General features: G+C 59.5%; 43 protein-coding genes and 4 pseudogenes (1 of these 47 running past the window's edge). 25 read left to right on the top strand and 22 right to left on the bottom strand.

Features of this window, described 5'->3' with window-relative positions; genetic code table 11:
- A protein-coding gene (locus ACSSNI_RS19720) for a Tn3-like element TnAs3 family transposase (RefSeq protein ID WP_001138064.1) crosses the window boundary here: on the top strand, window positions 1–1,230 show its 3' end. It extends 1,737 nt beyond the left edge of the window; 1,230 of the gene's 2,967 nt are visible here — the last part of the coding sequence; its start codon lies off the left edge, out of view; its stop codon occupies window positions 1,228–1,230.
- A gap of 84 nt (window positions 1,231–1,314) precedes the next feature.
- Complete coding sequence (locus ACSSNI_RS19715) at window positions 1,315–2,151, top strand: c-type cytochrome (RefSeq protein WP_127839259.1); 837 nt, start codon at window positions 1,315–1,317, stop codon at window positions 2,149–2,151.
- Here ACSSNI_RS19715 and dnaE2 read toward each other — a convergent pair.
- Window positions 2,078–2,431 (bottom strand): annotated as a pseudogene (gene dnaE2 / locus ACSSNI_RS19710) (error-prone DNA polymerase); the annotation flags it as partial. The gene ACSSNI_RS19715 and the pseudogene dnaE2 overlap by 74 nt on opposite strands.
- Before the next feature lie 404 nt (window positions 2,432–2,835).
- Between dnaE2 and ACSSNI_RS19705 the strand changes: the two are divergent.
- Window positions 2,836–5,139 carry a TonB-dependent receptor gene (locus tag ACSSNI_RS19705; RefSeq protein WP_127839260.1) on the top strand — a complete coding sequence of 768 codons (2,304 nt, stop codon included), beginning with the start codon at window positions 2,836–2,838 and terminating at the stop codon, window positions 5,137–5,139.
- A gap of 227 nt (window positions 5,140–5,366) precedes the next feature.
- Here ACSSNI_RS19705 and ACSSNI_RS19700 read toward each other — a convergent pair whose 3' ends face one another.
- The 3 genes and pseudogenes from ACSSNI_RS19700 to exaA all read right to left on the bottom strand — a co-directional run.
- Window positions 5,367–5,966 (bottom strand): 3'-5' exonuclease, encoded by a 600-nt coding sequence (locus tag ACSSNI_RS19700; protein ID WP_178114095.1) that lies wholly within the window; start codon window positions 5,964–5,966, stop codon window positions 5,367–5,369.
- A gap of 118 nt (window positions 5,967–6,084) precedes the next feature.
- A complete protein-coding gene (locus ACSSNI_RS19695; protein WP_127839262.1) occupies window positions 6,085–6,732 on the bottom strand; it encodes a pentapeptide repeat-containing protein in 648 nt (215 codons plus the stop codon).
- Window positions 6,733–6,886: 154 nt separating this feature from the next.
- A pseudogene (gene exaA / locus ACSSNI_RS19690) lies at window positions 6,887–8,350 on the bottom strand (quinoprotein ethanol dehydrogenase); the annotation flags it as partial.
- Between exaA and pqqD the strand changes: the two are divergent.
- The 5 genes and pseudogenes from pqqD to ACSSNI_RS19665 all read left to right on the top strand — a co-directional run.
- Window positions 8,347–8,547, top strand: a pseudogene (gene pqqD / locus ACSSNI_RS19685) (pyrroloquinoline quinone biosynthesis peptide chaperone PqqD); the annotation flags it as partial. The pseudogenes exaA and pqqD overlap by 4 nt on opposite strands.
- Entirely contained in the window at window positions 8,519–9,673 is a 1,155-nt protein-coding gene (pqqE, locus tag ACSSNI_RS19680; RefSeq protein WP_148924243.1) for a pyrroloquinoline quinone biosynthesis protein PqqE, read from the top strand. The pseudogene pqqD and the gene pqqE, both read left to right, overlap by 29 nt.
- A 38-nt stretch (window positions 9,674–9,711) precedes the next feature.
- Window positions 9,712–11,598 (top strand): alpha/beta hydrolase family protein, encoded by a 1,887-nt coding sequence (locus ACSSNI_RS19675; RefSeq protein ID WP_127839264.1) that lies wholly within the window; start codon window positions 9,712–9,714, stop codon window positions 11,596–11,598.
- Between the two features lie 102 nt (window positions 11,599–11,700).
- Window positions 11,701–12,864, top strand: a complete 1,164-nt coding sequence (gene ercA / locus ACSSNI_RS19670; RefSeq protein WP_127839265.1) for an alcohol dehydrogenase-like regulatory protein ErcA — start codon at window positions 11,701–11,703, stop codon at window positions 12,862–12,864.
- Complete coding sequence (locus ACSSNI_RS19665; RefSeq protein ID WP_148924244.1) at window positions 12,848–14,401, top strand: PAS domain-containing hybrid sensor histidine kinase/response regulator; 1,554 nt, start codon at window positions 12,848–12,850, stop codon at window positions 14,399–14,401. The genes ercA and ACSSNI_RS19665 overlap by 17 nt, the downstream gene beginning before the upstream one ends.
- Before the next feature lie 773 nt (window positions 14,402–15,174).
- On the opposite strand, the pseudogene ACSSNI_RS19660 reads toward ACSSNI_RS19665, so the two are convergent.
- The 8 genes and pseudogenes from ACSSNI_RS19660 to ACSSNI_RS19625 all read right to left on the bottom strand — a co-directional run bounded on the left by ACSSNI_RS19660 (window position 15,175) and on the right by ACSSNI_RS19625 (window position 22,043).
- Window positions 15,175–16,703: pseudogene (locus tag ACSSNI_RS19660) on the bottom strand (IS66-like element ISSal1 family transposase).
- A gap of 61 nt (window positions 16,704–16,764) precedes the next feature.
- Entirely contained in the window at window positions 16,765–17,100 is a 336-nt protein-coding gene (tnpB, locus tag ACSSNI_RS19655; RefSeq protein WP_003156940.1) for an IS66 family insertion sequence element accessory protein TnpB, read from the bottom strand.
- Entirely contained in the window at window positions 17,097–17,432 is a 336-nt protein-coding gene (tnpA, locus tag ACSSNI_RS19650) for an IS66-like element accessory protein TnpA (RefSeq protein ID WP_023911066.1), read from the bottom strand. Before tnpA ends, tnpB begins: the two co-directional genes overlap by 4 nt.
- Window positions 17,433–17,603: 171 nt before the next feature.
- Window positions 17,604–17,672, bottom strand: a complete 69-nt coding sequence (locus tag ACSSNI_RS19645; protein WP_232015698.1) for an SDR family oxidoreductase — start codon at window positions 17,670–17,672, stop codon at window positions 17,604–17,606.
- A 266-nt stretch (window positions 17,673–17,938) separates the two neighbouring features.
- Entirely contained in the window at window positions 17,939–19,231 is a 1,293-nt protein-coding gene (locus ACSSNI_RS19640) for a tyrosine-type recombinase/integrase (protein ID WP_187433494.1), read from the bottom strand.
- A gap of 988 nt (window positions 19,232–20,219) precedes the next feature.
- Window positions 20,220–21,266, bottom strand: coding sequence for a threonine aldolase family protein (locus ACSSNI_RS19635; protein ID WP_148924245.1), 1,047 nt, complete (start codon window positions 21,264–21,266; stop codon window positions 20,220–20,222).
- A 23-nt stretch (window positions 21,267–21,289) separates the two neighbouring features.
- Window positions 21,290–21,664, bottom strand: coding sequence for a DUF202 domain-containing protein (locus ACSSNI_RS19630; protein WP_102835241.1), 375 nt, complete (start codon window positions 21,662–21,664; stop codon window positions 21,290–21,292).
- 10 nt (window positions 21,665–21,674) lie between these two features.
- A complete protein-coding gene (locus ACSSNI_RS19625; RefSeq protein ID WP_102835240.1) occupies window positions 21,675–22,043 on the bottom strand; it encodes a YidH family protein in 369 nt (122 codons plus the stop codon).
- A gap of 202 nt (window positions 22,044–22,245) precedes the next feature.
- On the opposite strand from ACSSNI_RS19625, the gene ACSSNI_RS19620 reads away from it, so the two are divergent.
- Complete coding sequence (locus ACSSNI_RS19620; RefSeq protein ID WP_200637180.1) at window positions 22,246–22,740, top strand: copper chaperone PCu(A)C; 495 nt, start codon at window positions 22,246–22,248, stop codon at window positions 22,738–22,740.
- A 137-nt stretch (window positions 22,741–22,877) separates the two neighbouring features.
- Here the strand turns inward: ACSSNI_RS19620 and gorA are convergent, their stop codons facing one another.
- The gene (gene gorA / locus ACSSNI_RS19615; RefSeq protein WP_200637181.1) at window positions 22,878–24,236 is read right to left on the bottom strand and encodes a glutathione-disulfide reductase; all 1,359 of its coding nucleotides are present in this window, start codon (window positions 24,234–24,236) and stop codon (window positions 22,878–22,880) included.
- A gap of 72 nt (window positions 24,237–24,308) precedes the next feature.
- On the opposite strand from gorA, the gene ACSSNI_RS19610 reads away from it, so the two are divergent.
- Complete coding sequence (locus ACSSNI_RS19610) at window positions 24,309–24,731, top strand: VOC family protein (protein WP_159967717.1); 423 nt, start codon at window positions 24,309–24,311, stop codon at window positions 24,729–24,731.
- 46 nt (window positions 24,732–24,777) lie between these two features.
- Here ACSSNI_RS19610 and galU read toward each other — a convergent pair whose 3' ends face one another.
- Complete coding sequence (gene galU / locus ACSSNI_RS19605; RefSeq protein WP_102835236.1) at window positions 24,778–25,617, bottom strand: UTP--glucose-1-phosphate uridylyltransferase GalU; 840 nt, start codon at window positions 25,615–25,617, stop codon at window positions 24,778–24,780.
- Between the two features lie 640 nt (window positions 25,618–26,257).
- On the opposite strand from galU, the gene ACSSNI_RS19600 reads away from it, so the two are divergent.
- The 6 genes from ACSSNI_RS19600 (at window position 26,258) to ACSSNI_RS19575 (ending at window position 36,807) form a co-directional block, all read left to right on the top strand.
- On the top strand, window positions 26,258–27,880 hold the full coding sequence (locus ACSSNI_RS19600; RefSeq protein ID WP_200637182.1) for a methyl-accepting chemotaxis protein: 1,623 nt from the start codon (window positions 26,258–26,260) through the stop codon (window positions 27,878–27,880).
- 213 nt (window positions 27,881–28,093) lie between these two features.
- A complete protein-coding gene (gene hemN, locus ACSSNI_RS19595; RefSeq protein WP_200637183.1) occupies window positions 28,094–29,482 on the top strand; it encodes an oxygen-independent coproporphyrinogen III oxidase in 1,389 nt (462 codons plus the stop codon).
- Window positions 29,483–29,676: 194 nt separating this feature from the next.
- Window positions 29,677–31,320 carry a VRR-NUC domain-containing protein gene (locus ACSSNI_RS19590; protein ID WP_200637306.1) on the top strand — a complete coding sequence of 548 codons (1,644 nt, stop codon included), beginning with the start codon at window positions 29,677–29,679 and terminating at the stop codon, window positions 31,318–31,320.
- Window positions 31,317–33,566: an ATP-dependent DNA helicase gene (locus ACSSNI_RS19585; RefSeq protein WP_200637184.1), complete on the top strand. Its 2,250-nt coding sequence runs from the start codon at window positions 31,317–31,319 to the stop codon at window positions 33,564–33,566. Before ACSSNI_RS19590 ends, ACSSNI_RS19585 begins: the two co-directional genes overlap by 4 nt.
- A 301-nt stretch (window positions 33,567–33,867) precedes the next feature.
- Window positions 33,868–35,121 (top strand): OprD family porin, encoded by a 1,254-nt coding sequence (locus tag ACSSNI_RS19580; RefSeq protein ID WP_200637185.1) that lies wholly within the window; start codon window positions 33,868–33,870, stop codon window positions 35,119–35,121.
- Window positions 35,122–35,313: 192 nt separating this feature from the next.
- Entirely contained in the window at window positions 35,314–36,807 is a 1,494-nt protein-coding gene (locus ACSSNI_RS19575) for an FAD-binding oxidoreductase (RefSeq protein ID WP_448260000.1), read from the top strand.
- Window positions 36,808–36,888: 81 nt separating this feature from the next.
- Here the strand turns inward: ACSSNI_RS19575 and ACSSNI_RS19570 are convergent, their stop codons facing one another.
- The 7 genes from ACSSNI_RS19570 to kdgD form a co-directional block, all read right to left on the bottom strand.
- Window positions 36,889–37,803: an aldose 1-epimerase gene (locus ACSSNI_RS19570; RefSeq protein WP_200637187.1), complete on the bottom strand. Its 915-nt coding sequence runs from the start codon at window positions 37,801–37,803 to the stop codon at window positions 36,889–36,891.
- Between the two features lie 190 nt (window positions 37,804–37,993).
- Window positions 37,994–38,923 (bottom strand): 2-hydroxyacid dehydrogenase, encoded by a 930-nt coding sequence (locus tag ACSSNI_RS19565; protein ID WP_200637189.1) that lies wholly within the window; start codon window positions 38,921–38,923, stop codon window positions 37,994–37,996.
- A gap of 42 nt (window positions 38,924–38,965) precedes the next feature.
- Window positions 38,966–40,384 (bottom strand): FAD-binding oxidoreductase, encoded by a 1,419-nt coding sequence (locus ACSSNI_RS19560; RefSeq protein ID WP_200637191.1) that lies wholly within the window; start codon window positions 40,382–40,384, stop codon window positions 38,966–38,968.
- Between the two features lie 62 nt (window positions 40,385–40,446).
- Complete coding sequence (garD, locus tag ACSSNI_RS19555; RefSeq protein WP_200637307.1) at window positions 40,447–42,000, bottom strand: galactarate dehydratase; 1,554 nt, start codon at window positions 41,998–42,000, stop codon at window positions 40,447–40,449.
- Between the two features lie 195 nt (window positions 42,001–42,195).
- The gene (gene gudD / locus ACSSNI_RS19550) at window positions 42,196–43,539 is read right to left on the bottom strand and encodes a glucarate dehydratase (protein WP_200637193.1); all 1,344 of its coding nucleotides are present in this window, start codon (window positions 43,537–43,539) and stop codon (window positions 42,196–42,198) included.
- 120 nt (window positions 43,540–43,659) lie between these two features.
- Window positions 43,660–45,102, bottom strand: a complete 1,443-nt coding sequence (locus ACSSNI_RS19545; protein WP_159967727.1) for an aldehyde dehydrogenase family protein — start codon at window positions 45,100–45,102, stop codon at window positions 43,660–43,662.
- Window positions 45,103–45,191: 89 nt separating this feature from the next.
- Complete coding sequence (kdgD, locus tag ACSSNI_RS19540; protein ID WP_148924256.1) at window positions 45,192–46,103, bottom strand: 5-dehydro-4-deoxyglucarate dehydratase; 912 nt, start codon at window positions 46,101–46,103, stop codon at window positions 45,192–45,194.
- Between the two features lie 629 nt (window positions 46,104–46,732).
- Between kdgD and ACSSNI_RS19535 the strand changes: the two genes are divergently transcribed.
- From ACSSNI_RS19535 to ACSSNI_RS19520, 4 genes are all read left to right on the top strand, one after another.
- Complete coding sequence (locus ACSSNI_RS19535) at window positions 46,733–48,127, top strand: enolase C-terminal domain-like protein (protein WP_200637195.1); 1,395 nt, start codon at window positions 46,733–46,735, stop codon at window positions 48,125–48,127.
- A gap of 64 nt (window positions 48,128–48,191) precedes the next feature.
- Entirely contained in the window at window positions 48,192–49,160 is a 969-nt protein-coding gene (locus ACSSNI_RS19530) for a Bug family tripartite tricarboxylate transporter substrate binding protein (protein WP_148924258.1), read from the top strand.
- A 68-nt stretch (window positions 49,161–49,228) separates the two neighbouring features.
- Complete coding sequence (locus tag ACSSNI_RS19525; RefSeq protein WP_200637197.1) at window positions 49,229–49,717, top strand: tripartite tricarboxylate transporter TctB family protein; 489 nt, start codon at window positions 49,229–49,231, stop codon at window positions 49,715–49,717.
- Window positions 49,718–49,726: 9 nt separating this feature from the next.
- A complete protein-coding gene (locus tag ACSSNI_RS19520; RefSeq protein WP_148924260.1) occupies window positions 49,727–51,247 on the top strand; it encodes a tripartite tricarboxylate transporter permease in 1,521 nt (506 codons plus the stop codon).
- An 80-nt stretch (window positions 51,248–51,327) separates the two neighbouring features.
- Here ACSSNI_RS19520 and ACSSNI_RS19515 read toward each other — a convergent pair whose 3' ends face one another.
- The gene (locus ACSSNI_RS19515; RefSeq protein WP_200637199.1) at window positions 51,328–52,482 is read right to left on the bottom strand and encodes an L-talarate/galactarate dehydratase; all 1,155 of its coding nucleotides are present in this window, start codon (window positions 52,480–52,482) and stop codon (window positions 51,328–51,330) included.
- Between the two features lie 368 nt (window positions 52,483–52,850).
- Here ACSSNI_RS19515 and ACSSNI_RS19510 point away from each other — a divergent pair, with 368 nt between their 5' ends.
- The 5 genes from ACSSNI_RS19510 to ACSSNI_RS19490 all read left to right on the top strand — a co-directional run bounded on the left by ACSSNI_RS19510 (window position 52,851) and on the right by ACSSNI_RS19490 (window position 57,545).
- Window positions 52,851–53,675, top strand: coding sequence for an NAD-dependent epimerase/dehydratase family protein (locus ACSSNI_RS19510; RefSeq protein ID WP_200637201.1), 825 nt, complete (start codon window positions 52,851–52,853; stop codon window positions 53,673–53,675).
- A gap of 35 nt (window positions 53,676–53,710) precedes the next feature.
- Window positions 53,711–54,610 carry an SMP-30/gluconolactonase/LRE family protein gene (locus tag ACSSNI_RS19505; RefSeq protein ID WP_200637203.1) on the top strand — a complete coding sequence of 300 codons (900 nt, stop codon included), beginning with the start codon at window positions 53,711–53,713 and terminating at the stop codon, window positions 54,608–54,610.
- Between the two features lie 85 nt (window positions 54,611–54,695).
- The gene (locus tag ACSSNI_RS19500; protein WP_200637205.1) at window positions 54,696–55,670 is read left to right on the top strand and encodes a TRAP transporter substrate-binding protein; all 975 of its coding nucleotides are present in this window, start codon (window positions 54,696–54,698) and stop codon (window positions 55,668–55,670) included.
- Window positions 55,671–55,736: 66 nt separating this feature from the next.
- Window positions 55,737–56,264: a TRAP transporter small permease gene (locus tag ACSSNI_RS19495; RefSeq protein WP_148924266.1), complete on the top strand. Its 528-nt coding sequence runs from the start codon at window positions 55,737–55,739 to the stop codon at window positions 56,262–56,264.
- A complete protein-coding gene (locus ACSSNI_RS19490) occupies window positions 56,265–57,545 on the top strand; it encodes a TRAP transporter large permease (RefSeq protein WP_148924267.1) in 1,281 nt (426 codons plus the stop codon).
- Window positions 57,546–57,671: the final 126 nt, after the last annotated feature.

Genomic DNA, 57,671 nt, shown 5'->3' with positions numbered 1-57,671 from the left:
GAACTGCTGCTCGAAGTCGATGAGTGGACGGGCTTCACCCGGCACTTCACGCACTTGAAATCGGGCGATCTGGCCAAGGACAAGAACCTGTTGTTGACCACGATCCTGGCCGACGCGATCAACCTGGGCCTGACCAAGATGGCCGAGTCCTGCCCCGGCACGACCTACGCGAAGCTCGCTTGGCTGCAAGCCTGGCATACCCGCGACGAAACGTACTCGACAGCGTTGGCTGAACTGGTCAACGCTCAGTTTCGGCATCCCTTTGCCGGGCACTGGGGCGATGGCACCACATCATCATCGGACGGACAGAATTTCCGAACCGCTAGCAAGGCAAAGAGCACGGGGCACATCAACCCAAAATATGGCAGCAGCCCAGGACGGACTTTCTACACCCACATCTCCGACCAATACGCGCCATTCCACACCAAGGTGGTCAATGTCGGCCTGCGCGACTCAACCTACGTGCTCGACGGCCTGCTGTACCACGAATCCGACCTGCGGATCGAGGAGCACTACACCGACACGGCGGGCTTCACCGATCACGTCTTCGCCCTGATGCACCTCTTGGGCTTCCGCTTCGCGCCGCGCATCCGCGACCTGGGCGACACCAAGCTCTACATCCCGAAGGGCGATGCCGCCTATGACGCGCTCAAGCCGATGATCGGCGGCACGCTCAACATCAAGCACGTCCGCGCCCATTGGGACGAAATCCTGCGGCTGGCCACCTCGATCAAGCAGGGCACGGTGACGGCCTCGCTGATGCTCAGGAAACTCGGCAGCTACCCGCGCCAGAACGGCTTGGCCGTCGCGCTGCGCGAGTTGGGCCGCATCGAGCGCACGCTGTTCATCCTCGACTGGCTGCAAAGCGTCGAGCTACGCCGCCGCGTGCATGCCGGGCTGAACAAGGGCGAGGCGCGCAATGCGCTGGCCCGTGCCGTGTTCTTCAACCGCCTTGGTGAAATCCGTGACCGCAGTTTCGAGCAGCAGCGCTACCGGGCCAGCGGCCTCAACCTGGTGACGGCGGCCATCGTGCTGTGGAACACGGTCTACCTGGAGCGTGCGGCGCATGCGTTGCGCGGCAATGGTCATGCCGTCGATGACTCGCTATTGCAGTACCTGTCGCCACTCGGCTGGGAGCACATCAACCTGACCGGTGATTACCTATGGCGCAGCAGCGCCAAGATCGGCGCGGGGAAGTTCAGGCCGCTACGGCCTCTGCAACCGGCTTAGCGTGCTTTATTTTCCGTTTTCTGAGACGACCCCCACTTCACCAAGGTCGCCGACGAGGATGTGAGGGCACTCTATGCCTTCCTCATGACGCGTGAGCCGGTGAGCGCGCCGGCGCAGCGCAATACCCTGCCGTTCCCCTTCAACATCCGCGTCCTGCAAGCCGGCTGGAAGCTGCTGTTTATGGACCAGGGCCGCTATCGGCCGGTCGCCGGCAAGAGCAAAGCATGGAACCGCGGCGCCTATCTCGCCGAGGGCTTGAGCCATTGCGCCGCCTGCCACACGCCACGCAACGTGCTGGGCGCCGAGAAAGCCGCTGACGACAGCTACGCGGGCGCGATGATCGAAGGCTGGTTCGCGCCGGCACTGACGGCTGCCAATACCACACCGCTACCCTGGACCCAAGACGAGCTGTTCACCTACCTGCGCAGCGGAGCGACTGCCCTGCACGGCGTTGCCGCGGGCAAGATGTCGGACGTCGTGCACGACCTGGGCAGGCTTCCCGACGCCGATATCCAGGCAATAGCCGTCTATTTTGCCGACCTCAACGGCTCCTCCGCACTGAAGACAGGCAGCGATGAAGCGCTGGCCAAAGCGCTGGCGACCTCCGCTCTCGGCAGCCGCCTGGAACCCGACGCCGGAGCCGTCCTGTACTGGGCAGCCTGCGGGTCATGCCACTACAAAAGCGCAACGACGCCTCTCAGCGTGCGACCGGAGCTTGCCCTCAACAGTGCGCTCACCGCGGCCACCCCCGACACGTTCATCCATATCGTGATGGCTGGAATAGGTCTGGAAGAAGGCATCCCCAACGTGCTCATGCCGGCTTTCTCGCAGGCGCTGAACGATGGCGCTGGATTACTGTGCGATCCGCCATGGCAGCATTTTCTACCGGTACCAGTGTGGACAACGGATGCTCCGAAATAACGAACCCCCCAGGGTGCTGAGACAGATGACGAGGAAACCCAACAAGGAGGTCAGTTAGGATGAGCACCATCCGGATGGTCTGATTGTCTGGGTCAAAGCCCGCTTCTCGAAGCCTTTCCGGTGGCGGCATCTGATCGCTCCAGGCACCGCAGCATTTTGCTAACGCATCCACCTGGTCAGGCGGAAGGCCAATCGCCTTGCCGATATCTCTGATAGCGCCCGCAAAATGGTAGGTCGAGGCTACGCAGGTCAGCGCTGCACGCTCCCGTCCGTAGCGATTCCTGATAATTTTTTCTAGCGCTCGACGTCAGGCGCACGCGCCCTTTTTCGAAAATCCGCACTGCCTCAGGTCGACTAGCTGAAGCCAATAGAAAGGCCAGCCTCACCAGGGCCCCGGTATTCCAAAAAATCGTATGGACGGTCGGCGATCAGCAGGCCAGAGCCGGCATTGCATCGAGCATCTGGTTCGAAGGCCTTCGTTCCGGATTACTCCGGCGGTAGTAAGACCAATCGCCACGGGGTCGGGAAAAATTCCCGGCAGCACCGGGAATTTTTCCCTATCGGCGGTGCGCGGAAGCTCTCGATAATCAGTTCTGGCAGTTTGCCAGCCGACATCGGCCAGCATGGAGAGTCGCCCGCAAACCCGCCCCGGCACGATCCGCCAAACAAGAACAAGGAATGCCCATGCAATATCAGATCTGCCGCAGCTGGACGCCCCGTCGCACGCTGCTTTCGCTCGCCGTTGCCGGCTTGTTGCCTGGTTTCGCCCAGGCTGAGGAGCCACTCGAGCTCAAGAGTGATGAGGTTGTCGCCACGACTCCGCTGCCCGGCATCGATCTGCCGAAGGATCGGGTTCCGGCCAACATTCAAACCCTGGACGACGAGCGCCTGCGCAAGCTGGGAGGGCAGTCTCTGGCAGAAAAACTGCAGCGCGGTCTGCCGAGCGTCAACCTCAACGAGACCCAGGGCAACCCCTATCAGGCAGACCTGAATTACCGGGGCTTCACCGCTTCGCCGCTACTGGGCACGGCCCAAGGCCTATCGGTGTTTCTCGACGGCGTGCGCATCAATGAAGCGTTCGGCGACGTGGTGCACTGGGACCTTATTCCCCAGACCGCCATCGCTGGGGCGGCTCTGGTGCCTGGCTCCAACCCACTGTACGGCCTCAACACACTCGGCGGCGCCCTGGCGCTGGAAACCAAGCGGGGCGACACTCATCCTGGCGGCGCGGCGCAACTCTACGGCGGCTCCTTTGGCCGCTACGGTGGCTCAGTGGAGCATGGCGGCCAACATGAGGAGTTTTCCTGGTACTTGGCGGCCGAAGGGATGGATGAAGACGGCTGGCGCGACCATTCGCCGTCTGAGGTAGGCCAGCTGTTCGGCAAATTCGCCTGGACCACAGACAGCACGGACCTGGCCCTGACGCTGGCTCATGCTGACAACGATCTGATTGGTAACGGACTGATCCCCGAAAGCATGCATGAGCAGGACCGCGACGCGATTTTTACCTATCCCGACCAGACTGAGAACCGTAGCCACCTAATGGCGTTTTCCGGCAGTCACTGGCTGAGCGATAGCGACCGGCTGTCCGGCACCGTCTATTTGCGGCGCACCCGCACAGCGACCCTTAACGGTGACGGAAACGATGAGTACGAAGACGAATATGAAGAGTGGGAAGACGACGGCTTCCTGGCCGGCGAGGGTCCGGAAACCGGCGTGCTGAACCGCACCCGTACTAGCCAGCGCGCCTACGGCCTGGCCCTGCAGTGGTCCCGTCATGCCGGGGCCCACCAGTTCGCCTTTGGCCTGTCCCACGACAACACCCGCGCCAGCTTTCACCAGAGCGAGCAAGGCGGTGAGCTGACCGATAAGCGCGGCATTCTTGCCACCGAGGCCGAAGACCCAGCCAATAGCCTGTTGGGTCGCACCCGCACTTCCAGTCTCTACGCCACCGACACATGGTCGCTAACCGACGCGCTGCAGCTGACCGGCTCGCTACGCTACAACCGCACCCGGGTAGTCAACACCGATCGCATGGGAGATGACCTCAATGGCGATTTCACCTATCGCAAGCTGAACCCGGCGCTGGGGTTCGCCTGGCAGTTACAGCCCGCGGTGACCCTCTACGGAGGTTACTCCCAAGGCAATCGGGCGCCGACGCCGATCGAACTGGGTTGTGCCGATCCGGAAAATCCCTGCAGCCTGCCCAACGCCATGGCCGCCGATCCATTCCTGGAACAGGTCGTCACTCGCACCCTGGAATTTGGCGTGCGCGGCCAGCTGGCCAGCGGCACCGAATGGAACGTCACGGCCTTCCGCAGCCTTAACCACGATGATCTGCTGTTCGTCGGAACCGGTGGTAGCAAGGGTTACTTCACCAACTTCGGCCGCACAAGGCGCCAAGGTATCGAGCTGGGCCTGGCCGGCGAGCAAGGGCCGGTCGATTGGCGGGTGGATTACACCTACTTGCACGCCACGTTACAGTCCTCTGCATGCATCCTGGCCGAGAACAACAGCACCGAGGGCGAGGGCGGCTGCCCGGATGACGAGATTCACATCTCCCGTGGCGACTACCTGCCAGGGTTGCCGAAACACAACCTCAAGCTCGGCTTGGACTGGAATCTGAACGATCGGCTTCGTATCGGTACAACTGTGCTGGCGTATTCCGAGCAGTATGTGCGGGGCAATGAGAACAATCGTCATCAGTCCAACGACGAGGTCGAGGGCAGCGGCACACTGCCGGGTTATGCGGTGGTCAATCTGAGTGCCGATTACCGCTTCGCTCGTGACTGGACTCTGTTCGGTCGGGTCGACAACCTGTTCGACAAGCGCTATGCCACGAGCGGCGCCTTGGCCGAAAACCCTTTCGTAGGCGCTGGCAATGCCTTCGAAACCGACCCGGAGGAGTGGCGCCACGAGCAGTTCATCGCGCCCGGTGCGCCGCGTGCTGGCTGGTTGGGCGTACGTTACGTTTGGGATGCGTTGTAAGCGTAAAAAACGACGGCACAGGGAGGTGCGTGTCGACGATAAAATCATTGGCCGGACCTCTCAGCAGTCGCGGAGAGGTCAGCCAGATCTCGGTTCAAGCTGCAACACAACGTGCGAAAGGACATCCAGCGCCGGATAGACGTTGGGGCAGGGATGGCGAAAGGAACCCGGCAATCCTTCGTTGAGTATGCATTTCAGGCCGGACGGTCCGTCGTCCAGGCCGAGCCTCATATCACTCGATCCAGTAGCAACGCTCGCGACTGCGCATCCAATGCAAGAAATACCATCAGCGCGGCATAGGCATCGTTGGCGGCATAACGCTGCTGCGCTTCGGCCAGATTTTTGTTAGCCCAGTTGGAAGTCGACACGCTGCGTGACTTGCTTATACCGGCACCCAGTACCGCCGCCACCGCACCGCGAAGCCCGACCTGACCCTTCTTGCCGTGATATCTCAGCGCCGAACCAAGATCGACGCTGTGCCGCAATTCGATCCCCAACCGGGTGCGTAGACGGCTGCGATCGGACGCCAGACCGAATCCGACTTTCAATACTTGGTCCGTCTCCAGCACCCGCTTAGCGGCCTCGACGCAACCGGGTATTCCGATCTGAAAAAGATAGGCTTTTGTTGGCGTTGCGAACTGAATGAGGTGAGGCCCGCTGGACAGCTCGCCTACTGTGAAGGTGGGTTTGGATTCGGTATCGAACCCGATCTGTGCAAAGGTCAGGATGTCGTCGACGGCCTGGGCGAATTCCTCGGGCGTCGACGGCGTGACGATACGGTCGAGGGCGAGACCGTCGAAGCGGGGCAGGCGCTCGAGGTCGGTCAACTGGGGAATGCGGATATCGATAGGGCCTCCACTTCAAGCCGCTGAATCGTCGCCCCTGGGAACGGGCGCGCACCTGCCATTAAAGCGCATGGCGCGCTGGTTCGATGCACCCGTCGTATTACTTCTCCCAGTCCACTGGGCAATCGAAGCAACCGTCCATATTGCTGCCTTGAAAGGTTGCATAGTGTCGGCGTGCGCCAGTCAGGGTCGCGTTGCCGAGATTGGCATCGTTGAGCTTGCCTTCCTGCAAATTAGCGTCGGTCAGATTCGCATGGTCGAGGTCGGCCTTGCTTAGCCAGGTCATTTCCAGGTTGGCGGCGGTGAGGTTGGCACCATGCAACTTCGCACCGCTCAAACGAGCGAATTCGAGATTGGCCGCAGTCAGGTTGGCCCCATTGAATCGCGCGGCCTGCGCGAACAGTCCCCAACCCTGAATGGCCACCAATTGCGCATCGGTGAAGTTCGCCAGACGCAGGTTGGCTTGTTGAAGACTGGCGCGGGTGAGGGTGGCGCCGGTCAAGTTGGCCTTCTCCAGATTGGCCAGGTCGAGATTGGCATGCCTCAGGTTGGCCCCGGTGAGATCGGCGCCGGTCAGATCCATCTTGCGCATGTCCTGGTTGCTCAGGTCGGCGCCGCGAAGATCGGCGTTGGCACATTTGCTTTCTGGCTGGATGACACAGCCATTGATGGTGGGCGGCTGGTCGTCAGCGTGCAGCGGCGCGCTGAGGATCACTGCGATGGGCAGCAGATAGCGGGATATGTTCATGGCGGTTCCCATGTTCGATAGGTGAAGAAAGAGCAGCCGGCTCAGGCGAGGACCGTCAGGCCAGGAGAGCGCCAACTCTGTAGGCCAATCCAGTTCATGTCCCGCCAGCTGTTCCGTGTGCGGCTGTGCTCGCTCATCGAGCACAGCCGGCGTCTTATCGTTTGGCGGTCTGGTTTTCCCAACTAGGGATTCGAAACGCCCAGAACGAGCCGCCTTGAGCAACCGGCTTGGTCAGCACAGCCATGTCGCCGCCCCACAGCGGCACAGCGCCGCCGTAGCCAACGGTCACGCCAATGAACTGCTCGCCGTCCTGTTCCCAGGTGATCGGCGGCGCGATGATTCCGCTACCGGTCTGGAATTTCCAGAGCTCCTCGCCGGTTTTCGCGTTGAAGGCCTTCAGGTAGCCATCACCTGTACCGGTGAACACTAGGTTGCCCTTGGTGGCGAGGACGCCGGCCCAGAGCGGCAGCGGTTCCTTGTGCTCCCAGGCGACCTTGCCGGTGGTGGGGTCCATGGCACGCAGAATCCCGACGTGATCGTCATACATGCGCTTGATGCGGAAGCCTTGGCCGAGGTAAGCGTTGCCTTTCTTGTAGCTGACCTCCTCGGTCCAGTAGTCCTCTTTCCAATGGTTGGCGGGAACGTAGAACAGGCCAGTATCCTGGCTGTAAGCCATGGGGTTCCAGTTCTTGCCGCCGAGGAAGGGCGGTGAGACTTCCACTGATTTGCCGTGCGCCTCGCCGGGCTCAGGCTTCGGCGGGCGCTGGCCCTCGTTCTCCACCGGCCGCCCGGTCTTCAGGTCGATGTGGCTGGCCCAGGTGATGTTGTCGACGAAGGGGAAGGCGTTCTGCAGTTTGCCGTCCTCGCGGTTGACCACATAGAAAAAGCCGTTGCGGTCGGCGTGGGCCGTGGCTTTGACGGTCTTGCCATCTTTGTTCTTGTAATCGAACAGGACCAGCTCATTGTTGCCGGAGAAGTCCCAGGCATCGTTCGGTGTGTGCTGGTAGAACCACTTCACTTCGCCAGTGGTGGCGTCGACGCCAACCTGCCCAGAGGTATAGAGGCTGTCGTAATCCTTCGGATCTCCGCCATCGGCGGTGCGTGCCCAGCCGTTCCAGGGCGCCGGATTGCCCGCGCCGACGATGATGGTATTGGTTTCGGCGTCGAAGCTCGCGCTCTGCCACGGAGCGCCGCCGCCCTGGCTCCAGGCTTCCTTCTTGCCGGTGGGTGAGTTCGGGTCATCCGGCCAGGAGGGCGCCTTGATGTCGCCGGTCGGCGTGCTCTCCTTGCCGTTCAGTCGGCCAACGTGACCTTCGACGAAGGGCCGCATCCAGACTTCTTCACCCGTGTCCGGATCGCGTGCGAACAACTTGCCGACAACGCCGAATTCATCGCCGGAGCTGCCGTGGATTAGCAAAACCTTCCCGCTCTTCTGATCCTTGATCAGGGTGGGCGCGCCGGTCATCGTGTAACCCGCGCCGTGCTCGCCGAATTTCTTCTTCCAGACGACCTTGCCGGTGTCCTTGTTCAGCGCCACCACCTGAGCGTCGAGGGTGCCGAAGTAAATCTTGTCGCCGTAGATAGCAGCGCCGCGGTTGACCACGTCGCAGCAAGGGCGTTCTGCTTTATCCCGAAGGCATGATCAAGCTCAACGAAAGTGCCGCGGCGGTACTGGCTGAAGTTGATGGGGCTCGCACCGTCGGCGCCATCGTCGCCGATCTGCAGGCGCGCTTCCCGGATGCAGAAGGGATTGAGGAAGATATCGTCGCGTTTCTGGAGGTGGCCGTTGAACGGTTCTGGATCGAGCTTCGCTAAGCCCGGCTTTGAGCCCGGTCCGCCGCTGTGGCTGCTGGCGGAGCTGACTTATCGTTGCCCGCTGCAATGCCCGTACTGCTCGAACCCGCTGGATTTCGCCCGCAGCAAGGACGAGCTGAGCACTGCCGAGTGGATCGAGGTGTTCCGACAGGCCCGCGAGATGGGCGCGGCGCAACTGGGCTTTTCCGGCGGTGAGCCGCTGGTCCGGCAAGATCTGGCCGAGCTGATCAAAGCGGCGCGAGACCTCGGCTATTACACCAATCTGATCACCTCGGGCATCGGCCTGACCGAAGAGAAGATCGCTTCGTTCGCCGACGCCGGGCTCGACCACATCCAGATCAGCTTTCAGGCCGCCGATGAGGAGGTGAACAACCTGCTCGCCGGCTCGAAGAAGGCTTTCGCGCAGAAGCTCGCCATGGCACGAGCGGTAAAAGCGCATGGCTATCCGATGGTGCTGAACTTCGTTACCCACCGGCACAACATCGACAACATCGAGCGCATCATCCAGCTGTGTCTGGAATTGGAAGCCGACTTCGTGGAGCTCGCCATCTGTCAGTTCTATGGCTGGGCCGAACTCAATCGCGCCGGGCTGCTACCAAGCAAGGATCAGTTGGTGCGTGCCGAGCGCATCACCAACCAGTGGCGCGACAAACTCGCCGCCGAAAACCATCCCTGCAAGCTGATCTTCGTCACGCCCGATTATTACGAAGAGCGTCCCAAGGGCTGCATGAACGGCTGGGGCAACCTGTTTCTCGACATCACACCGGACGGCACAGCGCTACCTTGTCACAGCGCGCGTCAACTGCCGATCAGCTTCCCTAACGTTCGCGAGCAGAGCATCGAGCAGATCTGGAAGCATTCTTTTGGCTTCAACAAGTTTCGCGGTTTCGATTGGATGCCCGAGCCTTGCCAATCCTGCGGCGAGAAGGAAAAGGACTTCGGCGGCTGCCGCTGCCAGGCTTTCATGCTCACTGGCGATGCGGCCAATGCCGATCCGGTGTGCAGCAAGTCTGCGCACCACGACAAGATTCTTGCCGCCCGCACCGAGGCCGAAGAAGCGCCACGCGGGCTTGATGAGCTGACCTTTCGTAACGAGAAGGCATCGAAGCTGATCCTCAGGGTATAAGGTCATCGATCGACGCCTAACCGACTGGAACCGTTTGGATGACCAAGACCGCAATCCCCTATGGCTTCTGGCCCAGCGACTGGACTGCCGAAGATGCCGCCTCTGCAAGTTGTGACTTTGCCGAGCTTCGCGCTGGCCATGGGGGCGTGTTCTGGGTTCAGTACGATCCGGCCGATGTGCGTTCCACGTTGTGGTATTGGCACGCTCGCGGCTTGCGTAGCCTCACGCCGCCCGGGTTCTCGCTTCGCAGCCGTGTATACGAATACGGCGGCGGTGCCTTCTGCCTGACCGACGCCGGGGTTGCGTTCGTCAACGAGCAGGATCAGCAAATCTACCTGCAGGGCCTATCTACGGACGCAGCGACGCCGCCCATCGCGCTGACCGATGACGACGCTTGCCGGTACGGTGATCTGCAGTTCGACACGCGCCAGCGGGCCATTCTCGCCGTGGAAGAAACCGCCGAAGAAGCTCGCTCAGAGCATCGTCTGGTCAGCGTTTCGCTGGTTGATGGCAGCCGAAGCGTACTTATCGAGGGGAGCGACTTTTACTCGTCACCGACCTTGGATGCGACAGGCCAACGTCTTGCCTGGATCGAGTGGCAACGCCCCGAACAACCTTGGACGTCCACCAGCCTCTGGATTGCCGAACGTACCGAAAATGATCGCTGGGGAGCGCCGCGGTGCCTGGCCGGCGCAGCGGGAAATGAGTCGCTGCAACAGCCGCGCTTCGCTCCGGATGGCGCCTTGTATTGCCTGACTGACCGCGAAGGCTGGTGGCAGCCTTGGAGAATGCAGGACGACAGCCTTGTTCCGGTAACCGGCGCGGCTGCGGCTGGGTGTGATCATGCCCCGGCGCCCTGGCAGCTGGGAACGGTGAGCTATCTACCCTCGGCGGACGGCGCTTTGCTGTTGACACGCATAATGGATGGCTACGGACTGTTGTTCGAACAAGACAGCCAAGGTAATGAACGCCAGCTGGCGATGGAATTCAGCCGTTGCCGCCAACTTGCTGCCGGCGAGCGACACTTTTACTGCATAGCAGGCTCGTCGGGCCTGACGCCTGCCGTGTTAGCAATCGACAGGGTTACCAGCTGCATCGAAATGCTCGCCGGAGGCGAACAGCCTTTGGCGGCCGATCAGTTGTCGTGCCCCCAGGCGTTCAGTTTCGCTACCGGGCAAGGCGAGGTGGCGCACGCATTTTTCTACCCGCCGAGCAATGCACAGTGCCAAGGTCCTTCACAAGAACAGCCATCGCTCGTGGTGTTCATGCATGGCGGGCCTACGTCCGCCAGCTACCCGGTCTTCGATCCGCGCATCCAATATTGGACTCAGCGCGGTTTCGCCGTGGCTGATATCAACTACCGCGGCAGCAGCGGTTTCGGGCGTGCTTATCGTCAGCAGTTGCGAGGCGAATGGGGTGTGATCGAAGTGGAAGACGCCTGCGCCGCGGTACAGGCGCTCGCCACGAACGGCCAGATCGATCCGACGCGAACGTTCATCCGGGGTTCGAGCGCGGGCGGTTACAGCGCGCTCTGCGCACTGGCTGCTAATGCTGATTTTAGCGGCGGTGCCAGCCTCTACGGCGTCAGTGATCCGTTGGCGTTGCGCCGGGTTACGCACAAGTTTGAAGCCGATTATCTGGATTGGCTGATAGGCGATCCAGAGCTCTACGCCGAGCGCTACCGGCAGCGGACGCCGTTACTCAATGCGGGGCTGATTCGGGTGCCGGTGGTCTTCTTTCAAGGCGGGCAAGACGCGGTGGTGCTACCCGAGCAGACCGAGTCCATGGTTGCCGCTCTGCGCGAACGAGGCGTGACAGTCGAATATTGTTTTTATCCAGAAGAGCGCCACGGCTTCCGGCAGGCGACCAACCTGGCCGATGCGCTGGAGCGGGAATGTCGCTTCTATCCGGAGCTTCTTCGCTGAGCCGGCTGGCATTCATGGCCGTATGCACCGTTGTGGATTGCTTTGATCGTAGAAAACAGTAGGCTTGGCGAACGTAACAAAATAATAACTATAGGCCGTTGTATGAGCCCCAATCTTAGTCTGCAGCGCAAATTCGTTTCCCCCGAGATCGTGTTTGGTGCGGGTTGTCGGCACAGTGCTGGCAACTACGCGAAGAACTTTGGCGCACGCAAGGTGCTGCTGGTTTCCGACCCAGGTGTGGTTGCCGCAGGGTGGATCGGCGACGTCCAGGCAAGCCTGACCCGCCAGGACATTGACTACCATCTGTTTACCCAGGTCTCGGCCAATCCTCGTTCCGAGGAAGTGATGCTGGGCGCTGAGGTCTATCGCAACGAAGGCTGCAACGTCATCGTCGCGGTAGGCGGTGGCAGCCCGATGGACTGCGCCAAGGGCATCGGTATTGCGGTCGCACATGGTCGCAACATCATTGAATTCGAAGGCGTCGACACGCTGCGCGTGCCGAGCCCGCCGCTGATTCTGATCCCAACCACGGCCGGCACCTCCGCAGATGTTTCGCAGTTCGTGATCATCTCCAACCAGACCGAGCGGATGAAGTTTTCCATCGTCAGCAAGGGCGCCGTACCCGATGTGTCGCTGATCGATCCGGAAACGACCCTCAGCATGGATCCGTTCCTCTCGGCCTGTACCGGCATTGATGCGCTGGTGCATGCCATCGAAGCCTTCGTCTCGACCGGCAACGGGCCGCTGACCGACCCGCACGCATTGGAAGCGATGCGCCTCATCAATGGTCATCTAGTGCAGATGATCGCCAATCCGGCAGATATCGAGCTGCGCGAGAAAATCATGCTCGGCAGCATGCAGGCCGGGCTGGCGTTTTCCAATGCGATTCTCGGTGCAGTGCATGCGATGTCCCATAGCCTTGGCGGCTATCTCGACCTCCCGCATGGCTTGTGCAACGCAGTGTTGGTCGAGCATGTAGTGGCGTTCAATTACAGCGCTGCGCCCGAGCGTTTCAAAATTGTGGCGCAAACATTCGGCATCGATACGCGCGGCATGACCCATGCGCAGATTCGCGATGGTCTGGTCGCTCATCTGGTTCAGCTCAAGCAAGCCATTGGTTTCAACGAAACGCTGGGGTTGCATGGCGTGAATCTTTCGGACATCCCTTTCCTGTCGCGGCACGCTATGCAGGACCCCTGCATCCTGACCAATCCTCGCTCGTCGACCCAGCGCGACGTCGAAGTGGTATATGCCGAAGCACTCTGAGCAGGACGACGCTCTCGCTGGCCTGCTTGGGCTTGGCACGCATTCGGCTCGTAAAAGTCACTATCCAGAACTGGTTGCGCGCCTCGAAGAGCTGGAAGCCGAGCGCAATCGCTACAAATGGCTGTTCGAACATGCAGTGCATCGCATCTTTCAAGCCAGCCTGCAGGAAGGCATCCGCGCGGCCAATCCCGCATTGGCAGGTATGCTCGGCTACGACAGCCCCTCGGACGCGCTCTGGGGGCTAACCGATCTATCGCATCATCTATTCGTCGGCGGTGAGGAAGAGCTGAACCGCATCCGCCGCATTCTTAGTGATCAACGGGGCCTGTTTGGCTATGAGACCCGCTTGCGTCGCAAGGACGGTAGCGCGATCGACGTAATAATGAACTTGCTGCTCAAACCGGATGAAGATGGTTTGGTCGAGGGTTTCGTTGCCGATATCACCGAGCGCAAATTGGCTCAGCTGCGGTTGCTGCAGCTCAACGAGCAGTTGGAACAGCGCGTCGCCGAACGAACTGTCGAACTGCGCAAGGCCCGTGATGCAGCCGAGGCGGCCAACCAAAGCAAGGACAAGTATCTAGCGGCGGCCAGCCACGATCTGTTGCAGCCGCTCAACGCGGCGCGCCTGTTGATATCGACCTTGCGCGAGCGGAGTTTGCCCGGCGCGGAACGGAATCTCGTCGAGCGAGCGCATCAGGCGCTGGAAGGTGCGGAAGATTTACTCACCGACTTGCTGGACATTTCCAAGCTCGATCAACGAGCGATCAAGCCGGACATCGAGGTGTACCGTCTGGATGAAGTGCTGCTGCCGCTGGTTTCCGAATTCCAATCGGTGGCGGAATCGGAAGGTCTTGGCTTCGACCATTACATCCCGGCGTATGCGCTGCGCACCGGCTGCGGCATCGAGGCGGATCAGATGCAGTCAATCTTTCTGGAATTCAACCAACTGGGCGTTCAGCGCGCCGCTGAACGCGCGGGGGTCGGCCTGGGACTAGCCATCGTCGACCGGATCGCCACCATGCTCGACTACCACATACATGTTCGCTCGCAGCCGGGTCGCGGCTCGGTATTCAGCATTGACGTGCCCCTGGTCGCGGTGCCGTGGGAATCAGTCAGCGAAGCGCCTTTGATGATGCCAATGATGGGCGATCCGCTGCCAGGGCGCCGATTGTTGGTACTGGATAACGATCTGAGCATTTTGCACAGCATGGCCGCGCTACTCGGGCAATGGGGTTGCGAGGTGCTAGTCGCCTCCGACGAGGCGGCTGCTCTGGCGGCTCTGAATGAGCTGCCGCCCGAGTTGATTCTTGCCGACTACCATTTGGATCAGGGTGCGACCGGCTGGAACGTGGCGCAGGCCTTGCGGGTACATTTCGGCGTCCCGATCCCGGTGGTGATGATTACCGCTGACCGCAGCGACCAGTGCCGCCGTCAACTGCAAGGCGTCGGAGTCCCGGTGCTGAACAAACCGGTCAAAGCTGGAAAGCTGCGGTCGATCCTAAGCTACCTGCTGTATCGTAATGAGCAATCACGCTAAACGGCGTAAGCCAGTTTTGAGCGCCGTTGACCTATTCAGTTGTGGTCATCGTCCTTGAAGCGGGAGATCGAATGGGTTCATGGCTGAGTAATCTACCAACCTGAGCGCCACGCGAAGGTGATCTGTGCAGTCGCTAGAAAAGATCTTAGACGTCATGACAGAACTTAGTGGCTTTATCGGCCGGCATAGCGCCAATCCGGTCATTTGTCATCCTCCCGTAGGCTGCAAACAATCCTATCGATCGAACGCAGTGGTCCAGTGCGGTATGGTGCAATCGGGCGACCGCTATCGTTTCGACCAGTTTCAGGGCTACGACCGCAACCGCACCCCGGGGCGACTATTTCGACACTCACGCCGAGCGCCTCTCCTGGTCACATCAATTACACAAGAACCTTTCCGTCTTCTTTTTTCGGTACCGCGTACCGATTCTTCGTCGCTCCCGATACTGCTCGCATAGTCATGGATGAGCCTTTAGTGAAGTGATCCTGCTCGCGCAGCTATGGTGGTGGTGCCTCGTTCGTGTATAGCAGCCCGCGATCGCGTGTGACTAATCGTTAGGCCACTTTCGGGCCAGAAGCGGACGCTCTCATGGCCTGGCTATTGCGCCTTAGGAGGGTAAGCGTCTAGCTAACTCACCTTGCGTATCTGTATCACAGGCTGCACGGGTAGCTGTATCACACGCTGAACGCTTACCGTGTATCACATCGTGAACGCCCAAAAAATCAGTGCGAGACTATTACGGGTAGGCTGTTTGGGGTGATACACCGCTGTGGTTACATGCCTGCTTCAGGCTGTATCCACTGATGCGGCAGCAGTTGACTGATTTCGCTTGCCCGCTGCGTTGGTAGCCGCATGAGCACGTCCTTCAGGTAGGCGTACGGATCGTGACCGTTGAGGCGTGCTGACTGGATCAGGCTCATGATCGCAGCCGCCCGTTTGCCGCTGCGTAGTGAACCGGCAAACAGCCAGTTCGAGCGCCCCAATGCCCAAGGCCGAATCTGGTTCTCGACCTGATTGTTGTCGATGGGCACGGCTCCATCTTCCAGATAGCGCGTCAGCGCTAGCCAGCGTTTTAGGCTGTAATCCAGGGCTTTTGCCGTGGCTGATCCATTGGGCACCCGATCACGCTGGGCCAGCATCCAGTCATGCAGCGCATCGAGGATCGGTGAAGACTTTTCCTGGCGTATTCGCCAGCGTTCTTCATCGCTCATGTGCCGTGCTTGCCGCTCGATTTCATACAGCCCGGCAATGGAGTGCAGCGCCTGTTCGGCTAACTGGCTTTTGTTCGCTGAGTGCAGATCGAAAAATTTGCGGCGGGCGTGGGCCATGCAGCCAATTTCGGTGATGCCCTGCTCGAAGCTGGCCTTGTAGCCGGCGAAGTCGTCGCAGACCAGTTTGCCATTCCACTGACCCATAAAATTGCGCGCATGCTCACCTGCACGGCTTGGGCTGAAGTCATAGACCACGGCCTTCAGGTCGGCGAAGGGTGTGGTGCAGTATGCCCAGACGTAAGCCCGGTGGGTTTTCTTCTCGCCAGGGGCCAGCATTTGCACGGGGGTTTCGTCGGCATGGATCACGCCTTGCGCCAGTACCGCCTCGCGCAGGGCATCGACCAATGGTTGGAGCTGTACGCCGGTTTGTCCGACCCACTGCGCCAATGTCGAACGCGCGATAGCCAGACCCGCACGGCCAAAGATCTTCTCTTGCCGGTACAGCGGCAGATGATCGGCGTATTTGGCCACCATGACATGAGCCAGCAAGCCGGCAGTCGGGATGCCCTTGTCGATCACCTGGGCTGGTACCGGCGCCTGATCAATGTTTCGCACTGGCGGCAGGCCCACTTGCCACGCACATGCTGTTCGACGGTGAACACGCCAGGCGTGTAATCCAGCTTTTCGCTGATGTCTTCGCCGATGCGTTGCAGCGGGCAGCCGCAGGCGCATTGAGTGTTCTGCGGCTCGTGACGGATCACAGTACGCGGAAACTGGGCTGGCAGCGGCGCGCGCTTGGGCTGTTGGCGGGGTTCAGCCGGAGGATTGAGGGTTTTCAGTTCCGCCTCGATGGCGGCGATGTCCGTGTCGAGCAAATCATCCAGCAGGCTGCCCTGTTCAGGGCTTAGTTGCTCGCTACGCTTGGCGAACTTGTGGCGCTTGAACCAGGCGATTTCGTGGGTGAGCTGCTCGATGATGGTTTGATCACGGTGGATCTTTTTGCCCATCGCATCGACCTGCGTGAGCAACTGGGCGGCCAGTGCGCGCAGTTGCTCAGGTGTTAGTTGGTCGAGATTGGGCAAGGAAGTCATGCCGCTGATTGTGCCAGAGCAGGCGATCCGCGCAGATAAAGCGATAGGCTAATGGCCGGCGCTACAGCATTGTGATCGCACCGGCTGCACCAACCCGCTGCCAGGGTAAACCGAGCACCAAAGCCTGAAGCTGCTCGGTGTCGAGTTCAACTTCCAAGCCGCGGTGGATGCCTGGCCAGTGAAACTTGCCTTGGTTCAATCGCCGCGCGGCCAGCCAGATCCCTACACCGTCATGCACCAACACTTTCATGCGGTTGGCGCGGCGGTTGGCGAACAGATAAGCACAGTGCGGCTTCGCCGCACCGAATACCGCCACTACACGGGCCAATGCGGTTTCGGTGCCGGCGCGCATGTCCATCGGCTCGGTGGCCAGCCAGATGCGATCGATGCGAATCATGCGAGCAGCCCGCGCAGCAAGCGTGTACAGCCTTCGCCGTCCTGCACCGGCCAGTGCACCGACAGACTGCCGGCGTGGTAGGGGATTTCGATTCGTATCGTCAGCTCTTCAGAGCTGGCCTGCTCTGAAGGCAGGATGCCGAGCGGCACCGGGATAAAGCGTGCAGATACGACCGGTAGCGGCTCGCGCTGCTTACGAATCCATTTATGCACCAGGTTGGCATTGAGCCCGTGGCTGAGCGCCACGCCGGCGACGGAAGCACCGGACTGGGCGCACTCTTCGATGACCTGGGCCTTGAAAGCCTTGGGGAATGTACGGCGCTGTCGAGACACGAAACCCTCCAGAAAGTGGCTTGAAATGGTGTCCACCAAAAATAGGTGCACACCATGCCGCTATCTGGAAGAAGCGGGGAGATGGGTTCGGCGGACGGTTACCAAGTAATCGGGCAAGTGCGGTGCCAATGGCACCGGCTCCAATAATGCTAATGCTCATAGGCTTGCTCCTTAGGCAGTAAAGCCGCCGTCGACCATCAGTTCAGCACCGCTGACGAATGAAGCTTCGGGGCTAGCCAGATAAGCGCACTGTCAACGTTGACGATGCGCAGTGGCTACCTGACGCTCCCTATCTTTTGCTAAGGAACTGGGAACTGGCTGAAAAGTGCGCCGTGAACTTTCTCAAAGATTCACTCCATTTGCACGGAAGCGCCGCCGTCGATAAGGCGGAACAACGACAGAGATCGATTGCCGAGGAGTCACGCTATATCGCCTCGACGTTTAATTGAATTGGGGATATTGAATCCTTGTTGTCGCTCACCTGCGAGTTTGAGGCGAGAGCACTCTCAGTTTTTTATTTTGAGCCCCTTCACGGAGTGAGCTCGCTGTTCGTCAAGTGAGTTGTAGTAGGTATTCTGGGTGGTGCTGAGGCTGTTATGGCGAAGATCGGCCTGCAGATCCTTCATGTCCCGATGCGGCGCATCGAAGGTGGCCGATGTGTGTCGCAGCCAGTGCAATGACGCCGAACGCAACTGGTCGATCTCATCGTTGTTCCAACCTTCCTGGGCCATGCGCACCAGGGTACTGTCGAACACTTCTTGCAGAAGAAGCCGGATATGACGGTCGGAAAGGCCGCCTCGACCCTTAAGCGTGCTGATCAACGACGTTTTTTCGTGGGCGGAGGGGAGGGAAGAGAGCTGCAGGTGCCGACGATAACGCACTAGGTAGTTCTGGATGTAATCGTCGCGGATGCTGATCTTCGCCGCCTTGTTTCCCTTACCCACCACATGAAACCACCAGTTACCCATGCTATCGCGGCGGATATCACCCATCGTGGGCCTCCAGTTATCCCGCCCCACCAGATCGGACACCCGTAGATACATGGAAAACAGAGTGGCAACGATGAACAGAGTGCGCTCGTGCAGCGGATTAGCGACAGCCATCTGCTCGGCGGTTTCGATCACATAGCTCCACTGCAACTGAGTCAGTGAGCGAGAAGCGACATCTAGAGTGTTGCGTTGCTTATAGATGGATTTCTGCTTCACCGCCCGGAACGGGTTGACCTCGGTCAGGCCTTCATCAATGGCGTGCTGGAAGAAGCTGCCACATACCGCAAACACCTGGGCCACGGAGCCCTGGGACATGCGATAGGGACGGGAGGGAAGGGTGGCCACGGCCTCTCTGGCGATCTTGCGCTCGCGCTTCGCCACGGTGTGGCTGAAGGGCCGCCATTGCTCATTGATAATGTAGCTGTCAGTGTCGAGTTTCTTGCGGCTGCCCAAGCGCAAGAAGCGGGATTTCACCACAGGACCAATCCAGTCAGACGGTGGATTGAGGCAGAATTCCATGAAAGCTTCGGCGTCTCGTCGACGCAACTCGACGATGGGTTTACCGGCCACTAGCAGGGACCAGAGCAACAGGCGCTCAACATGGGTTCTGTAAGAGTTGTAAGTAGCTTCGTTGCCAGCGTAGGACTTCAGAAAACCCCGGACGGCGCGATACCCCTCAGCCGCCTCAAGCCCATCACCAAAACCAAGGAGGAAGTCCCGAACCACCGGAAGCTCGCCATTGAGGTGGAGGAAGTTGAGTTCGTGAAAGCGATCAAATGTCTCGAAGAACGGTTGGGGACGTTGCGACATAAAAATGGCCAGCCTGGGTAGATGCGCCTAAATAGGTACTCCCCGCCAGTATAGAGTAATATCCGGGTCTGGTGATTATCGGATATCGCGTCTGGATGATGCCATAGGCCCGTGCGAAGATTCGGTAAGCAACTCCTTGGCTGTTTCCCGCATTTGGACCTAGGCAAGGCATTCAGGCTGAACAGGTCTGTGAACGGGCGACCCTAAGTCCGTCTAGATGCAGCTACAACCCCCCGGAACGCGACGACTGGCAAAGCCCTAACCGAAGCATTGCCAAGGTAGGTGGGTGTGAGCTTATCCAGCCTATGGCAATTGGCATCGGTGTATCGCAAGAAATCCGTGGGCCAACAAAACAACTATTCGGGATGCACTGCTTGACGGCCTGAACATCAGATATCCACATCTGCCGCGCTCATACCCCCGAGCAGCGATTACCGCCACGCTAGCTAAGGTCAGCCTGACGGCTCACGTGTGCTTTCTCTCTTTTTTAGTGACTTTAATTTTAAAACTTCAACGAAATCAAAGGTGAAACGGACGCCGCTGTAATTTTCTATGACTTTTCAGATCTCAATGCGATTCTTTTTATGAGCACGTTGCCATGCAGAGCACAAATCGACGTCCCTGTTAGCCACCTTAACGTTCCAGAGATGCAAAAAATCGCTATCTCGACGTGACGCAAAGTCCGTCTTAGGCTGGGGTTCTATGCAAAAAAAGCCTTGTAACCACTGCGGTACGGCGTTCTCCGATTTATTGACTGAAATTGGCGCCAATGGTGACTGACCACAGTTTGGTTGGAGGCCTCGAGTGGTCGCTGCCCAATCATCTCATTGAGCGGCAACCTGATTCGCATAATGTATATTATGTTAAATAGCGTATTGGGTTTACGCACACGTACGTACTCACTATTGCTGAGTACGGCAAACCGACCGCATTCTCGCCGCACAAGCCTCCTGCTTTGGGATGACATGTGCGGCTCTTCTTCCATGGCTTACTGATTTTCAAGAACAACGCTGCGTATGTCGTCTGCCAGTTGGCGCACACGCTCTTCGCTGGTATCCCATGAGCACATGAAGCGTGCGCCGCCTACGCCGATGAATGTGTAGAACATCCAGCCGCGGCTCCTCAGTGCTTCGAGCGCTAATGGTGGGATGCTGACAAAGACGCCGTTGGCTTGCACTGGAAACATCAGTTCTACACCGGGAACGTCGCTGATCAGTTTGGCAAGTAACTGCGCACAGCTGTTTGCGTGTGCGGCGTATTTCATCCAGGCGCCACCCTCCAGCAGGCCTACCCATGGTGCGGATAGAAAACGCATCTTCGATGCAAGCTGGCCAGCCTGCTTGCAGCGATACTCAAAATCCTCCGCGAGATCTCGATTGAAGAACAGGATGGCCTCGCCGACCGCCATGCCGTTTTTGGTGCCGCCAAAACAGAGCACGTCTACGCCTGTTTTCCAGCTCAATTCAGCCGGTGACAGACCAAGATAAGCGCAGGCATTGGCAAAGCGTGCGCCATCCATATGCAGATGCAGCCCCAGCTCCTTGCAGGTGTCGCTAACGGCGCGGAGCTCGTCTGGCTGGTAGACAGTGCCAATTTCGGTGGCCTGGGTCAGGCTGACGACGCGCGGTTTTGGGTAGTGGATGTCCTTGCGTTTCAGCGCTATTTCGCGAATGGCCGCGGGCGTCAGCTTGCCCTGTTCGGTCCGCGCCACCAGCAGTTTGGAGCCGTTGGAGAAAAATTCCGGTGCGCCGCATTCGTCGGTTTCGATGTGCGCGATATCACCGCAGATCACACTGTGATAGCTCTGGCACAGAGATGACAATGCCAGTGAGTTGGCCGCTGTACCGTTGAAGGCGAAAAACACTTCGCAGTCGGTTTCGAACAATTGGCGGAAATGGTCGGCTGCGCGCGACGTCCATTGATCGTCACCGTAGGCGCGATCATGCCCCTGGTTGGCTCGGGCCATCGCTTCCCATGCTTCCGGGCAAATTCCGGAATAGTTGTCGCTGGCAAATTGCTGATTGGCGGTGCTCATCAAAGCCTCTCTATGAATACTGTCTAGCTGCTAATTGGCAGGAAAATGATGGTGTAAAGCCCTAGCACGCCAAGCACGAACACCGACACACCGAGCCACAGTACTGACAGCGCATCAGCTTGGATTCGCCCGCTTTTCACCCCGCTGGCGCTACGCGTGTAGCGTCGCTGCTGGGACGTCCAGATGCCCAACGCAGTGGCCAGCGATAGCGCGACCAACACTGCGACGAATGTCCCGTGGTAAGGCATCCATCGCAGAAACAGTGCGCTTACGGTGATCAACGTCAGCAGGGTCCGGCCCCAGGCCAGCGATGTGCGTTCGGGTTGCAGTCCAGGGTCTTCATGCAGTGGTAGCGGCGGCGGCTTGGGCTCCAGACGGCGGCGAAAGGAAATATGCATCGGCGTTCAGTCAGTTGCGTAACGCGACGAAAGCGATCAGGACCAGCGTCACCAGCGTGCCACCGATGGACAAGATCGGGATCAACAGCGGGAATGGTAACGGCCCCTGGTGACGCATCGCTCGCTCGATGGTCAGCCAGCGGAAGCACGCGGTCGAGCTGATGAACATCGCCAGTAGCAACAGTGAAATCGACAGAACCTTGCGTATCTCCAGCGGGAAGATTTCACTGGCGAAGGCCTCGACCGCAACGCCGCCTGCCAGCACGGCCAGCGACGTTCGTATCCAGGCAAGAAAGGTCCGTTCGTTGGCCAGGGTAAAGCGCGGATCGGGCTCCTTTCCGCCAGACAGCAACCTGTGACTCCAGCGACTGCGTTCCATTGTGCTGATGCATCTCCGATCGGAAGGTTCGTGTGTCATTCAAACAGAAACGATGCGGCGCTGCAGGTTCCGTTGATCTCACTGTGGATTGATTGAAATCGCGCAGCCGCCACACCGGCCTATGCCCGTCACGGACGCAGATCAACGTCAGCGGGACGCAGCATGCTAATGTGCTGCGCTTTCAAACACCTCGGAGATCTCCATGTTGCTTCGCCTGGTAACTTTTCTTGCGCTCGGCACGGCATGCTTGTCGGCAACGGCAGCTGATCAGAACCACGCTCACCACCAGATGATGGGTGCAACACCCGAGGCCACTCACGTGTGGTCGCGCGCCATGCCGCCCTCCGCCCCCACCGGTGCGGTCTATTTCACCTTGCAAAACCCGGGTGATGCACCGGACCGGCTGTTGGGCGTGCACACACCGCGCGCGAAAAAGGCTGAGCTGCACACCCACGTGCACGAAGGCGACATGATGCGCATGAAGCAGATCGATTCGATCGAGGTGCCTGCGGGTGGCCAGGTCGAGTTCAAGCCAGGCAGTAGCCACGTCATGCTCTTCGAACTGAGCGCCCCGCTCGCTGCGGGTGAACGTTTCCCGCTGACCCTCGAATTCGAACACGCGGGTGAGGTAACCGTCGAGGTGTCAATCCAAGACAAAGCCCCGACGCCTAGCACTCACGAACACATGCAGCACTGACAGCGGAACGACACAACATTTGGCGCAAACCAAACCAGAGGGGCCCGCGTTCTGCGGCAAAGGGCCGGCTGATGCAGCTGGCTCCCCTCCTCCTTCGCCGTATCCGCAAGCTCGCCGCAACCAGACGCAACTGTTATCTAGATTCCTGTTTGGGTGCGCATGGTGACGAACTCTTCAGCAGCGGTCGGGTGGATACCCACCGTATCGTCGAAGATTCGTTTGGTAGCGCCGGCCTTCAGCGCAACGGCCAAGCCCTGAATGATTTCTCCCGCTTCGGGGCCTGCCATGTGACAGCCCAGCACCTTGTCGGTGTCCGCGTCGACAACCAGTTTCATCAGGCTTCGCTCTAGGCTGTCGGTCATGGTCTGCTTCATCGGTCGAAAACGGCTTTCGAACAACACCACCTTGTGTCCTTTTTCGCGTGCTTGTTCTTCGGTCAATCCGACTGTCGCCATGTTTGGCAGGCTGAACACCGCTGTAGCGATATTGTGGTAGTCGACTGGCCTGTATTCGTCGGGCCTGAAGAGTTGCCGAGCCACCGCCATGCCTTCGGCGAGCGCGACGGGGGTTAGCTGGATTCGACCGATTACATCGCCGATTGCCAGGATTGACGGCGTCGTCGTGCGGAACTGGTCATCGATGGCAATGAAGCCACGTTTGTCCAGAGCCACGTCGACGTTTTCCAGCCCTAGCCCGTCGAGCATAGGCCGACGCCCGGTGGCGTAGAAAATGCAATCCGCCTCAAGGGTGCGGCCGTCTTCCAGCGTGGCAAGCAGCGTACCGTCTGCCTGTTTGTCGATGCGGGTGATGTCCGCGTTGAACTGCAGGTCGAGACCCTTTTTGATCAACTCATCCTTGAGATGATCACGCAGCGAACCATCGAAACCGCGCAGGAACAGTTCTCCGCGGTAAAGCAGCGTGGTATCCGCACCGCAGCCATGAAAGATCGAGGCAAACTCGACCGCGATATAGCCACCGCCCACCACCAGGACGCGCCGGGGCAGCTCATCAAGGTAGAAGGCTTCATTGGAGGTGATGGCATGCTCGCGTCCTGGGATATCCGGCACGAATGGCCAGCCGCCGGTTGCAATCAGAATGTGCTCGGCGCTGTAGTGCTTGCCATCGACCTCGACGGTATGCGGGTCGACCAGGCGTGCATGGGCCTGCAGCAAGGTGACGCCGCTGTCAGTCAACAGGTTCTTGTAGATGCCATTGAGACGCTGGATCTCGCGATCCTTGTTGGCTACAAGCGAAGCCCAATCGAACCTGGCGCCTTCGATGGTCCAGCCATAGCCATTGGCTTCGTGAATGTCTTCGGCATAGTGGGCGCCGTAGACCAGCAATTTCTTCGGCACACAGCCGACGTTTACACAGGTGCCGCCCAGGTAACGGCTTTCGGCTACCGCCACGCGGGCGCCATAGCCAGCTGCAAATCGGGCGGCACGGACGCCACCGGAACCGGCGCCGATGACGAATAGATCGAAGTCGTAAGCCATGAACTGTTGTCTCCCTTGTAGATCGCACAGCATAACCCAGCCCGTTGGCTGGATTCATTGGAGGAGCATCGCATGCGCCCTACCCTCACTCATCTCGCCCTGCACGTGCCCGATCTGGACGCCTGCATTGCCTTCTATGAGCGATTCTGTGGAATGCACGTGTTTCATGAGCGCGCCGGTAAAGGATCGCGCATTGTCTGGATGGCCGAGCCAGGAAAAGAGCGTGAGTTCATTTTCGTGATCATGCCTGGCGGACAGGACCGTGGACTGGCTGACAATGACTACAGCCATTTTGGCTTTGCCTTGTCCAGTCGCGCCGAGGTCGATGCAATTGCTGACAGAGCGCGGCAGGTTGGCTGCCTGATCTGGGAGCCCAGGGACGAACCCTACCCCGTTGGCTATTACTGCGGTGTTCGCGACCCGGCTGGCAACTATGTCGAGTTCAGCTACGGTCAGCCCCTTGGGCCCGGCGCTGAGGAAATGCCCGTTCCCTGAAACGCACAAAGCCACCCGTAGGTGGCTTCCTGCACAGCGCTAGTTTTTAGAACGCTTTACCGGTCAGGTAGAAGTTCTCGTAGCAGAAGTTGGTGGCCGCGATATAGCCCTCGGCACTGCCGCAGTCGAAGCGCTGCCCCTTGAACTTGTACGCCAGCACGCAACCGTCCTGAGCCTGGCGCATCAGAGCGTCGGTGATCTGGATCTCGCCGCCTTTGCCTGGCTCTGTCTGTTCAATCAGGTCGAAGATATCCGGCGTCAGGATGTAGCGACCAATAATTGCCAGGTTGGACGGTGCATCTTCCGGCTTGGGCTTCTCGACCATGTGGCTGACACGGAAAATGTCGTCACGGATCATCTCGCCAGCGATCACGCCATACTTGCTGGTCTCTTCCGGCGGCACTTCCTGGATTGCAACGATCGAGCAACGGAACTGGTTGTACAGCTTGACCATCTGCGCCAGGACCGGATCACCGTGGAGGTTGATACACAGGTCATCGGCCAGGACGACAGCGAAGGGCTCGTCGCCGATCAGTGGACGGCCACTGAGGATCGCATGACCCAAACCCTTCATCTCGACCTGGCGGGTATACGAGAAGCTGCATTCATCGATGAGTTTGCGGATGCCGACCAGGTATTTTTCCTTGTCGGTGTTACGGATCTGATGTTCGAGCTCGTAGCTGATGTCGAAGTGGTCTTCCAGGGAGCGCTTGCCGCGACCGGTAACGATCGAAATTTGGCTCAGCCCAGCAGCCAGTGCCTCTTCAACCCCGTATTGAATCAGGGGCTTGTTCACTACCGGCAACATCTCCTTGGGCATGGCCTTGGTTGCAGGAAGGAAGCGCGTGCCATATCCGGCCGCAGGAAAAAGGCATTTCTTGATCATGTGATTCCTTGAAAAGATGAGTCCAATTGATGCACTGCGCCTGGATCGGTCAGCAGCCATAACCTGCATGTCCCGCCAACGGCGACTGACTAGAGGCTACGACCGCCGAATCGCTTCGGGGTTCGAATACGGCTGGGCTAATTTCGCCATCCCTATAATCCGGACGGATGGTCATTGACACGGCCTCGGCATAGCGTGGACCGCCTCGCCGAAATTGCCAAGAGGCTTAGGGAAAAAGTTTGCCGTTGCGGCCTTCCAGCGCTCCGAGAGGGCAATTGCGTACTGAATGAACTGGTGCTTCCGAATGTTCGAACGCTCGCGCGCGATGAGATAAGCGGCATAAGTCGCCCTTTTGCTCCTCGGTATTTCTTGATCTAAATCAACAAACCTTGAGTTTGATTTCCTTTCATCGCGAGCCATGGCTCAACGCGATTGAACAGCGACTACGATGTCGCCGGCTTTGCTGATAGCACTTTGCCTGCAGTCGGGCGGCGTCGAGAAAACCTTGTAAAGAGAAGGGATGTCCGGCCGATAAGTCAGGCAGATAGAGCGGCTAAGCCCTGAACCGGACGCCCGCTGTGGTCCGCCGCGTCCTCGTGAAGGTTTCGTTTTCGTGTAGCAGCAGTACCTAAGGAACAGGATGAACAGTACCTCTCCAGCTCGGCAAATGTCCGTTCAAACCAAAATCAACCTGGCCCTGTTGGTCGTGTTCGCCCTGGTCTTGGCAGCCTCCCTGTTCTATTCGGCGGGTTCAGAGAAGCAGCTGATACTGCATGTCGTCGAACAGCAGACCAAGGATACGGCTGACTCCTATTTCGACAGTATCAATACCATGATGCTGACCGGCACCATGGGCCAGCGAGAAGTGCTGCGTAACAAGATTCTTGCCCGGCCGGGAGTGATCGACGCACGCATCATCCGCGGCGAGCCAGTGGCCAAGGTTTTCGGCCCCGGATTCGAGCATCAGGCCCCCAAGGACGAGCTGGACAAACGTGCACTTGCTGGCGACGCCACCGTGGAAGTGAGCGAGGGCCTGAATGGCCGTGTACTGACGGTGATCAATCCGATCCACGCGCAACAGGATTACCGCGGCACCAATTGCCTGACCTGCCACCAGGTCCCACAGGACACCGTGATGGGCGCGGTCCGTATCAGCTACGATCTGTCCGCACTGGACGGCGAGGTGCATCGCAACATTCTGATTTCAGCCGTGATCCAGGCGCTGTTGCTACTGGCGGGTATGGTCGTCATGGGCTACATCATTCGCCGGGTGATCATCAGCCGCATCAACGACATGCGTCACACCATGGAGGCGATGACAGAGGACGAGGACCTCAGCCGTACTGTGGCTGTCCACGCCCAGGATGAAGTCGGCGCCATGGGCACTGCGTTCAACCGCATGATCTTCAAATTCCGCAGCAGTCTGGAAGCGGTGGCCGCCGTGACCCACCAGCTGGGTGAGGTATCGAATCGAGTGTCGAGCGTTGCGGAAAAGACCCAGACCGCAGTCATGGAGCAGCGCAGTGAAACCGACATGGTCGCCTCGGCCATGAATGAAATGAGCGCGACCGTTCAGGAAGTGGCTCGGCATGCTAACGAGACAGCATCGGCCTCGAGCGGCGCCGATGATGAATCGCGCGTTGGCGTCAACCTCGCAACCGAGGCACTGGACGGCATCGAGGTGTTGATTCAGGACATCGAAAAAGCGGCGCATGTGATCAAACAGGTCGAAACCGACAGTGTCAGCATTGGCATGGTGCTGAACGTCATCAACGGTATTGCCGAGCAGACCAACCTTCTTGCACTGAATGCTGCCATCGAGGCCGCTCGCGCCGGAGAACAGGGTCGCGGCTTCGCTGTGGTGGCCGATGAGGTTCGCACGCTGGCCTCGCGCACGCAGAAGTCGACCGAAGAAATCCAGCGCACTATCGAGCAACTGCAAACAGGAGTCCGTAATGCCGTACAGGCGATGGAAGGCGCCCAGATTCGCGCACAAACCGGTTCGGACTGCGTAGCCAAGACCGCTCAGAGCCTCACCGTGATCGCGGGCGAAGTGAATACCATCAACGGCATGAACACCCAGATTGCCACGGCGGCCGAAGAGCAGAGCGCGGTTGCCGAAGAAATCAACCGCAACATCACCACTATCAGTACGATTGCTGACACTACCTTGGCCGATGCGTCTCAAACCTCACAGATCAGTGAAGAACTGGTGCAGCTGGCGGCCGAGCTGAATCGTCTGGTTAGCCAGTTCCGGCTGTAATCACGAATCGCAGCTGCCGCGCATGCGGCAGCTTGGCCTACTATTTATGTGACGACCGCTCGGCGTCCACGCGTCCAGCCTGACCGGTTCTTGATCTGGGACAGGCCCAGTCCGCCTGGGGAAACGCGATAATTCGCGCCAAGATGTCGCAGGCTGCCGACCGCCCTGCCCGGCCCAGCCACTCACAATCATGCAATCAAGGTGAAACTCTACATGGACCAAACGCCGAGCTTTAACCGCGCCCTGGTCGAGAAATATGACCGTCCCGGTCCTCGCTATACCTCCTACCCCACTGCCCCGCAGTTTCATCAGGCCTTTGCCATGGATGATTACCGCAGCGCTGCGCAGGAAACCAACGAGGCCCCGACGCCCAAGCCGCTGTCGGTGTACATCCATATTCCGTTCTGCAAAAGCCTTTGCTACTACTGCGCCTGCAACAAGATCATTACTCACAAGACCGATCGCGCCGTCGAGTACCTCGATTACCTCAAGCGCGAGATCAGGATGCAGGCCGCGCTCTTCGACCGCTCGCGCAAGCTGACTCAACTGCACCTCGGCGGCGGCACACCAACCTATCTCACCAGTGAACAGCTGGCTGATCTCATGGCGACGCTGCACGACGCGTTCAACATGGACGACAGTGACAATCACGAGTTTTCGCTGGAAGTCGATCCACGTACCGTGACCCCGGCTCAGATCCATCAGCTACGCGAGCTTGGCTTCAATCGCTTGAGCTTCGGCGTACAGGATTTCGACGAGCAGGTGCAGATTGCAGTCAACCGCATCCAGACTGAAGAACAGACCCGAGAGCTCGTCCAGGCTGCGCGTGACGCCCGATTCAAGTCGATCAGCGTCGATCTCATCTACGGCCTGCCGTTGCAGACCGTTGAAAGCTTCGGCGTGACATTGGACAAGATCATCGACATCCGCCCGGATCGAATTGCGGCTTACAGCTATGCGCATCTGCCGGATCTGGTCCGGGCGCAAAAGTTGATTCGCCCGGAAGACATGCCGCCGCCCGAGCGAAAGCTCGAACTGCTGGAGCTGACCATCCGGCGGCTCACCGAGGCGGGCTACGTCTATATCGGCATGGATCACTTCTCCCTGCCTGACGACGAACTCACCCTCGCGCGGGCCAATGGCACGCTTCAGCGTAACTTTCAGGGCTACTCGACCCATGCTGATTGTGACCTGATCGGCCTTGGTATCTCCTCCATCGGTAAAGTCGGCAACAGTTACAGCCAGAACGTAAAGGAGTTATCGCAGTATTACGCTCGGCTCAACGACGGTATGTTGCCGGTGCACCGTGGCTATCAGCTCAGCGAGGACGACCGCTTGCGTCGCGACGTGATCGTTTCATTGATGTGCCATGGCCGCATCGATTACGCCGAAATCGAACAGCGCTACGGCATCGACTTCCAGGATTATTTCGCCGACTCGCTGGCCAAGCTGGACGAACATGTCGCCGACGGGCTGGTGGAAATCAATGACGATGCCCTGGTTCTGTTGCCTCAGGGGCAGTTGATGTTGCGCAACGTCGCCATGGCGTTCGACGCCTATCTGGGCGGCGAGCAACGGGGCCGTTTTTCCCGCACGGTCTGATCCTCATTGCGCTCAACCCACCCGGCCAAGGCTCGGGTGGGTTGAGCGCCAAGCCTTACTCTATAGCTCTCCAAGCCCCGCCGGTGCAAAGGTCGTCGCCGCTGATCGTCCAGGCATTGCCAAAACCATTGTTAACTGTATAAATACACAGCCTTGTGGGCGCCATGCCCATGCTCGACCGAACCGGACGTTCGATGCGCCAGGCGCTGGAAAACCCCTTCTATTACCTCGATAACTTTCGCCAAGTGCTCGCCTGGGTTGGTGAGCGCCACGGTGATCTGCTGCACGATCACGAGCGCGTCTTTCTCGACCATTTCTATCAGGTTCCGCAGGCTGCGCAGGCATTGCTGGTGCGCATGGTCATGCGCAAAGGCACGTTGTTTCGCGCAAGCAAGCTGCGCTACGCGGAGATTGGTTGCCCAATGCAGGCATCCGTTGCGCTTATCGAACACGGCTGGGTCGAGATCAACCCGACGCTGGATTTGGCGCAGCTGTTTGGTCTGCTGAAAAAAGACGAGCTGCTTCGCGTCTGTGGCGGTGCGGCAAATAGCGGCCAGCGCAAGAGCGATTTACTCCAGGCCATGCTGGACGGAGCGCCCCAGCCAAAGCCGTTTGGCAGCTGGTGTGAGGGGCTTGAGGACGCGGCGTTCGCACTGACGATTGGCGATCTGGGCGACCGCTTGCGGCTGATGTTCTTCGGCAACATCCATCAAGACTGGTCCGAGTTCGTGCTCGCCGATCTAGGCATTTTTCGCTACGAGCAGGTTGCGTTCTCCCCGGCTTCCCGCGCCTTCCATGCGCGCGCTGATGTGGATGCCTACCTGCACCTGCATCACTGTCGTGAACGCTTCGAGGCAGGAGAAGCGGTAGAAGCGGTGCTATCCGATATCCCGGCGACGCCGTACGCCAATGCATGGCTGGAAAATCGCCGCGGCAAACTGATACTGAGCATCGCCAGGCAATGCGAGCGCAACGGTGATCTGCCCTTGGCGCTGCGCCTGCATGCAGCCAACAGCTATCCCGGCGCACGCGAGCGTGCAATCCGGGTGTTGGAGCGTTGCGACCAGCCAGAGGCCGCCATGCAGCTGGCCCTGATGGCGCAGGCCAAGCCTGAAAGTGAGCATGAAGCCCAGCAACTGCAGCGCATTCTGCCGCGCCTGCTACGCGCGCTGGGCAAGCCGGCCGCGCGTCAGGTGCGCGCGGCGCAGCCAGAACGCATAGACCTGAGTCTGCCCAGGCCCGACGGCATGAGCGTCGAGCAGGCCGTACGCGCGCACCTCGGTCGCAGCGATGCGCCGGTTTACTACGTTGAAAACGCGCTGATCAATTCGCTGCTTGGTCTGCTTTGTTGGGACGCTATTTTCGCGCCTTTGCCCGGCGCGTTCTTTCACCCGTTTCACGCCGGCCCGGCTGATCTGACGCGCCCTGATTTCCATGCTCGTCGTGCCGGCTTGTTCGACGAGTGTCTGAGCAAGCTCGGCACTGACGAATACCGTGTCTGCATTCGTCGCACGTTTCGAGAGAAGTTTGGCCTGCAGTCGCATTTCGTCAGCTGGGGGCTGTTCGACGAGGCATTGCTGGAGCTGGCACTCGCCTGTATCCCAGCCGAGCATCTGCGCGCATTTTTTCAGCGCATCCTTGAGGATGTGCCCAACCATCGCAGCGGCTTGCCGGACCTCATCCAGCTGTGGCCCGGCGAGCAGCGTTATCGAATGATCGAAGTGAAGGGCCCTGGCGACCGCTTGCAGGACAATCAGAAGCGCTGGATCGAATTCGCGCTGAGGCAGCAGATTCCGCTCGCGGTTTGCTACGTGCAGTGGTCGGAGGCTGCGCCTTGAGTTATCGGGTCGCGGTGCGAGCCCTGTGCGAGTTCACCGCCAAGCAGGGTGACCTGGATCTGCGCTTCACGCCCTCGCCTACCGCGCTGGAAGGTATCGCCGGTCACGCCACAGTCACCGCGCGGCGTGGCGATGGGTACGAACGCGAGGTCACGCTTGAAGGCACCTACCGCAATCTATGCGTGCGCGGCCGCGCCGATGGCTACGACCCAACGAAGAATCAGCTGGAAGAAATCAAAACCTACCGAGGTGACCTTGCCCGGCAACCGGACAACCACCGCCACCTGCACTGGGCGCAAGCCAAGGTTTATGGTTGGTTGCTCTGCCAGATGCGCTCGCTGCAGTCACTGGATATCGCATTGGTGTATTTCGATGTGGTCAGCCAGAAGGAAACCCTGCTGATCGAAACCTGCAGCGCTGAAGATCTGCAGGCGTTTTTCGAAACCCAATGTCAACGCTTCATTGTCTGGGCAGAACAGGAGCTGGTCCATCGAGCCGAGCGTGACCAGGCATTACGACTTCTGACATTCCCCTACGGTGAGTTTCGTAGCGGCCAGCGACAGCTCGCCGAAGCGGTGTACAAGGCCGCCTGCACCGGTACCCATTTGATGGCGCAGGCGCCAACCGGTATTGGCAAAACGCTCGCAACCCTGTTTCCGCAACTGAAAGCAGTCCCCGGTCAGCAGCTCGACAAGCTGTTTTTTCTCACCGCGAAAACCTCCGGTCGGCAGTTGGCACTGGACGCACTTGCCAGCCTGAAGGACTCGTCGCCGCTGCGCGTGCTGGAACTGATCGCACGGGACAAAGCCTGCGAGCATCCGGACAAAGCCTGTCATGGCGAATCATGCCCGCTTGCGCGTGGCTTTTATGATCGCCTTCCCGCTGCGCGCGCCGAGGCCATAAGACGACCGTTTCTCGATCAGTCGACGCTGCGCGAGGTGGCCGTGGCCCATCAGGTCTGCCCCTATTACCTCAGTCAGGAAATGGCTCGCTGGGCCGATGTGGTCGTTGGCGACTACAACTATTACTTCGATCTGAGCGCCCTGCTCTACAGTCTGACGCTGGTCAATCAGTGGCGCATCGGGTTGCTAGTGGACGAGGCCCACAACCTGCTGGAACGCGCCAGGGCGATGTACAGCGCCGAGTTGGACATTCGCAGTTTCAAAGGCTTACGGAAGATACTTCCGGCAGCACTTAAGAGGCCAGTCGAGCGTGTGCTGCGCTGCTGGGGTGATGTGCACCGTCTGCAAACCCTCAGCTATCAGGTCCAGCCGGAATTGCCACACAAGCTTCTTGGCGCGCTGCAACAGGCGGTCAGCGCAATCACCGAGCATCTCGCGGAAAACCCCGCAGGTCTCGATCCGGCGCTGCAGTCGGTGTACTTCGATGCGATGCATTTCTGCCGGCTCGCTGAGCTGTTCGGAGATCACTCGCTGTTCGACTGCACGCTGCTCCCGACACGGAGCGAGGCACGCGTGTCTGTGCTCTGTCTACGCAACGTGCTGCCTGCGCCGTTCCTGAAGCCGCGCCTACTCGAAGCGCGCTCCTGCGTGCTGTTTTCAGCCACCCTCAGCCCGCAGCGTTTCTACGCCGACACGCTCGGCCTGCCGCTCAACCACGTATGGCTCGATGTGGACTCTCCGTTCCAGTCCGAACAGTTGCAGGTGCGTCTGGCTCGGCACATTTCGACCCGCTATCACGACCGTTACGCTTCACTTCAGCCAATCGTCGACTTGCTCGTCGAGCAATTTCGGGAACGTCCTGGCAACTACCTGGCGTTCTTCAGCAGCTTTGACTACTTGCAGCAAGTGACCAACCTGCTCGCTGCGCAGCATCCGCAGCTGCCCTACTGGGTGCAGACGCGGAGCATGCATGAAGAGGCGCGCCATGCCTTTCTTGCACGTTTCACGGACGAAAGTTGCGGTATTGGCTTCGCCGTACTGGGTGGTGCTTTTTCCGAGGGTATCGACCTGCCGGGTCGGCGTCTGATCGGCGCTTTCGTCGCTACGCTGGGACTGCCACAGATCAACCCCGTCAATGAGCAAATGAAAGCGCGGATGGACCAGCTGTTCGGGGCGGGCTATGACTACACCTACCTCTACCCTGGGCTGCAAAAGGTTGTGCAGGCCGCCGGCCGAGTTATTCGCACCACCGAAGACGTCGGCGTTGTTCACTTGATCGACGACCGCTTCGCCAGGCAAGACATCAGACGACTCCTGCCGGTTTGGTGGGCTTCTGCCGAATAGGTAGAGTCGCTTCGAGGTCATCGTATCTCTACCTCTTGACACTCCCATATCAACTGACTGCTCTTCGAGGTCTAAAGCCTGCCAAATAGAGCATTAGACCAAAGTCTGAGCTCTCACAATTCTTTACAAATTGAATTGACAAGTGACACTCGGCAGCCATAATCCGATCTGTCGTACGACAACTGATATCAGGTCTTTTGCGCCGACAGCGTCGCCTTGAACAGCGGTCGCGCTTTATCCCGCCTCGTCTTTGACACCTGTCGCACTGGGCGGACTACTTAAAAAAGGGAGCACAACAACAATGACCCCACGCAATTCTTTGTCTGCCGCCGTCTTCGCAGGCACTCTGTCGCTGGCGCTCGGCATTCCTGCCGCCGCCTACGCTGCGGACGGTTTTGTCGATGGTACAAAAGTCGCGCTGAATGCGCGCAACTTCTACATCAACCGCGAATTCCGTGATGACTCGATCACCGATCGCAGCAAGGCCGAGGAATGGACTCAGAGCTTCATCCTCAACATCCAGTCCGGCTATACCCCAGGTCCGGTCGGCTTCGGTGTTGATGCTCTCGCCGGCCTCGCGATCAAGCTTGATGGTGGGCGTGGGACTTACGGCACTGGTTTGCTTCCGCGCGACAGCGACGGGCGACCGGTAGACGATTTCGGTCGCTTGGCCCTCGCCGTCAAGGCAAAAATGTCTGAAACCGAGCTGCGCGTCGGTGAGTGGCAGGTTGTAGTGCCGGTTCTGCGTGCTGATGACGGACGTTCGCTACCGCAAACTTTCCAGGGCGGAATGGTTACGTCCAAGGAAATCGATAATCTGGCTCTATACGGCGGCCAGATGCGCCAGAACAGCGTACGCGATGACGCCAGCATGGAAGACATGTTCTTCGGTGGTGCCAGCTCGGATCGCTTCAACTTCGCTGGTGGTGAATACTCGTTTACTGACAAGACCAAGGCCGGTCTGTGGCATGCCCGTCTCGAAGACATCTACCAGCAGAGCTACGTCCAATTGCTGCACGTACAACCGCTCGGAGAAGACCTCGCGCTGACGGCGAACCTCGGTTACTTCACCGGCAAGGATGAAGGCAGCGCCCTGGCTGGGGATCTGGACAACAGGACGTACTCCGGTTTGTTCGGCCTGCAGGCCGGTGCCAACACCTTCTACGTCGGGCTGCAGAAGGTGAGCGGCGACACCGGCTGGATGCGCGTCAACGGTACCAGCGGCGGCTCGCTGGCCAACGACAGCTTCAACAACGCCTATGACAACGCCGGCGAGCGTTCCTGGCAGCTGCGTCATGACTACAACTTTGCCGCCATGGGCGTGGCTGGTCTGACCCTGATGAACCGCTACATCAGCGGCGACAACATCGAGACTGCCACCGGTGATGACGGAGAGGAGTGGGGCCGAGAAACCGAGCTGGCTTATACCATCCAGAACGGTCCGGCTAAGAACCTCAACATTAAGTGGCGCAATTCCAGTTTCCGTTCAGAGGTCAACAGCCGTGACCTCGATGAGAACCGCCTGATCTTCAATTACCCGATCTCGATCTTGTAAGCGTCACCACCACGCTGGACGCAACTCTCCTCGCTCCTGTTGCGGAAAATTTTGCCCGTCTTAATGACGGGCTTTTTTTATCTGCGCTTACCCGAGGAGCAGCAGTACTCCAAGTTCACCGGAATACCACAAACAAACTCGCACTATTGACATGCGTGCCTATACTGTGCATATCCGCTGACGAATACCGAGTTGTGGGGTGCTGTGAGGCATCGACTATCGCCAGAAGGTCGTAGTCTCCCCTTCACAGCCGTGGGCAGGCCTTGTGCGTGCCTTCCGGCATACTCAACGGTGATCGTTATGAATCAGCTTTCAAACACCGCGACAGACGCATTTCACGCGGCCTTTGCGGGCACGCTCGTTTTTCCCGAAGATCCCCAATACAACGAAGTGCGCCAGATCTGGAACGGCATGATCGACCGCCGTCCTTCGCTGATCGCCCGCTGCGGTTCTGCTGACGACGTGGTTCGGTCTTTGGACTTCGTTCGCCAACACGACCTGCCTTTCTCTATCCGCGGCGGCGGACACAATATTGCTGGGAATGCAGTCTGTGACGGCGGCCTGATGGTCGATCTCTCGCTTATGAAAGACGTCAGTATCGATCCAGAACAACGTCGAGGCTATGTCGAGCCGGGCTGCACGCTGGCTGACTTCGATGCGGCTGCGCAAGCACACGGCCTGGCCACGCCTCTGGGCATAAACTCCACCACGGGCGTGGCCGGGCTGACCCTTGGCGGCGGCTTTGGTTGGCTCAGCCGAAAGTACGGCATGACCGTAGACAGCCTGCTGGGGGCGGATGTAATAGTCGCCGATGGTCGTCAGCTGCACGCCAGTGAGTCGGAAAACCCGGATCTGTTCTGGGGGCTTCGCGGCGGCGGCGGGAATTTCGGCATCGTCACCCGTTTCGAATTTCGGCTGCACCCTGTATGGCCTGACGTGTTGTGCGGCCTCATCGTCTTTCCGTTTGAACAGGCGAAATCCGTTATCACCCAGTTCGCTCGTTTCACCGAAACGATGCCGGATGAGCTCAACGTCTGGATGGTTGCCCGCAAGGCGCCGCCGTTGCCGTTCCTGGCCGAAGAGGTCCACGGCAAAGAAATCGTTGTGCTGGCCGTTTGTTACGCAGGCGACCCCGATGAGGGCATCAAACATGTGGAGGCACTGAGGCAGTTCGGTTCCGCCTACGGCGATCACATTGGCGTGCAGCCGTATGTCGATTGGCAGCAGGTCTTCGATCCGCTATTGACGCCGGGCTCCCGAAACTACTGGAAATCTCACAATTTCTCAGAGCTCGACGAGGGGCTGATTGATACCGTCATCGAATACGCCAATGCACTGCCCTCACCGCAATGCGAGATATTCGTCGCTACGATAGGTGGCGAAACAGGACGAACCAAGCCTGACGCCATGGCTTACTCGAGTCGTGACGCCAACTATGTGATGAATGTGCATGTCCGCTGGGAAACGGCCGATGAGGATGCTCGTTGCATTGCCTGGGCGCGGGAGTTTTTTGACCGTACGCAGTCGTTTGCCAGTGGTGGCGCTTACGTGAACTTCCTGACCAGTGATGAAGCTGAGCGCACCGCCTTCGCTTATGGCACGAGCTACCAGCGACTGGTGGATCTGAAAAGGAAGTTCGACCCGACAAATCTCTTCCGCATCAACCAAAACATCAGCCCGGCATGACCGAACGCCAGCGCTCATGAATGGGCGCTCGCACCTCTCGGCCGCCCTGCGACTCTGAGCTATCAACACCTGGGTGAGACGCTACTGGACCGTACGAGCCATACGCTGAATCTGCAGTTTGCAACTGACCTGCATTGTTTCGCCGGGCTGCAGCACCTGTATTCCGTTTGCGTCCGGATCGTCCATGCAAAGGGCATTGTTGGCATGAGAAACCGGCTCGACCGCAAAAAATCCCATATCTGCCGGTGGCGTGAACACGACCAGATGATCGAGTGACTCGCTGGCGTGCATGGTCAGCGCTACCCCTTCGTTCGGCCAGCGGATGGTTACTGGCTTGGTGCGGCCTACGAAACAGTTGTCCAGGCCGGGTTGCTGAAGTGATTGCTCGGATGAAAAGTCCCATTCAGCAGGGATCGTCGCCTTCTTGAACGGCAGGTTTTGAGCGTCGTTCTGCCAGACACCCTGCGCTTCGAATTGCAGCTGGCATGCCTCATGACGCAGGAAATACGGGTGCCAGCCAAGACCAGCGGGCATCGAGCGGCTGTCGATGTTTCGCAACCGTAGTTGGAGTGCAACGCCGGTATCGTCGAGTTTGATCTCGTGTTCTACCCTGAAAGCGAACGGCCAGTCACGCACGCCATCCCCCTCCGGCTGATGCGTAAAGGTCAGGCGAAGAATGGTCGAGGTCTGCTCGGTCAGACTCCAGGCGCGCTTCCAGGCGACTCCATGAATCGGCAACGGGTGTTCGGCAGACAGGTTGCGCAACGGATAATGTGTTCCCTCATGCATGAACCCGCCATCGCCGACGCGATTGGAAAACGGTGCCAGGACAAAGCAGCCGGTACGTCGAACGCTGTCGGAGCCGTCCCAAGGTCGTAGCAAATCGATGCCATCGACACTCAATCGCGTGATTGCCCCGCCCAATGCTGGGCAAACCGACAGTCGCAGCGATTCGTGCTGAAGCTCGACCTCGGTCAGAGAGTTAAGGTCAGGCATGCGCCGTCTCCTATGAAAGCCGTATCGCTCGAGGATTTGAATTTGAATGGCGCCTAGCACCTGCGGGCTTGTGGCTCGCGGCGTTGGGCGCCCAGGGGATGTCACTCTGTAGTTATCTGACCGAGGCTTTTGGCCTGGGCCGCCGGCGGCCGAGGCCGCCTACTCATCTGAAACGCACGGGTGTGTGTGCTCAGACAGCCGTCAGCACCTCGCCGCGCTCGAGAAACGCACGCAGGTTGGCGAACAGCAACTCTTCCATGGCCAGCCGGGTTTCCTCGGTGGCGCTGCCAATGTGCGGCAGCAGAACGACGTTGGGCAGATCAATCAGGGCTTGCGGCACCTTGGGTTCGTGGGTGTACACATCGAGACCCGCGCCGCCCAACCGTCCTTCCGTCAGCGCCTCGACCAGGGCGGGCTCGTCGACCACGGAGCCGCGCGAAACGTTGATCAAAATACCTTTCGAGCCAAGCGCATCAAGCACACTTCGATTGATCAAGCGGCGGGTACTCTCACCGCCCGGACAGGTCAGAACGAGAAAATCGCTCCACGTCGCCAACTCGACCAGGTCTGATTCGTAGCCATAGCCGCTGCCTTCGACCGGGCGGCGATTGTGGTAGCGCACCTCCATGTCGAAGCCGCTGGAGCGCTTGGCGACCGTTTCTCCGATTCGCCCGAGGCCGACAATGCCGAGTCGCTTCCCGCTCACTTGCGTCGCCAACGGCAAGCCGCCGGAGAGCCACTTGCCTGCACGTACGAAGCGGTCCGCGCGCGACATCTGTCTTGCGGTGTCGATAACCAAGCCGAAAGCCAGATCCGCTACACAATCGTTGAGCACGTCCGGAGTGTTGCTCACCGGGATGTCTCGCGCCCGTGCAGCGGCCACATCAATGGCGTCATAGCCGACGCCGAAACTGATGATCGCTCGCAGGTTGGGTAGTTGTTCGATCAGCGCGGCTGTGCAGCCGAACCGACCTGACGTCACCACGACATCGATGCGTTGGGCATGCTGGGCAACCAACGCATCGGCCCCCTCCTCCCAGAAACGCAGCACTTCATGCTCCGCAGCCAGGCCACGATTGAAGCGTTCAGTCAGCGGGCCGATTTGAAGTATGCAGGTCACGGGATTACCTCGAATGGGTTGATGAATGGGTGATGAGCGTGCTCAGAGCACCTTGCCCGGGTTCATCAGGCCGTTGGGATCAAGTGTTGTCTTGACGGCGCGCATCAGTTCGAGTTCCAGCGGCTCCTTGTACAACCGCGCGGCGGCGCGCTTGGCCTGGCCCAATCCATGCTCCGCGCTGATGCTGCCCTGAAATCCGGCGGTGGCCTCGTAGATGACGTGCATGATCGCCTCTTGCTGCGCCTTGAAGCTCGCATCGTCAGAACCGACCGGCTTGCTGATGTTGTAGTGCAGATTTCCATCGCCAACATGCCCGTAGGCGACGATGCGCACGCCGGGAAACCGCTCAAGCAAGCGCTGATCGGTTGACTGGATGAACGCTGGAATGCAGCTCACCGGCACGCTGATGTCGTGCTTGAGGCTAGGGCCTTCGTGGTTCTGGGCTTCGGAAATACCTTCGCGCAGCACCCAGAGCGCCGCGACCTGCGCTTCGCTGCTGGCGACGACCGCGTCGCTCACCAGCCCACGCTCCAAGGCTTCGCCTATCCCGAGTTCAAGAAGGTCATTGAGCGGCGCGTCAGGTTGGGTATCGCTCAACTCGATCAGCACATACCAGGGGTGTGCCGCGACAAAGGGATCGCTGCAGCCGGCGACGTGACTGAGCACGAACTCAACACTCTGCCGCGACATCAACTCGAACCCCGTCAGCCGATCCCCACAAAGGCCTCGGATGATGCCGATCAATTGAACCGCCGCTTCCGCGCTGGGCAATGCGACCCAGGCGGTCGTCATGCTGCGCACGGCTGGATACAGCTTCAGCACCGCCGCGGTAATGACGCCAAGGGTGCCTTCCGAACCGATGAACAGGTGTTTGAGGTCATAGCCTGTGTTGTCCTTGCGCAGACCGCGCAAGCCATTCCAGATCTGACCGTCGGGGAGTACCACTTCCAGTCCCAGGGCAAGGTCTCGCATGTTGCCGTAGCGCAGCACGGCAGTGCCGCCGGCGTTGGTGGCGAGGTTGCCGCCAATCGTGCAGCTGCCCTCCGCGCCGAGGGACAGCGGGAATAACCGCCCAGCGTCGGCCGCGGCCTCCTGGACCCTCTGCAGAATCACCCCCGCCTCGACCGTAATGGTCTCGTTCGCTGCATCGACTTCGCGGATACGGTTCATGCGCGTCAGGGATAGCACAACCTGTTTGCCGCTGGCGTCCGGGATCGAGCCGCCGCACAAGCCGGTATTGCCGCCCTGCGGAACCAGTGTCACCTGGTACAGGTTGCAGAGCCGTACCACGGAGGCGACCTCTTCGGTGCTGGCCGGGCGAACTATCAGAGCAGCTTCGCCACGGTAAGCGTTGCGCCAGTCGCTCAGATAGCTGTGCATGCGCTCGGCATCACGAACGATGCCGAGCTCACCGACGACGCTTTCAACGGCGCGGATGAATTCGTCCGGCAGCTTGCTCATCTCAATCTCCGCAGTTGACCACTCGATGCAGCGCATCACCCGGATGCGCTTTTGCGCTGTGGTCAGGTGATGGGCGCTGGATTGAACAGCACGATGTCGTTGTGCAACCGGTGTTGTTCAGCCCAGGTCTTCTTGTGACCGCTGGCGACATCCAGGTAGTAGTGAAAGAGCTCCCAGCCGAGCTCTTCGAGAGTGGCCCGGCCGCTGGCGATGCGTCCTGCGTCGATGTCGATCAGATCCGGCCAGCGTTCGGCCAGCTCGGTACGGGTCGCCACCTTGACTACCGGCGCCATGGCCAGGCCGTATGGCGTGCCGCGGCCGGTGGTGAACACGTGCAGGTTCATACCAGCTGCCAACTGGAGTGTGCCGCAAACAAAATCGCTGGCCGGCGTCGCGCAGAAGATCAGCCCCTTGCGATCAACCCGCTCGCCCGGACCGACCACGCCATTGATGGCGCCGCTGCCTGATTTGACGATCGAGCCTAGTGATTTCTCGACGATATTCGAGAGCCCACCTTTCTTGTTGCCCGGCGTGGTGTTGGCGCTGCGGTCGGCAGCACCGCGCTCCAGGTACTGGTCGTACCAGTCCATCTCGGCGATCAGCGCGTCGGCGACTTCAGTCGTCTCGGCACGGGCGGTGAGCATGTACACCGCGTCGCGCACCTCGGTGTTCTCGGAGAACATCACGGTGGCGCCGGCGCGAACCAACAAGTCCGAGGCGTAGCCCAGCGCTGGATTGGCGGTGATGCCGGAGAAAGCATCGCTGCCGCCGCACTGCATGCCCAGCACCAGTTCGGAGGCCGGCACCGTCTCGCGGCGGCGCTGATCGAGCTTCTTCAACCGCGTTTCGGCCAGGGCCATGATCTGCTCGATCATTTCGCCGAAGCCGGTGTTGGATTCCTGCAGGCGATAGAGCCAGGGATCACGGAGATCCACAGAAGGATCGCCCTCGTGCATCACCTGCTCGGCTTGGAGCTTTTCGCAGCCGAGACTGATCACCAGCGCCTCGCCGCCCAGGTTCGGGTTGCGCGCCAGGTTGCGCACGGTGCGGATCGGGATGTAGGCGTCGCGCGCGTTGATGGCCACCCCACAGCCGTAGCTGTGAGTCAGCGCGACCACGTCGTCGACGTTGGGGTATTTGGGCAGCAGCTCGTCACGGATGCGCTTGACTGCATGCTCCAGCACGCCGGTCACGCACTGCACGGTCGTGCTGATGCCGAGGATGTTGCGAGTGCCCACGGTGCCATCGGCGTTGCGATAGCCCTCAAAGGTGTAGCCCTCCAGCGGCTCGAGTTTGTCCGGCACGGCGTTTGCGCGCGGCAGGCTGTCGAGCGGCGGCGCGCTGGGCATCTTCAGCTGGGTTTCCTTGATCCAGGAGCCTTGGCGCAGTGGCTCGAGCGCGTAGCCAATGATCTGGCCATAACGGCGTACCGGCTCGCCTTGCAGGATATCAACCAGCGCGACCTTATGACTCTGGGGCACATTTTCGACCGTCACCAGGCCGTCCTCGAACCGGGCACCGGTCGGTACACCACCATCGTTGACCACTACGGCCACGTTGTCCGCCTCGTTGAGGCAAATGTAGCGTGGCGAATCCTGATGCTGAATCAATTCCACGGCGTCGTTCATCTCGGTCTCCGGTCAGGCCGGTTGTTGTTCTGGTCTGGTTGCGCAGCGCGGCAAGGTGGCTTCAGCCAACCAAGGTAGATGTTCAGGCCACAAGCGGTGGGCTGAAGCCCACCCTACTCGCCTGCGCAGCCGCGCATTTCCCTTGGGCTGTCTGCTTCGCTCTAGCGCGTTCTCGCGTCGGTCTCAACGCACCAGACAAGGCTTCTTGTTGTTGAAGGTCCATTCCGGGATCAGGTACTGCATGGCAACGGCATCGTCCCGCGCGCCCAGGCCTTTTTCCAGATACAGCTCATGGGCCTTCTGCAAGGCATCTTCATCCAGTTCCACGCCCAGACCCGCCTTCGTCGGGACGGCCACCTTGCCGCCTACGATCTGCAGCGGTTCGCGGGTCAGGTACTGGCCGTCCTGCCAGATCCAGTGGGTATCGATCGCAGTGATCTTGCCCGGTGCGGCAGCCGCCACGTGGGTGAACATGGCCAACGAAATGTCGAAGTGGTTGTTCGAGTGCGAGCCCCAGGTCAGGCCCCACTCGTGGCACATCTGCGCAACGCGCACCGAGCCGCTCATGGTCCAGAAATGCGGGTCCGCCAGCGGGATGTCCACGGAGTTCAGCTGAATGGTATGGCCCATCTGCCGCCAGTCGGTGGCGATCATGTTGGTCGCGGTCGGCAGGCCGGTGGCACGGCGGAATTCGGCCATGACTTCACGGCCGGAATAGCCGTTTTCAGCACCACAGGGGTCTTCGGCATAGGCCAGCACACCGTGCAGGTCCTTGCACAGATCGATGGCTTCAGCCAGCGACCAGGCGCCGTTGGGGTCGAGGGTAATGCGGGCATCGGGGAAACGCTCGGCCAGTGCACGGATCGCCTTGACCTCTTCGCTGCCCGGCAGCACGCCACCCTTGAGTTTGAAATCCTTGAAGCCGTAACGCTCGTAGGCAGCTTCTGCCTGGCGCACGACGGTCTCGGGGGTCAGCGCTTCTTCGTTGCGCACGCGGAACCAGTTATCGCTGGCATCCGACTCGTCGCGGTAGCCAAGGTCGGTCTTGTTGCGGTCGGCAATGAAGAACAGGTAACCGAGCATCTCGACTTCGTTGCGCTGCTGACCGTCACCTAGCAGTGCGGCAACCGGCACGCCGAGGTGCTGGCCGAGCAGGTCGAGCAGTGCCGACTCGATGGCAGTGATGGCGTGAATGGCGATACGCAGGTCGAATGTCTGCAAGCCTCGGCCCTCGACGTCGCGATCGGCGAATGCCTTGCGTGCCTGGTTCAGCAGACCGTTGAAATTGCCGACCGACTGGCCGATCAGAATCGCGCGGGCATCGTCCAACGTCTTGCGGATGGCCTCGCCACCGGGGACTTCGCCGACACCCGTGTTGCCGGCGCTGTCTTTGAGAATGAGGATGTTGCGGGTGAAGTACGGACCATGGGCGCCACTCAGATTGAGCAGCATGCTGTCTTGTCCTGCGACCGGGACCACCTTGAGCTCAGTGATGACCGGAGCACCTTGATTCACAGAATCGTTCATATGTGTCTCTCTTTTGTTCTTATGGTCCGCATTGCGGTGTAGCAATCTGTTTGCCGCTGGCGCGGCCCGCCGAGTCATTGAGTGACTCGTACGGGTTGCGCCTTTGGGCGGCTCGGCTGATCAGCCGATGTAGGTAGTCTTCACGGTGGTGTAGAACTCCTGGGCGTAACGGCCCTGCTCGCGCGGGCCGTAGGACGAGCCTTTGCGACCGCCGAACGGCACGTGGTAGTCGACGCCAGCGGTTGGCAGGTTGACCATCACCATCCCGGCCTGGGAGTGACGCTTGAAGTGATTGGCGTACTTCAACGACGTGGTGCAGATGCCCGCGGACAGGCCGAACTCTGTGTCGTTGGCCATCGCCAGTGCTTCGTCGTAATCCTTCACTTTCACCACGTTGGCGACCGGCCCGAAGATCTCTTCACGGCTGATGCGCATGTCGGCGGTGCTGTCGACGAACAGGGTTGGCGCCAGGTAATAGCCCTCGGTGCCACAGCTCACGCGCTCGCCGCCACAGGCCAGGCGTGCGCCCTCTTGTTTGCCGATTTCGATGTATTTCAGATCCTGGTCCAGCTGGGCCTGCGAAACCACCGGGCCTACGTCAACGCCCTGCTCCAGTGCCGAACCGACTTTGATCTTCTTGATGCGCTCGATCATGGCTTCGACAAAGCGGTCGTAGATGCCTTCGGTGACGATGATGCGGCTGGAGGCGGTGCAGCGCTGGCCGGTGGAATAGAACGCGCTCTGCGCGGCCAGTTCGACGGCAGTATTGAGGTCGGCGTCGTCCAGAATGATTTGCGGGTTCTTGCCGCCCATTTCCAGCTGAACCTTGGCCTGACGACCCACGCAGGTCGCTGCAATGCCGCGGCCAACACCTACCGAACCGGTAAAGCTGACGCCATCGACGCGCTTGTCGTTAACGATGGCTTCGCCTACTTCGCGGCCCTTGCCCATCACCAGGTTGAACACGCCGGCCGGGAAGCCGGAGCGCGAGATGATGTCGGCGATGGCCCAGGCGCAACCGGGAACCAGGTCGGCGGGTTTGATCACGACACAGTTGCCGTAGGCCAGCGCCGGAGCGATCTTCCACGCCGGGATGGCAATCGGGAAGTTCCAGGGCGTGATCAGACCGATCACCCCCAGCGGCTCGCGAGTGACTTCAACGCTGACGCCCGGACGAACCGATTGCAGCGTCTCGCCAGCCTGACGCAGGCATTCGCCAGCGAAGTACTTGAAGATGTTGCCGGCGCGGGTGACTTCACCGATGGCTTCGGGAAGGGTTTTGCCTTCTTCTCGGGCCAGCAGGTTGCCAAGCTCTTCACGGCGGGCAAGGATTTCCAGCCCGACCTTTTCCAGGGCGTCAGCACGCGCCTGGATACCGGACGTGGACCACGCCGGGAAAGCCTTGCGTGCGGCGGCGATGGCCGCTTCGACTTGCGAGGCGTCCGCCTGGGCGTATTCGCCGATAACGTCCGACAGATCGGACGGGTTGATGTTGGCCTGGTAATTCTTGCCAGCTACCCATTGGCCATCGATGTAATTGTCATAACGTTTTGCGTCTGCCACGTAACGCTCTCCTTTGTGAGATCCGCCGCAGTGCCTGTCTCAATAAAGGCACCGCAGTGGTTGGGGCGAGTGATTGGTCTGACGTGCTCTTACTGAGCGCCCTGCTTCTCGATCAGCGCTGCGAGTGCTTCGTACTCGTCCGGGCGCAGGTCGGTCAGTGGTGCGCGGACGGGACCGGCGTCATACCCGGCGATCTTCGCGCCAGCTTTGACAATGCTGACTGCGTAACCCTTGCAACGGTTACGAATGTCGAGGTACGGCAGGAAGAAGTCGTCGATCAGCTTGCCGACGGTTTCGTCATCCTCACGCGCAATGGCGGCGTAGAAGTCCATGGCCAGCTTCGGTACGAAGTTGAAGACTGCCGATGAATAGACCGGCACGCCCAGGGCCTTGTAGGCAGCGGCGTAGACTTCTGCAGTCGGAAGACCACCAAGGTAGGTCAGTCGATCGCCCAGGCGACGGCGGATGGAAACCATCAGCTCGATATCACCGAGGCCATCTTTGTAACCGATGAGGTTCGGGCAGCGCTCGGCCAGTTGCTCGAGCAGCGGTGCGGTCAGGCGGCATACGTTGCGGTTATAGACCACGACACCGATATTCACCGACTTGCACACTTCTTCCACGTGCCGTGCAACACCTTCCTGGCTGGCTTCGGTCAGGTAGTGCGGCAGCAGCAGCAGGCCCTTTGCACCAAGACGTTCAGCTTCCTGGGCGTACGCGATGGCCTGACGGGTTGGACCGCCTACGCCGGCAAGAATCGGTACCTGACCGGCGCAGGTATCGACGGCGGTCTTGATGATGTCCGGATACTCCTGCGGGGTCAGCGAGAAGAACTCGCCCGTGCCGCCCGCGGCGAACAGTGCCGTTGCGCCGTAAGGAGCCAGCCATTCCAGACGCTTGATGTAGCCGGCACGGCTGAAGTCGCCTTGCTGGTCAAAGTCGGTGACCGGAAAAGACAGCAAACCAGAAGAGAGGATGGCCTTCAGTTCTTGTGGGTTCATTGTTCGAGCATCCTGTGAAACAAAGAGTAGATGATATAGGGCCTCAGCCTTGGAGATACGTTATCGTACAACATGTGGCTGCGCTACCTCTTTGTTGAAGATTTTCGTCGGCCTGCCCTGCAGCTTCAGGAGCGACGCTCACCCTGGAGAGGCGAACAAGTGAAGCATAGATGCAGTATTCAAAAGCAATCTATGCCTTTGAAACAAAAAAATGACCGTCGGGTCATACGAGGCCCCGTTAGATTGTTTCACCGATTTGACAAGGGCGAACCGCACTGATAAAAATCTCACCAAGTCATACGACAACGTATGACAGTTAGAACAACCAGAGCTTGAAAGCCATGTATCAGCCTCCGATCTCTCGTCTCGAGCGCGCCCTGCCCTGCCTTGCTCAGCCCGGTCTGCTAGCTGGAACCACTACCTCAGTGGGTTTCGTTGGTTGCGGCATCGGTTCGAACCCTCGTCGCTCCGCACCTCGGGATATTCGAACGGCCTCGTTTTTAGTTGATTTCCAAACATCTATACCAGCTCGACCAGGTCGAGGGCATGGACCTTTGGCGACTTCAACACGGCAATAGGCATTGCCCACATTATTAAGCTCATAAAAATAATCAGGAGCAAGACAGCAGATGCAAGACACACGAACCGCGACGCCAGTGGTCAAGGAAATGCAGGTCATCCCGGTCGCGGGCTACGACAGCATGCTGTTGAACCTGTGCGGGGCGCACGCGCCCTACTTCACTCGTAATCTGGTGATCCTCAAGGACAGCGCCGGGCGCACTGGTATCGGTGAAGTGCCGGGTGGCGAAGGCATTCGGCAAGCCTTGGAGCGATCCAAAGACCTGGTGATTGGCCAGCCCATCGGCCGCTATAACGGAATCCTCAACGCATTGCGCCGCAACATTGCAGGCGGCTCGGCCAAGGGTCCGCAAGCTACGCAGCATGAGGTCACGTCGGAAGCGGAAGCGGCGGTTCTGAAGCAGCCGCACGAGATCAATCTGCGTCTGGACAACGTCATCACCGCTGTCGAAGCTGCCCTTCTCGATTTGCTTGGCCAGCATCTCGACGTACCAGTTGCAGAACTCCTTGGCAGTGGCCAGCAGCGCGACAGCGTGCCGATGCTCGCTTACCTCTTCTATATAGGCGACCGCACCCGTACCGACCTGCCGTATCTGACCGGCACCGGTCCGGCTGATGACTGGTATCACATCCGTCATCAGGAGGCGGTGACCCCGGCCTCCATTGTCCGACTGGCCGAGGCCGCTACGGCGCGCTACGGTTTCAAGGATTTCAAGCTAAAGGGCGGTGTAATGCGTGGAAGCGAAGAGATGCAGGCGATTGCCGGCATCAAGTCGCGCTTCCCTGACGCCCGCGTGACGCTTGATCCCAATGGGGCCTGGTCACTCGCCGAAGCCATCCAACTGTGCAAAGGCCAGGGGCATATCCTTTCCTACGCTGAAGATCCATGCGGGCCGGAAAACGGTTACTCCGGTCGGGAGATCATGGCCGAGTTCAAGCGCGCAACCGGCATTCCTACCGCCACCAACATGGTTGCAACCGACTGGCGGCAGATGGGCCATTCGTTGCGTCTCGAATCGGTCGACATCCCGCTGGCCGACCCGCACTTCTGGACCATGCAGGGTTCGGTGCGCCTCGCGCAAATGTGCGAGCAGTTCGGCCTGACCTGGGGTTCGCATTCGAACAATCACTTCGACGTGTCGCTGGCAATGTTCACCCACGCTGCCGCCGCAGCACCGGGCAACATCACTGCGATCGACACCCACTGGATCTGGCAGGAAGGCCAGGAGCGGTTGACCCGCGAGCCGCTGCAGATTGTCGGCGGTGCGGTTCAGGTTCCAGACAAACCGGGCCTGGGCGTTGAGCCGGACATGGATCGGATCATGGCTGCGCACGAGCTATACAACCAGGTCGCCACAGGCGCGCGCGACGACGCAATGGCGATGCAATACCTGATCCCTGGATGGAAATACGACCCCAAGCAACCCAGCGTGGGTCGCCCATAAAAGAAGAGAAGCACTAGAAAACAGAAACCAAGCGCCGCAACCCCAACCACCGGAGAGACATACAATGAAAAAAGCAATCAGCGCCTCCCTTGTTTCCGCCCTTCTAGCCACTGCCGTAAGCGGCGCATTCGCTGCTGAAACCGACTGGCCCACTCGCCCGGTACAGGTCGTCGTTATCGCCAACGCTGGCGGAGATACCGACTTCAATGCCCGTACCATGGCCAAATACTTCACCAAAATCACCGGTGAAGCGATGGTCATCACCAACGTTGCCGGCGGTGGCGGCACCCTGGCGGCCGAGCAGGTAAAACAGGCCGACCCGGACGGCAACACCATTCTCTTCACCCATACCGGGCAAATGATCGTCAACGAAGTCGCTGGCCTGACCGAAGACAGTCTGGACGCCTTCGACATTTGCTGTATCGCCGGTGTGGACAAGGGCACCGTCTTCGTTGCCTCGAAGAGCTCGGGTCTGAAATCGCTGGAAGATCTGATCTCCAAATCCAAGGCTGAGCCGAGCAGCGTCACCTACGGTACCGAGATGGGCAGCTATTCCCATCTGCAGGGTTTGATGTTCGAAGGTTTGACTGATACCAAGCTGAAGATGGTCGACGCCGGCACGGTATCCGAGAAAGTTGTCGCTCTGCTGGGCGACCGTATCGACCTCGCTGCCATCAGCTACGGTTCGGTACAGGACTACGTCACGAGCGGTGAGATGGTTGCTCTGGGCCAGCCCAACGACGAGCGCAACCCACTGCTCGGCGACGTACCGACCTTCAAGGAGCAAGGCGTCGATTTCGTCATGGAAAAGCCTTACATCGTGGCATTCCCGGACGGTACCGATCCGGCCATCATCGAGAAGATGTCAGGCATCGTGAAGCAGATCACCGAGATGCCTGAATACGAGGAAGAGCTGCGCAAGACCTTCAAGCAGCCGGTCAGCTATTTCGATACCAACTCGTCGATTGACCGCCTGACGAACACCCGCGAAGACTTCATGAAGTACAAAGACGAACTGCGCCAGAGCAAGTAAGCCCGCGGCATGATGCCGGGCGCCGTCACTGCGCCCGGCAGCCTTTCCTCTGAATCGAGAGCTGTCCCATGGATACCTACAAGAGAAAGGAGTTACTGGTCGGAGCCCTGATGCTGGGCGCCGGCCTGTTCTACCTGTTCCTGACCATCAATCTTCCGCGCAAAGGTTTCATCGACGCTTCGACCGTGCCCTACGTGCTATCCGTTGGGCTTTGTCTACTGGGCGTGCTTCAGCTGCTGACGGCGACCAAGGCCACCCAGCCCCCTGTTGATCCCGATGCGGACGCCGACCCGTCTGCTGCAACGCCACCGGATTACTCCACGGTGTTCAAAACGCTGGGGCTGATCGCGGTTTATGTCGCGCTGCTGCAAAAGGTCGGCTTCCCGATCATGACCGTGCTCTATCTGTATGCGCAGTTCATCATCATCACGCCGCGCGAGCAGAAGATCAACCACATCACCTACATCGTCATCGCGGTCATCACCTCCGCCTTGATCTTCTTCACCTTCCGGCAGGGCTTCGATCTGATGCTCCCGACCGGCTTTCTGAAAATCTAGGAGGCGGCCATGTTCGAATTACTGCAGGCCGGCTTTGGCGCGGTTTTCTCGCCCTACATCTTTATTCTGATCACCTTGGGTGTTGCCGTTGGCATCGTCTTCGGTGCAGTTCCCGGCCTTTCGGCCACGATGGCAATTGCCCTGTGCTTGCCATTGACCTACACCATGGGCCCAGCTGCAGGGCTGTCGCTATTGGTGGCCCTGTTTATCGGTGCGACATCTGGTGGCCTGATCTCAGCCATTCTGCTGAAGATTCCAGGCACGCCCGCCTCCATCGCCACGACCTTTGACGGTGGCCCGATGATGGAAAAAGGCGAAGGGTTGAAGGCACTGGGCGTCGGTGTGGTGTTCTCCTTCCTCGGCACGATATTCAGCATCGTCGCACTGATGTCCATTGCGCCCTCGCTGGCCAAGATCGCCTTGCGCTTCGGACCTCATGAATACTTCTCCATCGCGATCTTTTCGCTGACGCTGATCGCCACGCTGTCCACCGGCTCGCTGCTCAAAGGCATCTATGCCGGCACGCTTGGCTTTGCGTTCTCGACCGTGGGCATCGCCCCGGTGGACGCCATCCGCCGCTTCACATTCGATTCGCCGAACCTCAACGGTGGATTTGCGATGTTGACGGTGATGATCGGCATGTTTGCCGTGGCGGAAGTAATCAAGATCGCCGAGACCGGCAGAGCGGCACACAAAAGCAAGATCGCCTCGGTCAGCATGAAAGGTGTGAAAGGCTTTGGTTTCTCGCTCAAGGAGTTCTTTGGGCAGATCCCCAACGCGTTTCGCTCTGCGCTGATCGGTATCGGGATTGGCATCCTCCCAGGCATCGGTGCCGGCACGTCGAACATCGTGTCCTACATCATTGCCAAGAAGCGCTCCAAGCATCCCGAGCAATTCGGCAAGGGTGCCGTAGACGGCGTAGTGGCCAGCGAAACCGCCAACAACGCAGGCATCGGCAGCGCCATGATCCCGCTGATGACCCTCGGCATTCCTGGCGACACCGTGACCGCGATTCTCCTTGGCGGCTTCATGATCCACGGCATCCAGCCTGGGCCGCTGCTGTTCATCAGCCAGGGCGCGTTGGTGTACACCATTTTCGCGGCGCTGATCCTCGCCTCGGTGATGATGCTGGTTCTGGAATTCTATGGACTGCGCATCTTCATCAAGCTGCTGGCCGTGCCCAAGCACATCCTGCTGCCGATCATCCTGGTGCTGTGCGTCGTGGGTGCGTTCGGTCTGAGCAGTCGGGTGTTCGATGTCTGGACCATTCTCTTGTTCGGCCTGATCGGCTACGGCTTCGTCAAGGCTGGCATGCCCGCGGCGCCGTTCATCATCGGCTTCATCCTCGGCCCCATGGCTGAAACGAATCTGCGGCGTGGCTTGATGTTGTCAGACGGGAGCTTCATGGGCTTTCTCACCAATCCCATCTCTGCTGTGTTCCTGTTCCTGGCGCTGGCTTCGGTGGCCTGGCACCTGTTCAGCGCGCTGCGTAGTCGCAAAGGCACTGCAGGCAGGCTGCAGGAATCCTGATCAGGCGTGCCCAGCCTGCGCTGACAGGCTGGGAGCTGTAACAGAGGATCGAGACCGCGCCCTAGAGCGCGGTCTTTCATTCAGGCGCGCTTGCCGAACTCCACTTGGGCTTGCGTCCAGCCTGCAATCTGGTCGCTCAGGCTCAGCCCCAAGCCTGGGCGGTCCGGGACGATCATCTGCCCGTCGCGTATCTCGAGGCGTTCGTTGAAGGCTGGCTCCAGCCATTCGAAGTGCTCGACCCACGTCTGATGCTCGTAGGCTGCTGCCAGATGCAGGTGAATCTCCATGACGAAGTGTGGCGCCATGATCATGCCGCGCTGCTCGGCCGCATGTGCCACCTTGAGAAACGGCGTGATGCCTCCCAAGCGAGGGGCGTCGTGCATGATCACGTCCACAGCACCGGTGTCAACATAACCCAGCGCTTCGGTGGCGCTGGTGAGCATTTCGCCGGTGCCGATTGGCGTATCCAGTTGTGCAGCCAGGGCGGCGTGGCCGGCAACGTCGTGCGCTTCCAGCGGCTCCTCGAGCCACTCAAGCCGGTACTGCTCCAGCTCGCGCCCCATACGCAGTGCAGTGATGCGGTCCCATTGCTGGTTGACGTCTACCATCAGCGGCACTTCATCGCCGAGATGCTTGCGCAAGGCCTCCACGCGTTGCAGATCAAGTCGCCGGCTCGGTTGGCCGACCTTCATCTTTATGCCACCAATGCCGCGCTCTCGTGACTGGGTGGCTTTATCGAGCACCTCCTCGATGGAGGCCTGCAGGTAACCCCCCGAGGTGTTGTAACAAGGAACCGCGCTGCGGTGCGCGCCAAGCAATTTGGATAGCGGCAGCGCGGCACGGCGTGCTTTCAGATCCCAGAGCGCCGTGTCGATAGCCGCAATCGCCTGCGCCGCAACCCCACCGCGGCCGACCGACGCGCTGGCCCAGATCAACTTGCTCCAGAGCCGTGCAATGTCGTTCGGGTCTTCCCCGAGCAGCAGCGGCGCTATTTCCTGAACATGGGCATATTGCGCCGGGCCACCCGTGCGCAGGCTGTAAGTGAAACCGAGCCCGCTGTGACCCTGACTGGTCTGAATTTCCGCAAACAACAAACTGACTGATTCGAGTGGTTTCTGTCGTCCAGTCAATACCTTTGCGTCGCTGACGGCTGTACGCAGGGGGAGCGTCACCAGCCTGAGTTTTATCCAGCAGATGCAGTCCCCTGCCCGTTCACCATTGGCCTGAATTGTCATTGTTATCCTCGCTCAGGTTAGCCAAGTCGCAGCGCGACTCGCAGCAATGTCATCATACAACCAGCAGTATCGGAGCGTGTTTGTTCGCCAAGCTGTGCCCGGATCGGATACTCGACTTTAGTGGTATGTGATTGCATCAAATTGCTCGCTACTTTTGTGTTCTGAGTAAATCAGGGACCACTCAAAGCCAGAAGCTGCGAGGCATTGAGAGGCCTTTTCGATAGGTAGGTGGCAGCTCGGCAGGTGCTGTCAGCGCATCAACAAGTTCGAGCAAGCAGGTTGACAACAGCGCGGGCTGGCGGAAATAATCGAGGCAAGTCATCCGACAACAGATGACACCAAAAATAATAAGCGACGGGCAGACCTCAATGACAAACACGACGACCGCTCCCACACCCTTCAATCGCCTCCTGCTGACTGGCGCTGCAGGAGGACTGGGCAAGGTGCTACGTGAAACGCTTCGCCCTTACGCCAAGATTATCCGCCTCTCCGATATCGCCCCCATGGACCCTGCGGCCGGCGAACATGAAGAAGTCGTGCAATGCAATCTTGCCGACAAAGCCGCTGTGCACACCCTTTGCGAAGGTGTCGATGCAATCGCGCATTTCGGTGGTGTCTCGGTAGAGCGCCCTTTCGAGGAAATCCTCGAAGGCAACATTCGCGGCGTATTCCATATCTACGAAGCGGCACGCAAGCACGGCATCAAGCGTGTGATTTTTGCTAGCTCCAATCACGTCATCGGTTTTCACAAACAGACCGAGACAATCGACGCCAGCGCTCCACGCCGCCCTGACAGCTATTACGGCCTGTCCAAATCCTACGGCGAGGACATGGCAAGCTTCTATTACGATCGCTACGGCATCGAGACCGTCAGCATCCGCATCGGCTCTTCGTTCCCCGAGCCGCTGAACCGCCGAATGATGGCGACCTACCTCAGCTATCGCGACCTGACCAATCTGATCGAGCGGTCACTGTTTACCCCGGACGTGAAGCACACCGTCGTCTATGGCGCTTCGGCGAACCGTGACGCGTGGTGGGACAACCACATGGCCGCGCACCTGGGCTTCGAGCCTCAGGACACGTCGGAAATGTTTCGCGAAAAGATCGAACAGCAACCGCCCTACGCGCCTAATGATCCAGCTCTGATCTATCAGGGTGGCGCCTTCTGCGAAGCAGGCCCATTCGAAGACTGATTCCGCCACGCCGCGAAAACAACAAGAGAATCGCCATGGCAAACTCAGCAGAACTGATAGTCGACGCACAGAACGCAACGGGCGAAAGCCCGGTCTGGGTAGCTTCGGAGCAGGCGCTGTATTGGGTCGACATACCCAACAAGCAGCTGCTGCGCTGGAATGCTTCGGATGCCTCCGTGACACGCTGGACGGGTGACCAGATGATCGCCTGTATCGCTCGCCGCGAAGGTGACGCGAACCGTTGGGTAGCCGGCATGGAAGACGGCATCTTCGATGTGGTTCCGCAGAACGACGGCACACTCAGCACTACCCGGCTTGCTGGCGTTCAGCATGGCGCAGGCAACATGAGATTCAACGACGGGCGCTGCGACCGCCAGGGGCGCTTCTGGGCCGGCACCATGGTCATGGATATGGCCGCGGGCACTCCGGCCGGCGCGCTGTACCGACTCGACGGCTCGGCTGACAGCGAGTCGCTCAAGGCTCATCTGCAGGATTTCATCGTACCCAACGGGCTGGGTTTCAGCCCCGACGGCCGCACCATGTACCTGTCCGACTCCCACCCCAGCGTTCAACGCATATGGGCCTTCGATTACGACATCGACAGCGGCACGCCGAGCAACCGCCGCCTGTTCGTCGACATGAACCAGCATCCAGGCCGCCCTGATGGCGCAGCGGTGGATGTCGATGGCTGCTACTGGATCTGCGGCAACGATGCCGGCCTCGTTCATCGTTTCACCCCGGATGGACGCCTCGATCGCTCGCTCCAGGTGCCGGTGAAGAAGCCAGCGATGTGCGCCTTTGGCGGCTCCGGCCTGGACACCCTATTTGTCACATCCATTCGCCCGGGCGGTGATCTAACCGATCAGCCGTTGGCGGGTGGTGTATTCGCCCTGCAACCCGGCGTTGCCGGACTGGAGGAGCCCCGCTACCGCTAACGCTTCACCACCAAGGACAGGCACGCAGTGTCCTGCCTTGTCGCTCGCAACACTGCATACCAACAAAAACAAAACGGAGATTCACATGAACTTCAAACGCAAGTTGCTCATCGCTGCACTTCCCCTGGCCTTCTGCCTGTCGACCACCGCCTACGCGGAAATGACGCTGAAGATTGCTGAGATCCACCCCGCCGGTTACCCGACTGTTGTGGCTCAGGAAAACATGGGCAAGAAGATTGAAGAAGCCACCGACGGTGAGCTCAAGTTCCGCATGTTCTCAGGTGGTGTACTGGGCTCTGAAAAAGAAGTTGTTGAGCAGGTCCAGCTCGGCGCGGTGCAGATGACCCGGGTTAGCTTGGGCACCCTCGGCCCGGTCGTACCGGACGTGAACGCCTTCAATATGCCCTTCGTGTTTCGCGATCACGAACACATGCGCAAAGTGATCGACGGTGAGATCGGCCAGGAAATCCTCGACAAGATCACCAACTCCGATTTCAACATGGTGGGCCTGGCATGGATGGACGGTGGCGTTCGCAACCTCTACACCAAGGAGCCGGTGCGCAACCTTGAAGATCTCAAGGGCATGAAAATCCGTGTGATGGGTAACCCACTGTTCATCGATACGCTGAACGCCATGGGCGCTCAAGGTGTGGCGATGAACACCGGTGAAATCTTCAGTGCCCTGCAGACCGGTGTGGTCGATGGCGCCGAGAACAACCCGCCAACCATGCTTGAGCACAACCACTTCCGCGCTGCTAAAAACTACTCGCTGACCGGTCACCTAATCCTTCCTGAGCCGATCGTGATCTCCAAGACCACCTGGAACAAGCTCACCCCGGAGCAGCAGGAAATCGTCAAGAAGTACGCCAAGGAAGCGCAGATGGAAGAGCGCAAGCTGTGGGATGAGAAGACCGCCAGCAGCGAAGCGAAGCTCAAGGAAGAAGGCGTCACCTTCATCGAAGTTGACAAGAAGCCCTTCTACGATGCCACCGCCCCGGTTCGCGAGAAGTACGGCGCACCTTACGCCGAGCTGATCAAGCGTATCGAAGCCGTTCAGTAATTCGTTCTCTCCGAAAAAACTCGCGGCGACGGGCCTCGCTCGCCGCCGCGCCTGTGGTGAAGTCTGATGAAAAACACGCTGCTGCGCGTCAACGACGCGATCTACATGACCTGTGTTTGGGTCGCGGGGCTGGCCATCGTGGTCATGTCCATGATCATCCCCTGGGGGATATTCGCGCGCTACGTGCTGGGCTCTGGCGGCGGCTGGCCTGAACCCGTAGCCATCCTGCTGATGGTGATCTTTACCTTTCTCGGTGCAGCGGCGAGCTATCGAGCCGGTGCGCATATGGCGGTGACCATGTTCACCGACCGCCTGCCCCAGTTCCTGCACCGCCACGTCGAGCTGCTGGTGCAGATTCTGATGGGCATCATCTGCCTGTTCATGACGATCTGGGGCATCAAGCTGTGCGCTGCGACCTGGAATCAGTTCATGAGCACGCTGCCGACACTTCGTGTGGGTATCACCTATTCCCCGATCCCAATCGGCGGCGCTATCACGCTGCTGTTTGTCATCGAACGCATTATCTTCGGCGACCAGAGCCATCGGCGTGCGGTCAACTACGAGCTGGTCGAAGACAGCAAGGAGGCCGCGTAAATGGACGCGCTGATTCTACTCGGCAGCTTTGCCGTACTTTTTCTTCTGCGCATGCCAGTCGCATACGCCCTGGGCATGTCAGCGCTGATTGGCGCCTGGTGGATCGACATTCCGTTCGATGCGGTGATGATTCAGGTCGCCGGGGGCGTTAACAAGTTCTCGCTACTCGCTATCCCCTTCTTTGTGTTGGCCGGTGCGATCATGGCCGAGGGTGGCATGTCTCGCCGACTGGTGGCGTTTGCCGCGGTGCTGGTCGGCTTCGTGCGCGGCGGCCTGTCCCTGGTAAACATCATGGCGTCGACCTTTTTCGGCGCAATCTCCGGATCATCATTGGCAGACACTGCTTCGGTAGGTTCGGTGCTGATCCCGGAGATGGAGAAGAAAGGCTACCCTCGCGAGTTTTCCACGGCTGTTACGGTCAGTGGTTCGGTCCAGGCGCTGCTGACGCCACCCAGCCATAACTCGGTTCTGTATTCGCTGGCTGCTGGTGGCACCGTCTCGATCTCGTCACTGTTCATCGCAGGTATCGGCCCCGGTCTGCTGCTCAGCGCGGTGATGATGACCATGTGCCTGATCTTTGCTCGGGTTCGCAACTACCCCAAGGGCGAGGTCGTCCCACTCAAGCAGGCATTGAAGATCTGTGTTGAAGCGCTGTGGGGCCTGATGACCATGGTCATCATTCTCGGCGGTATTCTGTCCGGTGTGTTTACCGCGACTGAGTCGGCATCTATCGCCGTGGTGTGGGCCTTCTTCGTCACCATGTTCATCTACCGCGATTACAAATGGCGCGAGCTGCCAAAGCTGCTGCACCGCACCGTTCGTACCCTCTCGGTGGTCATGATTCTGATCGCCTTCGCCGCGAGCTTCGGCTACATCATGACGTTGATGCAGATCCCGTCGAAGATCACCACGATGTTCCTGACCCTGTCGGATAATCGCTACGTGATCCTCATGTGCATCAACATGATGTTGCTGGTGCTCGGCACACTGATGGACATGGCGCCGCTGATTCTGATCCTTACGCCGATTTTGATGCCGGTAATCATGGGCATTGGTGTCGATCCGGTGCACTTCGGCATGATCATGCTGGTGAACCTCGGCATCGGGCTGATCACGCCACCGGTAGGCGCGGTGCTCTTTGTCGGCGCGGCGATCGGCAAGGTCACCATCGAGAATACGGTTAAGGCGCTGCTGCCTTTCTACGTCGCGCTGTTCATGGTGTTGCTTGCAGTAACCTACATCCCCGCAATCTCACTCTGGTTGCCCAACCTGGTGCTCTGACAGCCGTGCATGCACGGACGATGACGCCGCCCACCGGGCGGCGTTTCTCTTTGGTGCGCCAGGCATGGCGCGTTGCGCGCAAGCGCAACCAGCTTGGCTGTGGTGGCCACGCTGGTGACTGGGAGG

The organism is Stutzerimonas tianxiuensis (assembly GCF_053470365.1).
Note: the sequence above shows the minus strand (reverse complement) of the source record. Positions and strands in the feature narration are given on the sequence as shown.

Excerpts from the sequence above, each read along its gene's own strand:
- ACSSNI_RS19520 (WP_148924260.1), top strand. The coding sequence starts at position 49,727 with ATGTTCGAATTACTGCAGGCCGGCTTTGGCGCGGTTTTCTCGCCCTAC.
- ACSSNI_RS19590 (WP_200637306.1), top strand. The coding sequence starts at position 29,677 with ATGCGCCAGGCGCTGGAAAACCCCTTCTATTACCTCGATAACTTTCGC.
- ercA (WP_127839265.1), top strand. The coding sequence starts at position 11,701 with ATGAGCCCCAATCTTAGTCTGCAGCGCAAATTCGTTTCCCCCGAGATC.
- kdgD (WP_148924256.1), bottom strand. The coding sequence starts at position 46,103 with ATGAACCCACAAGAACTGAAGGCCATCCTCTCTTCTGGTTTGCTGTCT.
- ACSSNI_RS19580 (WP_200637185.1), top strand. The coding sequence starts at position 33,868 with ATGACCCCACGCAATTCTTTGTCTGCCGCCGTCTTCGCAGGCACTCTG.
- galU (WP_102835236.1), bottom strand. The coding sequence starts at position 25,617 with ATGATCAAGAAATGCCTTTTTCCTGCGGCCGGATATGGCACGCGCTTC.
- tnpB (WP_003156940.1), bottom strand. The coding sequence starts at position 17,100 with ATGATTCGCATCGATCGCATCTGGCTGGCCACCGAGCCGATGGACATG.
- ACSSNI_RS19695 (WP_127839262.1), bottom strand. The coding sequence starts at position 6,732 with ATGAACATATCCCGCTATCTGCTGCCCATCGCAGTGATCCTCAGCGCG.
- ACSSNI_RS19500 (WP_200637205.1), top strand. The coding sequence starts at position 54,696 with ATGAACTTCAAACGCAAGTTGCTCATCGCTGCACTTCCCCTGGCCTTC.
- ACSSNI_RS19610 (WP_159967717.1), top strand. The coding sequence starts at position 24,309 with ATGCGCCCTACCCTCACTCATCTCGCCCTGCACGTGCCCGATCTGGAC.
- ACSSNI_RS19620 (WP_200637180.1), top strand. The coding sequence starts at position 22,246 with ATGTTGCTTCGCCTGGTAACTTTTCTTGCGCTCGGCACGGCATGCTTG.
- ACSSNI_RS19570 (WP_200637187.1), bottom strand. The coding sequence starts at position 37,803 with ATGCCTGACCTTAACTCTCTGACCGAGGTCGAGCTTCAGCACGAATCG.
- ACSSNI_RS19640 (WP_187433494.1), bottom strand. The coding sequence starts at position 19,231 with ATGTCGCAACGTCCCCAACCGTTCTTCGAGACATTTGATCGCTTTCAC.
- ACSSNI_RS19510 (WP_200637201.1), top strand. The coding sequence starts at position 52,851 with ATGACAAACACGACGACCGCTCCCACACCCTTCAATCGCCTCCTGCTG.
- ACSSNI_RS19625 (WP_102835240.1), bottom strand. The coding sequence starts at position 22,043 with ATGGAACGCAGTCGCTGGAGTCACAGGTTGCTGTCTGGCGGAAAGGAG.
- ACSSNI_RS19715 (WP_127839259.1), top strand. The coding sequence starts at position 1,315 with ATGACGCGTGAGCCGGTGAGCGCGCCGGCGCAGCGCAATACCCTGCCG.
- ACSSNI_RS19635 (WP_148924245.1), bottom strand. The coding sequence starts at position 21,266 with ATGAGCACCGCCAATCAGCAATTTGCCAGCGACAACTATTCCGGAATT.
- ACSSNI_RS19600 (WP_200637182.1), top strand. The coding sequence starts at position 26,258 with ATGAACAGTACCTCTCCAGCTCGGCAAATGTCCGTTCAAACCAAAATC.
- ACSSNI_RS19675 (WP_127839264.1), top strand. The coding sequence starts at position 9,712 with ATGACCAAGACCGCAATCCCCTATGGCTTCTGGCCCAGCGACTGGACT.
- ACSSNI_RS19535 (WP_200637195.1), top strand. The coding sequence starts at position 46,733 with ATGCAAGACACACGAACCGCGACGCCAGTGGTCAAGGAAATGCAGGTC.
- ACSSNI_RS19505 (WP_200637203.1), top strand. The coding sequence starts at position 53,711 with ATGGCAAACTCAGCAGAACTGATAGTCGACGCACAGAACGCAACGGGC.
- gorA (WP_200637181.1), bottom strand. The coding sequence starts at position 24,236 with ATGGCTTACGACTTCGATCTATTCGTCATCGGCGCCGGTTCCGGTGGC.
- ACSSNI_RS19515 (WP_200637199.1), bottom strand. The coding sequence starts at position 52,482 with ATGACAATTCAGGCCAATGGTGAACGGGCAGGGGACTGCATCTGCTGG.
- gudD (WP_200637193.1), bottom strand. The coding sequence starts at position 43,539 with ATGAACGATTCTGTGAATCAAGGTGCTCCGGTCATCACTGAGCTCAAG.
- ACSSNI_RS19705 (WP_127839260.1), top strand. The coding sequence starts at position 2,836 with ATGCAATATCAGATCTGCCGCAGCTGGACGCCCCGTCGCACGCTGCTT.
- ACSSNI_RS19490 (WP_148924267.1), top strand. The coding sequence starts at position 56,265 with ATGGACGCGCTGATTCTACTCGGCAGCTTTGCCGTACTTTTTCTTCTG.
- ACSSNI_RS19665 (WP_148924244.1), top strand. The coding sequence starts at position 12,848 with ATGCCGAAGCACTCTGAGCAGGACGACGCTCTCGCTGGCCTGCTTGGG.
- ACSSNI_RS19495 (WP_148924266.1), top strand. The coding sequence starts at position 55,737 with ATGAAAAACACGCTGCTGCGCGTCAACGACGCGATCTACATGACCTGT.
- ACSSNI_RS19560 (WP_200637191.1), bottom strand. The coding sequence starts at position 40,384 with ATGAGCAAGCTGCCGGACGAATTCATCCGCGCCGTTGAAAGCGTCGTC.
- ACSSNI_RS19630 (WP_102835241.1), bottom strand. The coding sequence starts at position 21,664 with ATGCATATTTCCTTTCGCCGCCGTCTGGAGCCCAAGCCGCCGCCGCTA.
- hemN (WP_200637183.1), top strand. The coding sequence starts at position 28,094 with ATGGACCAAACGCCGAGCTTTAACCGCGCCCTGGTCGAGAAATATGAC.
- ACSSNI_RS19530 (WP_148924258.1), top strand. The coding sequence starts at position 48,192 with ATGAAAAAAGCAATCAGCGCCTCCCTTGTTTCCGCCCTTCTAGCCACT.
- ACSSNI_RS19525 (WP_200637197.1), top strand. The coding sequence starts at position 49,229 with ATGGATACCTACAAGAGAAAGGAGTTACTGGTCGGAGCCCTGATGCTG.